Below are 55,115 nucleotides of genomic sequence, written 5' to 3'. Positions count from 1 at the left end.
GACGTGACATGAATGAACAATCACTCGAGAAACGGTGTGGCCCCTCGAATCGAGAGAAAGTGACGTATACACGCTGTATAGATTGTGAAAAAAATTCATAGCTTTTTTTTGATTTTGTTTGAGACCGCTCAAACTCGTGACATAATATAGACAAATGATGTGAAAAGGAAGTGAGTCGATGGCAATCGAACGTACAGAACGCGCCCGTCATGAAGCCCAAGTGACAGCGCTCATTCAAAAAGGGGACCCGGTCGATTTCCGCGACGTGTTCCTCACCCTCCACCCTGGTGAACAGGCCGACCTGTTCATCGAACTTGAACGTCCGGCCCGTGAGTTCGTCTACGAGGCGTTATCCCCGGAAGCGTTCACCGACTTGTTTGAAAAACTTGAACTGGACGAACAGGAACAGTTCATTCAAGAGATGCCACGTCCGTTCGCCGTACGTGTGTTGAACGATATGTTCTCGGATAACGCCGCCGACTTGATGACCGAGCTCCCTGACGACTTCATGAACGAACTGTTCGAGTTGATGGACGAGACCGAGGCGACCGAGGTCAAAGACTTGATGCGCTATCCGGACGATACGGCCGGTGCCATCATGACGACCGAGTTTATCGTGTTGAAGGCGGACAAGACCGTCGGTGCGACACTCGAAGACTTGCGCGAACTTGGACCGGAAGCCGAGACAATCTATTACCTGTACGTCATCGACACCGATCGCCGGCTCGTCGGCGTCGTCTCGCTACGCGACTTGATCGTCTCCCCGCTCGACGTGCAAATCGCGGACATCATGGGCCGGCGCGTCGTGTCGGCCCACGTCCTCGCCGATCAGGAAGACTTGGCCCGGACCGTTCAGAAGTATGACTTATTGGCCCTGCCTGTCATCGACAGCGAGGACCATCTGCTCGGGATCATCACGGTCGACGATGTCATGGACGTCATCGAACGCGAGACGACCGAGGATTTCGAAGAGCTGTCGGCGACGAAAGGTTCGTCGGACATCAACATGGGACCGGTCGAGGCGGCGATGAAGCGCGCACCATGGATTATTAGCCTCATGTTCCTCGGGATGATCACTGCGTCGACAATCGGTGGTTTCGAGGACACGCTCGAAACGATCGTCTTGCTCGCCGTCTTCATGCCGCTCGTCATGGGTTCGGCCGGTAACGCCGCCACCCAATCGCTCGTCGTCGCCGTCCGCTCAATCGCGCTCGGGACGATTAATCGAAAGAACGTGTTGAAGATGATTCGCCGTGAGTTCGGGACGGGGCTATTGCTCGGTCTCGCCTGTATGGTCGTCATCTTCGGCGTCATCACCGTCCTCTATGACAGTGCCTTAATCGGCATAATCGTCGGTCTGTCGATTTTTGCGTCGCTCAGCGTGGCGACCATCGTCGGGACGCTCGTGCCGCTCTTGATCAATCGATTGAAACTCGATCCAGCCGTCGCGTCGGGTCCGTTCATCACGACGGTCGTCGACAATCTCGGCTTAATCATTTATTTCACGGTCGCGACTTCGTTGCTTCGCTTTTTTTGACACCTGACCTCTCAGGTGTCTTTTTTCGTTGTGAGGTTTGTTACAGTTCTTTTACAAAAGAGAAAACGGGAAATAATCATACTTCGTGAAGGGTAGTTATGAAAAAGTACTTATAAATAAGAAGAAGTTGAGGGAGGGAATGTCGTTGACCATTCAACAAGTTGTTTACATATTAATCACAGGGGCCTTATTCATGGGGCTCGTCGCTTACGTGTCTTATCGCATGACGAAAGGGAAAGTCGAGAGTGCCGACGACTACTTCTTGGCAGGACGGGGGCTAACCGGCATCTTTATCGCCGGATCACTCTTATTGACGAACTTGTCAGCCGAGCAGTTGATCGGCTTAAACGGGCAATCGTTCGCCGGCAACATGTCGGCTATGGCGTGGGAAGTCACAGCCGGAATCGCCGCCATCATCATGGCGCTCTTTTTACTGCCGCGTTTTCTCGGAATCGGTATTTCGACGATCCCTGAATTTTTGAGCCAACGGTATGACGAGGACGTCCGCCGCTTGACGGTCCTGTTGTTCTTGTTCGGATATATGTGCGTCACGATCCCATCGATGCTCTATTCCGGCGGATTGGCCGTCCTGCAACTGTTTGACGTACCGGAATTACTCGGAATCAGCTTCGAGCAGTCGCTCTGGCTCGTCATTTGGTTCATCGGGATTATCGGAGCCGTTTATGCCATTTTCGGTGGTCTCCGCGCCGTCGCCGTCTCCGACACGTTGAACGGGATCGGATTAATCATCATCGGTTTCCTCGTCCCGACGCTCGGCTTCATCGCGCTCGGTGACGGCAACCTCGTCGATGGGATGAAGACGATTGCAACCGAGAATCCAGAGAAACTGAACGCGATCGGTTCAGAGAACGATTCCGTTCCGTTCTTGTCCATCTTCACGGGGATGATTTTTGCGAACTTGTTTTATTGGGCACTCAATCAATACGTCATCCAACGGGCACTCGGGGCGAAGAACTTGGCCGAGGCTCAAAAAGGGGTGCTTTTCACCGGCTATTTGAAGTTGCTCGTCCCGATTTTCATGCTGCTTCCAGGGATTATCGCGTTCCATTTGTATGGCACGAACGTCGATAAGGCCGACCTCGCTTATCCGAGCTTGATTGCCGACTTGTTGCCGATGTGGCTCATGGGCTTCTTCCTCGCCGTCTTGCTCGGTGCCGTGTTCAGCTCGTTCAACTCGTTGCTCAATAGTATCGCCACCTTGTTCGTGCTTGATATTTATAAGCCGAAGTTCAAACCGGACGCGTCTGACAAAGATTTGATTCGCGTCAGCAAATGGTTCGGGACGTTCGTCGCGCTCGTCTCGTTCTTCGTCGCTCCGAACTTGATGTACGCACCGGACGGACTGTGGGACTTGATTCGCCGCTTCACCGGTTTCTTCAACATCCCGATTCTCGTCATCGTCTTAATCGGGATGCTCGTGAAGCGCGTACCGCCGATTGCCGCGAAACTCGTCATCGGCTTCCACGTCGTCACGTATTACTTCCTCGTCTGGGGAACGGAGCAGTGGTTCGGCTTCGACCTTGGCATCAACTTCATTCACATTTACGGGATTTTGTTCGTCCTCGAAACGACCATCATGCTCGTATTCGCAAAAGTTCGACCGATGCAACACATCAATCCGATTCGCATCGATCTTGGCCGCGTCAAGCCATGGCGTCATGCAATTTCGACTTCCATCATCCTTGTCGCGTCGATGATTTTCGTCTACTTCGTCTTCTCACCGATCGGTCTCGCCTATGCGGACGGGATCGTCTCGAGCTGGTTCTGGCCGGCGACCATCGCCTTGTTCGTTGTGACGGGTGGCCTCGTTTGGGCGTCCTATCGCTACTGGCTCCCGAAATATGAGGTTTACTTGACGAATCTCGGTACGACGGACACTGACCGTGAAGAAGCGATTGGTGAATAATATATTTAGACAAACAGACACGTTCCTTGCTGATATCTTTTAGCAAGGAACGTGTCGATTTGTCTTACTTCTATTCTTCTGTTTATACATGTTTTGGTCCGCTTGATCATATAATTTCTTGAAATCGTTTAACTGCTCCTCCCAACCTGCACCGACAGCGGCTGAAATGTAATTCGATTCAAACATGCTCCTAATGGAGACCGTCAAATCTAACAATTCATCTTGTTGTAGTTGATCAGTTAAGACAACAAATTCGTCGCCTCCAATCCGATAAACGTTTTCGCTTAACCCTTGTAAGAGGAGTCCCGTTTTCTGAAGTAACTGATCACCAGCCGAATGACCTTGATGGTCATTAATTTTCTTCAAATCATTTAAATCGATGACTATCAATCCTACTTTTTTAAAAGAGAGACGATCAATTGTTTCGTTAAAGGCACGTCGGTTCAAAACCCCAGTGAGTTCATCATGACGGCTCACATATTCTAACTCCTCACGTTTCATTACAGCCGCTTCTACATTCCGAATGATTCCTTGTACAGCTACAATCTCACCATTTTTATAGATTGGGGTCGTGTATTCTTCAAAACGTAAGTAACGACCGTCATTAGTGCGCCAACGTTGCGAGATAGCCTCATCGTAACTCATCTTTCCTGAGACTTTATTCATGAGAAGTTGATAATCATCTGGATGAATACGACGAAAACAATCATCTGGATTTTCATAGTTTTCCGCTACAACGCCCTCACCTAGATACAAATCAAGGGAAGGACTTATGTAACGAAAACGAAACGTCGGTTTGACTTCAAATATATAGATGACATCTTTAACGTGGTTACCGAAATGTGCAAAGGCTCCGTCCACCTCTTTACGTGATTGAAGTGTCTTCTGTGCAACAAGTACCAAAATCAATCCAACTAATAAACCTAACCAAAATTGTTCCATGTTTTCCCGCTCCCCGTCTAAATGTACTATTCTATCGTATCACGTTAGCGAAATGCCGCCTGTACCTTTTCCATTATTTAGGTTAACGTTTAAACATAAAGTTTATTTGTTGATAAATGTAAACTTAAAAATTAGAAGTTGGAGGTCAACCATGAGTCCTGACTGGTCACGCTATGAAGTCTCATCTACTTTTTCTGGATCGGCGCTCGTCATGCGACAAGATGACATCCTGTTCGACCATCAACAAGGTTATGCGAATCGGGCGGAACGAATTGAAAATCGAACATCGACCCGATTCGGTATCGCTTCGGGCTGTAAGTTGTTCACGGCCATCGCCGTCTGCAAGCTCATCGAACAAGGCAAGTTGGCATTCACGTCGACACTCCGCGAGTGTTTGGCCATCGACTTCCCCCGATTTGACCCGGACGTGACAGTCGAACAGTTGCTCACTCACACGTCCGGCATCCCCGATTATTTCGACGAGTCTGTCATGGACGATTTCGAGGAATTGTGGCGGCAGCGTCCGATGTATCACATCCGGCAGCTACGTGACTTTCTCCCGATGTTCCAACACGAGCCGATGCGACAAGAACGAGGCGTGTTTCAATATAATAATGCCGGTTATATCTTGCTCGGCCTCATCGTCGAACAAGCGAGCGGGTTGATGTTCTCGGACTATATCGAACGATTCGTGTTCAAGCTGGCCGACATGAACGATTCGGGGTACTTCTCGCTCGATGCCTTGCCGGCGAATACGGCGCTCGGGTATATCGACAACGCGGACGGCTCGTGGCGGACGAACCACTATTCGATTCCCGTCAAAGGCGGAGCGGACGGCGGCGCGTTCGTGACGGCACAAGATATGGCCAAACTTTGGAGCGCCTTGCTCGCTCATCGCCTACTTGGCGATGAGATGACATCACGACTGCTGACTCCTCATGTGAAGGTAAACGATAAAGGCGCACATTATGGCTACGGTCTGTGGATTCAACTGAACGCGAAGCGACACGTGTTTAAATATCATGTCATGGGCTATGACCCCGGCGTCAGTTTTCATTCTGCGTACTACCCGGCCACAGACATCGTCTCGGTCGTCTGTTCGAACGAGTCAGATGGTGCGTTCGACCTCATGAAAGCCATTGAAATGAAAGTAGGTGAAGGTTGATGGTCATTCGTCCTTATGAAGAAGCCGATTTTGAACAGATTCAAGCATTGAATGAAGCGGAAGGTTGGAGTCAACTCGTTCGACAACATGACTTGACGAAACAGGCGTGGCGGCAATCGAACGTTGCCTATGTCGTCGAGTCAGAAGGACTGGTGATTGCCTACTTGCGTGGGTTGACCGACACAACCGTGAGCCTGTACGTGTGCGAACTGCTCATCGCGGCCTCGCACCGTCGCCTCGGGATTGGCGAGCAGTTGTTGTCACACGTCCATGCGCTCTACCCTGAGACGCGTCTCGAGATGCTCGCGAATGCTTCATCCCACACGTATTACGAAAAACTGAACTTCCGTCCGTTTTACGGGTACCGGAAGACGATTCACGAATAGGAGGAACTGTCATGAAACTAGCCATCGTGACCGGTGCGTCGCGCGGTCTCGGCCGTGCCATCGCCGAGGAACTATTGAAGCGGGATTACGAGGTCGTCAATTTTTCACGGACGCAGGCGACCGATGCCTCGTTCCGTCACGTCGAGGTCGATTTGGCTGATCCGACAAGTACACTGGCCGCGCTCGAACACGTGAAGCCGCTCATCGAGACGGCGACATCCTTGCTCGTCGTCCAAAACGCAGCCTTGATTGAACCGATTCACCGGGCCGGCCAATTGGACGCCGCGCAGCTCATCGCCCACGTCCAAGCCAACCTGCTCGCCCCGATGCTCTTGACGAACGCGGTGCTCGCGTACGATCTGCCCGTCTCGCTCATCCACGTGACCTCTGGGGCCGCCAAGCGCCCGATCTCGGGCTGGAGTGCATACTGTGCGACGAAAGCCGGGCTCGACCATTTCACCGAGACGGTCGCCCTTGAATTGACCGGTACGAACGATAAAATCGCCTTGTTCAACCCAGGCGTGATGGACACCGCGATGCAGGCAAGCATCCGGGCCTCATCAGAAGACGCGTTCCGTGACGTGGAACAGTTCCGTTCTTACGTGACAGAAGGCCGATTGCGCACCCCTGAGACGGTCGCCCATATCTTGGCGGAACACTTACTAGACGAGCCGTTCGAGAATGGCAAGACGTATTCCGTATATGACCTCGCTTGATTTTTGACCTGGTATAAAATTCAGTCACCCTTTTCTTACTAGACCGCCTACACTAAAGGCAGACGAAACAAGAAAGGATGACTTAATCATGAAGACGATTGCAGGAGGATTATTATTTTTCGGATTGTTCAGTCTGACGCTGTCGTTCACGATGATTGGAGATACCGCCATCGTCGGCGCGTTAGTGAGCGGTGTCGCCGTCTTGTGTGGGGTCGGGCTCTGGTTCGGTGCGACGGAACTGACACGCATCCGTGCCTCATTCCTCGACCACAAAAAAACGTCTTTCCCTGAATGAGGGAAAGACGTTTTTGGATTCATTGATTGTCTTCGTCTTCGTAATCATCATCCACGTATTCTTCGAAATCATATTCTTCGAAGTCCGCTTCGTCGATGAAGATGTCGCGGTCATTGACGACGTGAATCGGACCGTTGGCCACATCGATTCGAATCGTCCATGCCCATGGAATGCGCAATCGGCTATAAACGCCTGTCCAGAATTCCATCGATTCTTGCTCGTATCGCTCGAACTCTGCCAGCAACTCTTTAAAAGTGATTCCTGACAACTGGAAGTTTGAGTCTTGGATTCGCTCAAGGGCATTATGCGTCGCCTCGAGCTCCGCCGCACGTACCATTTCTTCGGCCGTAGCCATCTCAAGAATGGTTCCATCCGGTGGCAGAATGTCGTATACGTTAAACAATTCGCCTTCTTCTACTTCTTCATCAAACTCATAGTCGTCGTGCCGCATGCTTCATTCCTCCTCACTCTAGTTGAATCTCTTTCATTGTACCATTCCACTCCCTGTTAGAACGAAACATTCGTGTATATATTTTGGCAGGTGGGGAATGATAACAAAGGAATAGAATACGTATCAGCGAAAGGGGCCAATTGACCATGAACGAATCATTTCAAGCACTCGTCCTCGACAAAAAAGACGACCGTCTCCATTCCACGGTGACCGACGTCAAATTCGACGCCCTTCCGAGAGAAGAAGACGGCAACGTCCTCGTCGAAGTCCATTATTCAGCGCTCAACTACAAAGACGCTCTCGGGCTGACCGGATCCGGCAAAATCGTCAGTCATTATCCGTTCATCCCCGGGTGCGAGTTCGTCGGGAAAGTCGTTGAATCCGACCATCTCGATTTCAAAGCCGGCGACGATGTCATTGCGACCGGTTTCGGCATCGGCGAACGACATTTCGGTGGCTTCAGCCGTTACGCTCAAGTCCCTGGGAACTGGCTCATCAAACTACCGAAAGGCATGGCGCTGCGAGATGCAATGACAATCGGAACGCCAGGACTTACCGCCATGTTCGCTGTTGAGGCGCTCGAACACGAGGGTGTGCATCCTGGTCAAGAAGTACTTGTGACCGGTGCTTCCGGGGGAGTCGGCAGTTTTGCCATCGCCTTGCTCCACAAGCTCGGCTATCACGTGATTGCCTCGACCGGCAAACAAGACCCGGCGTATTTGCGCGACCTCGGTGTCGAGAACGTGATGGCCCGAAGCGAGCTCGAAGGACCGGCCCGACCGCTGGATGAACAGCGGTTCGATGCTGCCATCGACTCGGTCGGAGGCGAGACGCTCGGTAATATCCTCAGCCGAACGCGCTATGAAGGGACGGTCGTTGCGTGTGGGCTTGCCGGTGGCCATGAGCTCCACACGACCGTCTATCCGTTCATCTTACGAGGCGTACGGCTCATCGGCATTGATTCGGTCATGCAACCCATCGTACGTCGTCTGAAGGCGTGGGAACGATTGGATGAGCTGCTTGATTCTAACGTGCTCAACCATATGATTCATGAGATTCCGTTGCATGACGTCCCTCGCCACGCTGAGGCGATGATGCGCGGCGAACTGAGCGGCCGGACCGTCGTTCGGATCCATGACTAACAAACAGGGCTGAATCCATCGATTCAGCCCTGTCCCTGTATTCTCCATGGTGGTGGAATTATAAAGTGAATCCGGCTGGTGCGTCTTTGACGACGACAATCACCTTGCCTTGGTCTAATTTTTTCTCGAGTTGGTCCGCTTCTGTCGATGAGAAGCCGAGCTGTTCGAATTGGGCTCGGAGCTCGTCCCCTTTTTTACGGAATACATTTTTCGCGGCCGTCCCCAGGCCGACGTCTGATGCCGATACTGTATTCGCGTCGGCGTTATCGGCCACACGATCGGTCCGGTCATCATCGTGGGTGACGACATAAATGTGCTTGTCCTCAATCCCTTTCGCTTTCATCGATTGAATGGCGGTCACAACTTCTTCATCATTTGTGAACTCTTTGTACAAAACTGACATGTGTAGTTCCCTCCTTCGATAGCGTTACAGTAAGAGTAATTACCTTCTTTTGCAAAAATTACACATTAAAAAACGATGACAGCTGTCATCGTTTCGTTAAACGGCCGGTTCTTGGCCTTTTAATTTTTTTAATTCATCGAGCAAAATGTCCGATTCGTTGAACGGAATCGACTCTTGTCCGACTCGTTCGACGTGGTCATGACCTTTTCCGACGACGACGATCCGTTTCCCGACGAGCGCTTGTTGCGCTGCATGGCGCAAGGCATCTCGCCGTTCCTCGAACGTCACGTAATGCGTGTTCGAATCAACACCTTCGAGCAATCCATCGATGATGTGCCTCGGGTCTTCCGTCCGCACGTCATGTACTGTCACGATTAAATCGTCTGAATAGCGGCTCGCGATTCGACCCATCTCTGCCCGCTTCGTCGGATCTCGGTCTCCGGCCGCACTCAAGACGACCACGAGCTCTCGCTCACCTTGCTGAAGCGTCGACAAACATTTTTCGAGTCCGTCCGGCGTATGGGCATAGTCGATATAAATCTCGCCATCTTCCGTATCAAGTCGCTCGAGACGACCTTTTGGAAGCGTGAGTCCTGGCACGTTGGCGATGATGGAGCGCAACATCAGTTCCGACGTCGAGACGAGACCGATGGCCGCAGCCAGGTTGGCGGCGTTGAATGCGCCCATGAAGCGGACCGGCGCCTCAATCGTCAGTGCGTTCATTTTGACGACTACCGTTTGGTCATGCCAAATGACTTGGATATCGGCCGGTACGTCGGCATGCGTGCTATACATGATACGTCGACGGGTCGGGGCAAACGCGGCCATCGTCTTACTGGCCGGGTCTTCGGCGTTCAAAATAATGGCGTCCCCGTCTGTCGTTTCGACTTGTTCGAATAATCGGGCTTTGGCCCGGGCGTACTCGTCCATTGAGCGATGGTAATCCAAGTGGTCATGCGTCAAGTTCGTGAACGCCGCCGCGTGAAATCGGACGCCTTCGACACGTCCTTCCATCATTGCATGCGAGGAGACTTCGACGACACAGTCGGTCACGCCGGCATCCGCCATCTCGGCCAAAATACGATGTAAGACGACGGCTTCCGGCGTCGTATTTGGTGTTTTTAATGTTTGATCTCTATAACGTGCTCCAATCGTACTGACAATCCCGACCGGCCGTCCGGACAGACGAAATAAATCATATGTCAATGTCGCGGTCGTCGTTTTGCCATTCGTACCGGTGACACCGTAAATACGCATCCGATGTGAGGGGTGGTCATAAAAGGCACTGGCCACCACGCCGGCTGTCCGCTTCGTGTCCGCGACGACAAGGTTCGGCACCTCAAGATCAAGCGGGTATTCCGAGATGACAGCAACCGCTCCTTTGGAGACGGCATCCTCAGCGAATTCATGTCCGTCCACCGTATAACCGCGGATACAGATAAATAAATTCCCTGGACTGACCTTTCTGGAATCTGTCTCAATTCCGGTCACCCATGGATCGCGTTCGATGTCATCCATCTCATTTTCTAGAATGGCGGATAAACGTTTCGTCCTCATGCTGTGTACTTCCTTTCTCATGGGTGTCGCTAGGTTCGCAAACCTTATCGTCATGGTACTAGATATTAGGCTGTAATGGAGATGACAAATATATTACTTCCCTTTTTACGTGCAATGCAATCGCCCAACCAAAAAATTCCTAGTCCAGGACGGGACTAGGAATGTATTTCGCTGTCGGTGAACCGAAGTCCTTGCTCATGAAGCGCGGTTTCCAAGATTCGCAGCACACTTGGCCCGACCCCATGTAAGGCCGCAATCTCTTGCTTCGTATACGTGGCCAACTGTTCGAGCGTATCGATATAGGCGGCCTTGAGCGCCCGTTCGGCCGGCGCCGAACATTTCGGAAGTGGTGTCATCCAATTCCCTCCTCTCGTCCTGAATCTCGTTCGATCGTCGGGAGACAGGCGAGGACACGTTCCATACAAAATGTCCGACGGGCCTTCTTGCGTATATCCCACGCGACAAGTCGATCGCCTTGTAGCTTCATCAGTTTGACGCGTCGCTTTGAAATGACCCCGTTCCGATCGATATACACCATTTCTACGACTTGTCCGTTCCGCATCCAACGCATGACCTCTTGCCTCATCTGATTTCCCTCCTTTTGTTACCTTTATTATATCGAACATTTGTTCGTAACTCCAGTCTAGAGGTGTGCGTTTGAGCGATTTGCCGTATGCTAGAAGAAATGAATCTTTTGCGAAAGGGGTTTACCCGATATGACCTATTTGCTGTTGGCCGTTTTGGCCATCGTCTTATTCATTTCCATGATTTATGCGGCCAAAGCCTTGCCAAATTTAAGCAATGTTTTATTCAACCGCGGCAGCCTGTTCGGTCAAGACACCGAGACCGTCACGTGTCCGAACTGTAAGAAAACCTTCAAACGGTCCGGTGGGAACACCCAGACATGCCCTCACTGTTATACGTCGTTTTAACCCAAAAACACCCGCCTGGCCGCTAGACGCGGACCTCGGGTGTTTTTTGAATGTGCTCGAAGCAACAAGTAACCGTTTACGCTCACCTTATAAGTGAAATAAGAAGGTTACGTCATTTGCCCGCAAGTCAAACCACGAGACAGTCTCATTCCTAAAGGAGTTCACCATGTCATTCATATCCGATCACGATTTATACGCACGATTGTTAAACCGCGACACTTCCGCGCTCGAACTGCTGTACGACCGCTATGAGCGCATCTTATATTCGCTCGCCCTCCGCTTGACGACGCGAGCCGACTGGGCCGAGGCCGTCCTATCCGAGGTGTTCACCGAGCTTTGGAAACGGCGTCTGCCGCTCGATTTGACGACCCATCGGCTGAGAACGCATTTGTTCGAGCGTGTGGAGACCGCAGCGCTACGTCTAGTCGCGAGCGCTTAAACCCGTCTGCTCTACCGCTCGATGTAACACTTCTAGAATCCCATCCGCATACATGCCCTCGGTGACACGACCATGTTCTCGTTTGGCTTCTTCCGTCCCGTTACCAAGCACATAGCCGTTGCCGACATACCCCAACATTCCTAAATCGTTCCCACTGTCCCCGAACGCGTAGGCGTGCTCGGTTTGAAACGTATATCGGTCGCACACGTAGTCGACTGCAGCGACTTTCCCCGCCCCTCGTGGGATGAAATCAATATCGTAGGCGTCTGCCGGATCCCCGGCGAGCGAGTTGCAACGACTAACGTTGACCGCGATTCCGAAGTCACCGGCACTCGAACGAATATGCTCGAGCTCCTGTGCGCTCTCGCCGAAGTAATAATAATTGTGCATCCAGCCGCTTGTGCCAAGATTCGTCTGTGGTTCAATCGTGAGTGTTCGCCCTAGCCTGTCGACGACTTGGGTGACGCGGTCTGAAAAATCATCGGGAAACCGTGACGAATAACCGGGATCAAGCTCCAGTTGTCCGGACGCCGTCACTTGATACAGCTCTGTCCCGAGACTCGCCGCGATTCGATGTGGGAAGTAACGCATCTCGGCCCGCTTCACTTTCTCCATAATCGTCTCGAGCGAACTCCCCGTCACCCACATCGTCGATAAGCGATGTGAATGATGATCGAGAAAATCTTCGAGTTGCCGCAAGTGCTCCAACTGCTTTGCGGAACAAGCATGCGGGAAGTACGTCTCGTCGAAATCAAAACAGATGAGCGTCCGTCCTTCCTTTGTAAATCGTTTCATCGTCATCCTCCTTGTGTCGCCATACCCCCTTCTCGTATAGTAAAAGGAGAAAGGACGTGCAACATGAAAAATCGTTTAAGCCGCTACTACTGTCAGTATAGCGGAATCGTGATCGGGTTCGGACTTGTCTTCGCCTTTTTGTTCGGCATACGGACATATTCATTTTGGCAACAATGGCTCCCGAACGGATTTGCGCTTCTCATCACATTCCTCACAGCAATGCTGTTTAGTTACGTGACGTATCGACTGCTCAGTGCCTTGAATTTGAAACTCTTTCACCGACTCGGCGACGCGACATCGACATGCTCCCGTTAAACACGGGACTACATAACGACCGTTCACAAAATAGTCACCTCAAATAGGCATCCATTTCACGGTTTCATCCGTTAGATCAATACAAGGGATTCCCTTATGGATAAAGGAGACAGCCATGACTGATATTGAATTGTACGAGCGCGTCAGGCAAAAAGACAAACAAGCGCTCGAGGCACTTTATGATCGCTATGAACGAATCCTGTATGCCTTTGTCATGCAGTTGACGAAAGACCGCGACCTCGCCGAAGAAGCGATGCAGGAAGTATTCATCAAGCTGTGGCGCGGCGGCGGCGTATATGATGACTCAAAAGGAAAATTCAAATCGTGGCTGTTCACGATGAGCCGTCACGTCACGATCGACTTGATTCGCAAACGAAAACCCGACCTGCAACTAGACGAGTCTTACGCTGAAGCCATCCCGGCCCCGGCCCCGTCCGTCGAGACCGAGGTCGAATGGCAAGAAGAGCGAACGCAAATCGAGACGGCGATGGCCGAGCTTCCGGTCGAGCAACAACAAGTCGTCCGTCTCATGTATTTCCAAGGGCTCAGCCAACAAAAGATCGCCGATGCGTGTGGCATCCCACTCGGCACCGTAAAAGGAAGGATTCGATTAGCGTTGAAACAGTTACGAAGGCATCTATCCCATGATTTGATTGATAAGGAGGTGGAACGATGAACGCTTGTGACCAATTGATTGATTATTTCAACCAGCATTTGACGGAAGACGAACGCATCCGGTTCGAAGCGCATCTCGCGACATGTCAATCGTGTCAAGAAGAGCTCGAACAACTCGAGGCCCTCGTCGGCGGCGTCGCGTTCCTCTCTGAACCGGCTGAACCACCGAGCGGGATGAAGGCACGCATCCTCGACAACGTGTTCGCAGAAGACGATACGGAGACAGCGTCGAAACCAGACGAACCGACCCCGATCACACCGTTCACTGCCACGAAGAAGAACCAGAAGACGCCCTGGGGAGCGCTCGCTCTCGCAGCCGCACTCATGCTCTCCTTGATCGGGAACGGCTACCTGCTCTTGAACCAAGATGACCCGAGCGGCATCGCCTTGACCGAGACCGTCCCGCTCGAAGGCGATTCGGAAGGCGTGGCTTATCTGGCCGAACAGGACGGCCAGCGTCAGCTCATCGTCCAAACGAACGGACTCGATGCGCTCGAAGCGAACGAGGTATATCAAGTTTGGCTCATAAAAGACGACTCCCCGATTCCGACCGGGGCGTTCGTGACGGATGCTAAAGGGAACGGGACCGTCATCTATACACTCGATTCGACTGAATCGGAGACGGACTGGGATACCGTCGCTGTCACGAAAGAACCCGAACGGGGCAACACGGCACCAGAGGGCGACATCGTCCTCATTGCCAGCCTATAAGCAAGAACCGAATGACCTGACGCACCGCGCGTACGTGTCATTCGGTTCTTTTTTCGTTATGATGATAGAAAAGGAGTGGTACATATGCGTCAGCCTAAAATTGGTGTCGTCGGTCTCGGCGGCATCGCTCAGAAAGCGTACTTACCGATTTTATCGAACAGCACATCGTTCGAACTGATCGGTGCCTATTCTCCGACCGTCGCCAAACGCGACGCGATCTGTCGGGCCCATCGGATGGAGTCATTCACAGGACTTCCCGAGCTTGCGGCGTCCGTCGATGCGGCGTTCGTCCACAGTTCGACCGAGACGCATTTCGACGTCGTCTCCTATCTGCTCGCACACGGTGTCGATGTGTATGTCGATAAACCACTCGCTGCGACAATCGAACAGGCGGAACGTCTCGTCGAGCTGGCCGAGCAGACGAACCGGAAGCTCATGGTTGGCTTCAATCGCCGCTTCGCCCCGATGTATCAGCACGTGAAAGAAGCCGCTCCGTTCCACACGCTCGACTTCGTCAAGCATCGCGGGGACGGTTTGCGCGGCCACGACTATCAGTTCACGTTGCTCGACGATTATTTACACGTCGTCGACACGATCCGGTATCTCACCGGAAGCGAGTTGCGTCTAGTCACAGGGCATTTGGAGAAGACCGAAGCGAACGAGCTTCATTTCGCCCGCCACGTCTGGCAAGACGAATACGGACTGCACACGACATCGATGCACCGCAAGGCCGGGACCAATCACGAAGGGCTGAGCGCCATCCGGGACGGACTTCGCGTGACGGTCGATGAGATGGTGACGCTTCAGCGCTTCGAGCACGGCGCCCATTCGACGAAGACGTTCGGGTCATGGGACACACTCTTGACTCAACGAGGCTTTCAAGGAGCGATCGACCACTTTATCTCGGCGTTGACCGACGATACGGCCATCATGACGGACGGTCGTGAGGCGCTCCTCACACAACAGCTGGTGACGGATTTGTTCGGCTCACACTAAAAGGAGGCGTATCAAATGGATTTCTTTTTCTACATCATGGTCATCGTCGTCGTGTCCATCGCCGCAGACACGTTCAACAAGACACGGAAGGCGCGTTTAGAAGAACTTCGACTCAAAATCGAGCAAGAGAAACTCGCGATTCAGCGGCTCGAACTCGAGATGAAGCGCGACGAAGACAAACTCGATCATCACGGATTTTAAAAAGACGATCGGCCCAGAGCGGGTCGGTCGTCTTTGGTTATAAGATATGGCGCTCCTCAGCTTGACGTGTCTCGCGGACACGCTTTTGCCGTCGTTCGGTGAGTGTCGACCAGGTGACGGCCGTGATGATGCAGGCGGCACCGATGAAGAAGTTGCGGTCGAGCCGTTCGTCGAGGACGAGCCAGCCGAGGTAACCCCCGACGAGCGGTTGGAAGAAGAAAAACAGCGACCCGACGCTCGCATCCATGAGTTCGATCCCTTTGTTCCAAAAGAAGAACGCCCCGGCCGTCGAAATGATGCCAACGTATAACACACTGAGCCACAACACCGTGGTCATATCCGGCAAACCGGATGCGGCCACTTCCATTCCCATGAGCGGCGTCATCAATACGAAGGCGATGCCGATGGCGAACGTCGTGATCGTTAACGACGACATCGTCTCGGAAGCGATTTTCACATAGATGGACATGAGCGCCCACGTGATGGCGGCACCGACCAAGACGAGGCTACCGATGAAATACGTGCCTTCGACGTGCCAGCCGACGACGATGATGACCCCGAGCGTCGCCAACAGAAGTGACCCGATTTTGACAGGTGTGAGCCGCTCTTTCAAGATCAACCGGGCGAAGATCACCATGAACGCCGGCGTCGCCGCCGTCACAAGCGATCCGGTATGGGCATCTGAGAGTTTCGTGCCGATGAATTGAAAGGAAATCGAGGCGACATAGCCGACGACTCCGACGAGCGCGATCCACTTCCAGGCGCTCCTGGCAATCTGCTCGCGTCCGAACGCCCACCACATTATAAACAGAACGACAAAGGCAACGGCGTAGCGCATCCAGACGAGCGTGAACGGTTCGATATAGCCGAGCGCATACTTACTGACGACGTACATCCCGCCCCAAATGCTGGCGGCGAGCGTTAAACTGATAGCACCGAGCCATTCCTTGCGCATAGCGTCTCTCCTTTCTGATGCCTAAACAATACGACACCGTTTCCTGAAATTCCTGTCTCTCTAGTTGTCGAACTGACCGAAATCGCTTACAATAACTCTAATGATGATTGAAAGGAGGGAGAAAGGTGAACTTTGTCGGACGTACGCACTGGTCAACAGAACATTTGTACATTTTGCGTGCGATTTTTCACGATGTCGCGTAACCACAGGACCCGTCTGTCCTTTTTTAGACATTGCTGAAATACGACAAAGCGCCTCTCTTTCTTGCCGAGCGCTTCTTTGCGCTCGGTTTTTTTGATAGGCCTCTACTTTAGGAGGAACCATCTATGTTAATCGAATTACAACATATTCAAAAACAATTCGGCGGCCACGCCGTCTTAATCGATGCCAATCTTCAGGTAAACGCAGGCGAGCGAATCGGGCTCGTCGGACGGAACGGGAGCGGCAAGACGACACTCCTACACCTCATCGTCGGCGCCGATTCGCCCGACGAAGGGACGATCTATCGAAAACAACGGCTGACGATTGGCTATTTGGCCCAGATTCCTGCCCATCCCGGTAAATCAGGGCGAGACGTACTCTATACCGCGTTCGCCGAGTTGACGAGACTCGGTGACGAGATGCGACGACTCGAGGAACAGATGATCTCAAGTGACGACATCGACTCACTCCTCGAGACGTACGGCGCCCTGCAGATGCGCTATGAGAACGGCGGCGGCTATGCCATCGATTCGAAAGTGAATGCGATGATCGATGGATTACGGCTCACAAGTTTCGTCGACCGCCCATTCGACACACTCAGCGGCGGAGAACGGACCAAAGTCGGGCTCGCCTTGGCGTTGCTCCAAGAGCCGGAACTGCTCATCCTCGACGAACCGACGAACCATCTCGATTTAGAAGCGATGACTTGGCTCGAGTCATTCCTGCGTGACAGTCCGTCCACGCTTCTCCTCGTCTCACACGACCGCGTGTTTCTCGACGCCGTCGCCACACGCATCGTCGAATGTGAGGACGGGGAGTTGGCTAGTTTTGATGGCAACTACAGCGCGTTCGTCGCCCAAAAAGAAAAGAAGTTGCTCGATCAATTCCATGCCTATACGGAGCAACAAAAGAAAATCAAGAAGATGAAGGAAACGATTCGACAGCTAAGACAGTGGGCGAACGAAGGCAATCCACCGAACGAGAAGTTTTATCGGCGCGCCAAATCGATGGAGAAAGCGCTCGCCCGCCTCGAGACGATCAAAAAACCACGACTCGAGGCCGTTCAACCGGACATTCAGTTCACGGCTCAGGGGCGGACCGGACGCGATGTGTTCGAGGCGACCGACGTGACGGTCACTTACGACCGGACCGTCTTCGAACACGTCTCGTTCTACGCCGGTCATGGCGAACGCATCGCCATCGTCGGCCCAAATGGGAGCGGCAAGTCGACCCTGTTGAAAGTATTGCTCGGTCACCTCGAACCGGCGACAGGCGAGGTGCGACGAGCGGAACGGGCCCAAATCGGCTACTTGTCCCAACACATCGACTTTGATGACTCCCATCGGCTCATCGAGGCGTTCCGTGACCGCATCGCTGTCGATGAAGGGAAGGCCCGTCAATTGCTGGCCCAATTCCTCTTCTATGGCGCGAGCGTCTTCAAACCGGTCAAAGATTTGAGCGGTGGCGAGAAGATGCGGCTCATGCTCGCCATTCTCATGCATGAGGATGTGAACGTGCTCGTCTTAGACGAACCGACGAACCACCTCGACATCGAAGCGCGTGAAGCGCTTGAAGACGCACTCGACCGTTTCACCGGGACGCTCGTCGCCGTCTCACACGACCGCTACTTCTTGAACAACCTGTTCCCGATCACCTATTGGCTCGACGGGACAGCGACACGTTTCCCGGGAAACGTGTCGTATGCGCTCGAGAAACGGCAACATGAAATGAACACAGAGGTCGCCGTTCCTAAACCGAAACTCGTGAAACCGAAGCAAGAAACGACTCGCGACACCTCAGTTGATGAAGCTCGCCTGACCGAGCTCGAAGCATCACATCAAGCACTCCTGCACCAGATGAATGAGACGAACGATTTAAAAGAATTAATGACGTTGCAGCAACAAGCCGATGCGCTCCAAGCAGACATCGACACATTGTTGAATCAGTTGCTCGAATCGATTTAATCAAAAACGACGCCCTTAGCGGCGTCGTTTTTGTTCGAACCAAGCTTGGACAAGAAAGCCCGTCACGCCAAGCGCCATCAAAAAATAGGGCACGATACGTGGGACAGCGCCCGTTTCCCCCATCATCATGAGGATCAATCCGCTCACGAACGTCCCGAGCCAATATATTTTCGGCATGTCGTCACTCCTCTATAATTTTTTTCTTGTAATTTGTCAGAATTTTTCGTAAAATATTTTGAAATTCTTATTTCCAGATATGGAAAGGAGACGCGTTCATGCCAAAACGAAACTGGGAGACGATTCTCCGATTCACCCTCGTCGTCACAATCACGCTCGCCACTTTCCTCTACGTCCGCTACTCGACCGAAATTGAGGAACGCGAACGTGCCTTAGAGCAGTACCTTGCGACTCATTATAACATTTCGGCGGAAACCTATTCGATTGACGGTACCCTTTCCTTAAGCGGTTACGTCTATGATTTGACGTTCGAAGACGAACCCGACGCCGCTTACACGTTTCAGGTCGAACAGGCCGCAGACGGCCATCGTGTGAAGTTTGAACGAGCAGATGGCAAACAACCGGACCGGGTCGCCACGTTCGCCCCATAAGAAAAAGCGCCACGTCTGTGGCGCTTAACGGTGAGCGTTTCTAGTAGAGCGGACTTTCACCCGACCGAGAAAGTTCCCGGCCGACCGTCCCATGCAATCAATCGATACGTGCTAGAAAATGGACGCGGTTCAGAACGCGATTTCGGAGCGTTCGTTCGTCTGAACATCAATCTGGCCCTGCACAGAGACATTGCCTCCAAAACGGCCATGACTGCGTTTCGACGTAATAAGGTTGAAATCCATCATGAACCTCATCATGCCCACCTGTTTTGAAACACCGAGCTTCCTAGACGTTTTGCCTCCCACATATCCTTTTTGTCTGCCCCTCACCTCTCGCTCGAGGTCAGGTGGACGACAGTTTGAATCAGGAGATCACCTAGTCCGCTGGTCTTTCAACCAACTTGTCTCTCGTTTCACCGAGCCGGCCTCAGTCAAACAACGATTGAATCTTCGTTTCATCCGTTGCCCCCTTTCAGCTCAACACGTTGAATGAGGACTACACTAATACATTAACCGTTTTACGTGACATCGAATCCCTGTTCACCATTTCTTCAAAATTTAGTCGTCGATATAATGGTCGAGCGCATAGGCGACGCCATCGTCCTCAACATCCTTCGTGATATGGGTGCTGATGTCTTTCAACGGATCGACGGCGTTCCCCATCGCAATCCTCGTTTCCGCCACTTCGAACATCGAGATGTCGTTCAAATTGTCCCCGATGGCCACAATATCCGCTTGTGGAATGCCGTGATGCTCTGCCAACTGCGTCAAGGCCATCCCTTTGCTCGCATTCGGATGACCGATCTCGATTTTCGTCCAGCCTGCCGTCGTGATCAAAATGTCGGTCCGGGGCTCATACAGTTTCCGGAGCTCGTGCAGTTTGCGCCGATCGAACGAATAGACGAAGACTTTGTACACTTCGTCGGCCTCAAAGTCGATGTCCTCGATCGCATCAACATATGTCAGCCCGAACTGTTCGTTTTGAATTTCAATCTCTCGCTCGCCCCATTCCTGTGAGAACGATTGGTCGTGTGGCAACACCTCATCCAACTCGCCCTTCAGTAAATCGGTACCCGAACGGAGTACTTTCACCCCGGCATTCGTATAAAATTCGACATACGCTCCGTGCTCATGGGCCACATCCCACAACTCCTGTACGACGTCTTTCGGGAGCGCGTGGTAATAAATGCGTTCGTTCTCATAGAAAGCGATTGCCCCGTTCCCGGACAAGATTGGACAAGTCAATCTGCTCCGTCGCAGCAACTCTTCGATATCGTGAATCGATCGGCCCGAAGAGATGGCGACCAAATCTCCCTCGGCTTGGCGACGCCGGATTGCGTCTTGGTTCGTTTCTGTGATGACACCAGTTCGAGACAATAACGTCCCGTCTAAATCGATGGCAATCAATTTCATATTCCAATCTCCTTTCAAACGCGTCTCATCATTCCATTCCCCGAATTCATTCATCTCAACGCAAAGAAAACACCATTCTGGCATATAGGCGTTTTCCTTTCACGCAAATAGGGAAATATTTATTAGTCCTAAATAATAATTTGTGCGTTTGGAAAGGAGTCCTCATGAACACTTCACCTGAAAAGCCACGCTTGAATCGCGTGTTCTACATTTCGGCGAGTCTCATCGCTCTCCTCGTCCTGTTTGGTGCGATTCGTCCGACGTTGTTCGCGACGATTGCCGGGAACATCTTCAACTTCACGACTCGCTCGTTCGGTTGGTTTTACTTACTCGCCGTCTTCTTGTTCGTCGTCTTCCTCGTCTTCCTCGCGTTCAGTAAATACGGGAAGATTCGGCTCGGGACGGACCAGGACCGTCCGCAATACCCGTTCTTTACTTGGATCGGGATGCTGTTCTCCGCTGGTTTCGGGGTCGGACTCGTCTTTTGGGGCGTTGCCGAACCGATGAGCCATTTCATCACCCCTCCGTATGCGGATACGACCGAGCTGACCGTCGAAGGAGCTCGATTGGCCATGGCATATTCCTTCTTCCATTGGGGCGTCAGCCAATGGTCCGTCTTCGCCATCGTCGGCTTGATTATCGCGTATTTCCAGTTCCGCCGAAATGCGGACGGCCTTATTTCGACGAGTCTGTCTCCGCTCATTAAAGACCGGGCTTATAAACAGCCGCTCAATCAAACGATTGATATTTTAGCCGTCATCGCGACCGTCATGGGTGTCGCCACGTCACTCGGTCTCGGTGTGCTCCAAATCAACGGTGGTTTGAACAGTGTCTTCGGGTTGCCGAACACAGCGCTCGTCCAAGTATTGATTATCGTTGTTTTGACCGTCTTGTTTTTGACTTCGACGACGACCGGTCTCGACCGCGGCATCAAATGGCTCAGTAATATCAACCTCGGGACCGCGCTCGTATTGATGGTATTCGTGTTCTTTGCCGGCCCGACCATCTTTATTTTAGAGACGTTCACCCTCGGGTTAGGGGATTATTTACAGAACTTTATCCGCTACAGTCTTCGTTTGCAGCCGTACCAGCAAGGGACGTGGGTGCGTGATTGGACCATCTTCTACTGGGCATGGGCCATCGCTTGGTCGCCGTTCGTCGGTGCATTCGTCGCCCGCGTCTCACGTGGCCGAACGATTCGTGAGTTTATCGTCGGGGTGCTCATCGTGCCACCGTTCATCGCGCTCTTATGGATTGCCGTGTTCGGCGGAACGGCCCTTCACCTCGACTTATTCGAAGGAACATCGATTGCGCAAGCGGTCGATGCCGATGTGACGAGTGCCTTATTCGTCACGTTCGCCGAATTGCCGTTCAGCTTTATTTTATCCGTCTTGTCGATTCTGTTGATTCTTACTTTCTTGATCACGTCAGCCGATTCGGCGACGTACATCATCAGCAGTATGACGACGAATGGTAGTTTGAATCCACCGCTCACTGTCCGAATCGTTTGGGGCATTTTGCTCGGCGGAATCGCCGCCGTTCTATTGATCGCGAGCGGGCTCGAGGGATTGCAGACCGCTTCACTCATCTCCGCCCTCCCGTTCACCGTCATCTTGATTCTGATGGTGTACACGCTGTTCAGTCTATTACGCAAAGAAAATGTCCGTAAAATCAAATAGGAATTAGGGTCGCCTCAAAGGCGGCCTTTTCTTTTGGGGATGCGTTCCTTCATATTGACACGTGCAAAGGCGATTGCTACGCTTTTGTCAGCATGACACGCAAGTCAAAGGGGGAAACGCTATGGCTCAAGATTTCACACGGGCGTACGCGGAAACACGCGACGCCAGCGACTCGCTCGCACCATACCGGGGAGAATTTTATTTGCCGCAAGACGGTATTTATATGGACGGTAACTCGCTCGGCCTGTTATCGAAACGGGCCGAACGGACGTTACTCGATTCACTGAGCGATTGGAAAGAGCTCGGGATTGATGGCTGGATGTCGGGACGCCACCCATGGTTCAACTTGTCAGAACAATTGGCCGCACTTAACGCCCCGCTCGTCGGAGCCAGAGCCGAGGAAGTGATGGTCACCGGGTCGACGACGGTCAACTTGCACCAACTCGTCGCCTCATTCTTTAAACCGGAAGGCAAGCGGACGAAGATTTTAGCCGACACGCTCACCTTCCCATCTGACATCTACGCCTTGAAGAGTCAACTCGAGCTCCGTGGACTCGCCCCGAGCGAACATTTGGTTCAAGTCTCGAGCCCGGACGGACGCTATTTGAAGGAAGAAGACATCATCGCAGCGATGACGGACGAGATCGCTTTGATCGTCTTGCCGACCGTCCTCTATCGCAGCGGACAAATTCTCGATATGGCCCGTCTCGCCATGGCGGCGCATGAACGGGATATCTTGATCGGCTTTGACGCCTGCCATTCGGTCGGCGCCATCCCGCACGCATTCCACGACTGGGGCGTCGACTTCGCCTACTGGTGCAACTATAAACATTTGAACGGCGGACCGGGCAGTGTCGGCGGCCTGTTCGTCCATGAACGTCATTTCGGGACGACACCTGGCCTGGCCGGTTGGTTCGGTTCACGCAAAGATAAACAGTTCGATATGGATCACACGATGACGCCGGCCGATGACGCAGGAGCGTTCCAAATCGGGACACCGCACGTCTTGAGTCTGGCCCCGCAACTTGGTGCCCTCGAGATGTTCAATGAAATCGGGATGGACGCCATCCGTGAGAAATCGCTCGCTTTGACGACGTATATGACTGCATTGATTGACGAGGTGCTCGCCCCATACGGATTCGTCATCGGCAGCCCGCGCAACGAGACGCAACGCGGTGCACATTTGAGCCTCGAGCATCCGGAGGCGGCCCGCATCTGTAAAGCGCTCAAACAACATCGCGTCATTCCGGATTTCCGGGCCCCGAACATCATCCGACTCGCACCGGTCGCGCTCTACAACACGTTCACCGATGTGTATGATGTCGTGATGACGTTACAGACAATTATGGAAAACAAAGAATACGAGGCGTTCGAGAACGTCCGCGAAGTCGTGGCCTAAGGAGAATCGATATGAGTGAACGGATTGAACATAAAGTCGAGCAATCGATTCAGACAGACTTTTCAAAAGACATGTCATACGGTGACTATTTACAACTCGACCCGATTTTATCGAGTCAGCACCGCTTATCGGATCATCATGACGAGATGCTGTTCATCATCATCCATCAGACGAGTGAGCTCTGGATGAAATTGATTTTGCATGAACTGACGGCGGCCGTGACCGCCATCGAGACGGGAGAGCTCGAGCGTTCGTTCAAGATGCTCGCCCGTGTCTCGAAGATTCAACAACAGCTCATCCAGTCGTGGAGCGTCCTCGCGACGTTGACTCCGGCCGAGTATTTGGAGTTCCGCGACAAACTCGGTTCGTCTTCTGGCTTCCAATCGTACCAGAACCGCCAAATCGAGTTCGCCCTCGGCTTTAAGAACGCGCGCACACTCAGTGTGTACGCCCATGATGAGAAGCTATATCCGCTTCTCGAGTCGTCGCTACAGGCACCGAGCATCTATGACATGACCGTTCGCGAAATGCATCGCCGTGGTCTCGCCATCGATGACACCGTGCTCAACCGGGACGTCACGAAAGACTGGGAATGGAACGAGAGCGTCGAAGCAGCTTGGGTCGAAGTATATCGCGATGTGAACAAGTACTGGGACTTGTATGAGCTCGGCGAGAAACTGCTCGATATCGGCAGCCAGCAGCAGATGTGGCGCTTCAACCATATGAGCACCGTCGAACGGATTATCGGTCAAAAGATGGGGACGGGTGGATCGTCAGGCGTCAATTACTTGCGCCGCGTCCTCGACCACCGTTTCTTCCCTGAACTTTGGACTGTCCGGACAAAACTGTAAGGAGGACGAACACGATGACATGGATTGATGTTTCGCAACCGCTCGAAGACACGATCACGACATGGCCAGGCGACACGGCGTTCCGTTACGAGATCGCGTGGCCGATGGCCGATAGCGGTTCGGTCAACGTCGGGAAAGTGACGATGAGCCTGCATACTGGAACGCATATCGATGCCCCGTTCCATTTCGAGGACGCCGGACAGCGCGTCATCGATCTCGATCCCGGGCTCTATATCGGTCCGGCCCGGGTCATTCATCTCCCTGGACACGAACGAATCGAAGCGACGGACTTGGACGGTTTTGACTTGACCGGCGTCGAACGGTTGATTCTCAAGACCGACGGCTGGCCGAACAAGCAGGAATTCCCGAGCCACATCCCTGAACTCACGCCTTCACTTGCCGACCGTCTCGGCGAACTTGGGATTTACTTGATCGGTCTCGATTTGCCTTCGGTCGACGCGATCGACAGTAAAGAGATGGCGGCGCACCACGCGCTCGCCCGCAACGGGGTCCACATTCTCGAAGGACTCGTCCTCGACCATATCGCCCCTGGTGATTACGAATTGAACGCCGTGCCGCTCCCGATCGTCAAAGGTGACGGCAGTCCGGTGCGCGCGCTCTTGCGTTCGCTCGACTAATTTGACATCCATCCGGAAAACCGGGTGGATGTTTTTTTGAGGGAAACATGGGGAAAGGCTTGAATCCGGCTTAGAGAGGGAACAGGGATACTGTTCTCATTATGTAAAAAGGAGTGGTTTCTTCATGAAAGTAATCTCATTTATTCTCCCTGCCTATAACGAAGAAAAAAACATTCCACTCGTCTTTGAAGCGATTCGAGAACAATTTGAGGGGATTTCTTACGACTATGAAATTGTGTTCATTAACGATGCGAGTTCAGACGATACACTCGGTGCAATCAAACGATTGGCGAAACGCCATCCCGAAGCGCGTTATGTCTCTTTCTCACGAAATTTTGGAAAAGAAGCCGCTATCCTCGCCGGCCTGCAACACGTAACCGGTGATGCGGCCATCATCATGGACACGGATCTTCAACACCCATCCGCTTTGATTAAGCAAATGGTGGTTGGTTACGAGGAAGGTTATGATCAAGTTATTGCTAAACGCGACCGCACCGGGGAGAGTGGTATCCGAAAAATCGCCGCTCAAACGTATTACAAATTAATTAATAAAATCGTCGATGTCGAACTTGAAGACGGAGTCGGTGATTTCCGTCTCCTCAGCCGGGAAGCCATCGACGCACTATTGCGCATGAACGAGAATCAACGCTTCTCGAAAGGATTGTTCTCCTGGATCGGGATGGAACAAAAAGTTGTCACCTACAAGAACGTTTTACGCCAAAATGGTGAGACGAAATGGTCATTCAATCAGCTATTCAACTATGGCGTCGACGGTTTGATTTCCTTTAACTCAAAACCGCTCCGTTTTTGTTTTTACACGGGCGTATCGATTTTGGTACTGTCGATGCTTTATATTTTGTTCACTTTGTTCGGAATTATTCAAGACGGTGTCGAGACCCCAGGATATTTCACCCTCATCTCGGCAATCCTTTTGCTCGGCGGGATTCAACTCGTCAGTCTCGGGATTATCGGCGAATATGTGGGGCGCATCTATTTCGAGACGAAACAACGTCCCGCTTATTTGATTCAAGAAACTAATATGCAAAGGAAGAGTGTGAATGAACAAAAGAAAGGCAGAGTTTATAAAATTCATCGTCATCGGGGGAATTAACACCCTCAATTACTATACGATTTACATGCTGTTTCATCACTTATGGAAAGTCGGCTATGGGGTCTCTCATGTGGTGGCGTTCACGCTCAGCATGGTCGCCTCTTTCTTTTTGAACAGCTATTTCACGTTTCAGGTCAAACCGACGCTACGCAAATTTTTGCAGTTCCCGCTGACACAAGTCGTCAACTTCACGGTCACGACCATCTGTATCTATCTGCTCGTCGAACAGTTCGGTATGTCGACATCGATTGCCCCATTGTTCGCCATCTTCATCGCCGTCCCAGCGACATTTATCGTCACGAGCAAAATTTTGAAACAAGGGCATACCGCTATATGAAGAACGTATGGCTTATCGTTGCAGCACTGGTCGTGTCCATCATTGCGCATGCCTTTCTCATCTATTATCAATCACAAGGCGGGTATGTCGCCGGCCCGAACGATGGATTGTCCCAGATGGTACCGTTCAAATATTTTTTATATGAAACGTTCCATAAAGGCAACCTTGTCTATGCCGAAGACTTCGGATTCGGTGGCGGGACCATCACCCAACTCGCTTATTATTATGCGACGTCCGTCGTCTTTTGGCTTACGGTCGCAGTCGTTTCCTTGTTCGACGTGCTCGGACTCGTCACGCCGGACCTCGAACTTTGGTTACAGCTCACCCTCTTCGTGAGTGTCATCCGTCTCGCCGCCGTCCTATTGTTTGCGACATATGCGTATCGGCTGTTCCACGTCAGAACATCTCACGCCTTCATCGGCGCAGTCCTATACGGCGTGTCCGTTATATACATCCGCCATGTGACATTTTGGGAGTTTTTCGCGGACGCCTTCCTTTGGGTTCCACTCCTTGTCATCGGACTCGAACGCATCATCCGGCTCGGCCGTGCCGATCTCTTTATCGCTATCAGCGCACTCATGCTCGTCAACAACTTTTATTTCGCGTACATCAATTTGGTTTTCGTCTTTGTCTACGTCGTGTTCCGCCAGTTCATTCACTTCCCGGAAGACCGTCTTAAACGCCGGCAACAGTGGATGTTTTATGTTGGTTCTGGTGTGCTCGCGTTGCTCCTTAGCGCTTTCGCATTCATTCCGGCGACGTATGGATTTCTGCAAAATGAGCGACCGTCTTTCGAGCACGAGATTGACCTGGTGCGATTCGATAACATTTTGTACGATAGCCCCCTGTTCATCATTCCGGCCGTCTTCATCCTATTCGCGCTTTATCGCCCACTCTATCGTCAGACGGCGTTTCGTCTCTTTGCAACGATGAGCCTTTTATTCACGGTACTCCATTTCAGCCCACACGTCGGAAGTTTCTTCAACGGGTTCTCGGCCCCGCAATATCGCTGGGAATATCTTGCGAGCTTTACAATCGGTGGTGCGGTAGCTGTCGGTTTATCGCATTGGCGGTTTGAAAGGAATGCGTTCCTTACTGCCGCTATAGGCACAATAGTGTTCTATCTCCTGTTCGGTCTGTTCGGGAATGTGACATGGCCTATCGGTCTCGTCATCTTTGGATTGATGCTCGTCTCGGTAGCGTCGCTTTGGTGGAAACCCCTCCTCGCGCCATACATCATTCTCGCCTCATGCCTCATCGTCTTTAACGGCTATACGAAACTCGTGCTTTACGATCAAGCCATCGTTAAGACGAACGAGTCATTCGTGAACAGTTCCGATTACGACAGCGCCGAACAACGTGAACTTGTTGCGCTCGTACAAGACGATGCCGCTCCGCTCGAACGACTCGATTGGATGGTCCCTTTGCGCAACAACACACCAATCGTCCAGTCGTTTCTCGGGACGAGCTTGTACTCGAGCATATTGAACGGGAACCTGTTGACGCTCTATTGGCGCGACCTTGAAATCGATATGGGACGGGAGAGCGTAAGCCGATACGGCTCGCTCGGCAATCGCGCCAACCTGCATCACTTATTATCGAGTCCGTACTGGATGCGCCATACCAACGTGGCGAGTGAAGCACCATACGGTTTTACCTTGCTCGCCGAGAGTGACCGGTATGCTGTCTATGAAAGCGAGATGCGTCTCCCGTTCGTCCGGACGACGACGTCCACATATCGTCAAGATGCTCTGGAAAACGCCTCGATGTTAACGCGCGAGCAAGCGATGTTGACCGGCGTCATTTTAGAGGATGGCGACGAAGCACCACTACCGGCCCAATCGATCAACTTTACGATGGAGGCTACCGACGCCGCACTTGAGGCTGAGACGCTCCGCGTCACAACGGACGACGGTGGCATCGACTTGATTCCGGACATCCCGCCGACGGCAACGGGAGACTTGTACGTCTCCTTCGACATTCGAAAGCTGGAGGGCGACGGGTTCTTCATCAAACTAGGTGGGTACCGGACAACACGTAAACCTGAGGCGTCGATTTACCGGACCGACCTCACATCGATGACGCTCCGCACACCGATGTCCGAGCGCATCCCGTTACGTCTTCCCGAAGGCACGTATGCACTCGAAAATGTGACCGTCGAGTGGGAAGATTATACGACGCTCACCAACATGATTCAAGAGACGAATCAGCGTCCTGATATCCCCTTCACCTGGGATGGTCCCGACCTTGACTTCACCATCGAGGATGCCGAGCCAGGAACGTATGCTGTTCTCCCCGTCCCATTTGAACGCGGGTGGCGCGCTTCCGTCAACGGAGAAGCCCGTGACGTCTTACAGGCCAACTATGCGTTCAGTGCGATCCAGCTCGATCAAGGACGAAACGAGGTCGAACTGACGTATCGGCCGCCCTTCTTTAAGATCACAACGGCGATGACATTGCTTGGTCTCGTCTTCTTCATCAGCTATCTCGTATATGTACGCCGCAAAGAGCATCCGTTCACGTGAACGGATGCTCTTCTTCTTGCATGACCTCACTCGAACTTTTACGATGGTCGAACCGTTTCGAGATTTGCACTTTGTAAGCCATGTTCGCCTCATAGTCTGTCGAGAACACACCAGCGTACAACAGGTCGAGCAGGCAATGAATCGAATCGTTCGTCGTGAAGCTCCCGATTTTCGAATAGAGGCGCTCACGGGTCGTCAAACGGAGCGTACAATCCGCCTGGTTCGAGATGGCATTCTCCCCTAGACTCGTCAAGGCGAGCACCGGCACACGTTGTTTCTTTAAGTAAGGAATAAGTCCGACCGTATAATCACTTTCTCCCGTATAGGAGATCAGGAGCGCACACGTCGTTTCGTCCGAGTTGGCCGCCTCGAATTCGGCATCGAATTCACAGAGGCTGACTTGCTTGCCGATCCGGTTCATCTTTGACTTGAAGTCGTGACAAAGCAACAAATTATGGATGACAGAAAAGACTTTGATGTGCCGCGCTTCACTCAACATCGTTACGGCCTGCTCGTATGCCTCGTGATCGAGCAACGACAGCGTGTCCTCGATCGTCATCTGCTTGAGCGCCGCCAGCTTGTTCGCCACAACCATCAAATTGTCCTTGGGTGAGAATGGCTCATTGGCATCGATATCCGAGAAGTGACGATTCAAATACTCGATTTCCTCCAAAAACTGTTCCTTCAATTCGAGCCAACCCGCAAACTCCAGTTTCGTGGCGATGCGACTTAACATCGATGGGTGTGTATACGTCGCCTCGGCGATTTGTTTCATCGTCTTGTCGTGGATCCGCTCCCGCTCGACGAACAAATAGTCGATGACGGCCCGTTCTGATTTAGAGAACAGGTCTTGCTTCATTTTCTCGGTCAATAGCATGTCCGGTCTCCTCTCGTGAATTGAATTCACAAAAATAAATGTCTATATGTTTCTTTTTGTAAACGCTTTCGGAGTTGTCTGTAAATCTATTGTGTTCATTTTTCTATATTTTATACTGAATGAGAAATGAGAAGATACATTCAGCGCTGATATTCATTTACACATCTGAGACTATTTTGTGAACATATGAGGAGGAGATTGGAATGACAACGGGAATCAAGCTCGTCACCATCGGGGGCGGCAGCAGCTACACACCCGAATTGATGGAGGGGTTCATCAAGCGTTACGAAGAGTTACCGATTCGTGAGATTTGGCTCGTCGATATCGAGGCCGGGAAAGACAAACTCGACATCGTCGGACAGATGGCGCAACGGATGTGGGACGCTTCTCCGTATGACGTCAAAGTACATCTGACGCTCGATCGTCGAGAAGCGTTACAAGATGCCGACTTTGTCACGACACAGTTCCGTGTCGGTTTGCTCGACGCCCGCATCAAAGACGAACGGATTCCGCTCTCGTACGGTATGGTCGGCCAAGAGACGAACGGGGCCGGCGGTATCTTGAAGGCGTTCCGTACCATTCCTGTCATCCTCGATATCGTCGAAGACATGAAACAGCTCTGTCCGGACGCCTGGCTCGTCAACTTCACGAACCCGAGCGGAATGGTGACCGACGCGGTCATCCGTTACGGCAAATGGGACAAAGTCATCGGACTGTGCAACGTGCCGGTCAATGCGATGATGGCTGAACCTGAGCTGATCGGCAAGAAGCCAGAGGACTTGATCTATTCGTTCGCCGGGTTGAACCATTTCCACTGGCACCGCGTCCACGACGTGAGCGGACAAGACGTCACGCGCGACATCATCGACAAGATGTACGACGGCGATTCGGGGATTCCCGCCAACATTCACGACATGCCGTTCTTCCAAGAACAACTGCAACAGATGAACATGATTCCTTGCGGCTATCACCGGTATTACTATCGTGCCGAGGAAATGCTCGCCCACATGCTCGAGGAATATCGGGATCCGGCCGTCGGCACGAGGGCCGAGCAAGTGAAGCAGACGGAAGCGGAGCTATTCGAGCTGTACAAAGACCCTAACCTCGACCATAAACCGGAGCAACTGTCTAAACGCGGTGGCGCCCACTATTCGGACGCGGCGTGTGAGACGATCGCCTCGATTTACGCCAATAAGAACACACATATCGTCGTCTCGACGAAGAACAACGGGGCCGTCCCTGATCTCGCCGCGGACGATGTCGTCGAAGTATCGGCCTATATCGGCGCGACCGGTGCGAAACCAATCGCGTTCGGCGCGCTCGCCCCCGCTGAAAAAGGATGGCTCCAAGTTATGAAGAACATGGAGCTGTGCGTCGAAGAAGCGGCCGTGACCGGTGACTACGGGCTCGCCCTTCAAGCGTTCATCATCAATCCGCTTATCCCGAGCGGCGAGACCGCGAAACGGGTGCTCGATGAACTGCTCATCGCCCATAAAGATTACTTGCCGCAGTTCGCCGATAAAATCGCTGAACTTGAAGCGAACGGCGTCACGATCAAAGACGAAGTCGTTCAAGCGCTCCAACCTGTCGAGCACGCATAAATAAAAGCCAGCGCGTCGCAAATCGACACGTTGGCTTTTCTTCACGCTTTAACACGTTCGTACTCCTCTTTCGTCACGACATAAATGAGGCTCTGCACAGTGCGCCCATCTAAGCGCGTCAACTGCTGAGACGTCGTGAACGCGTACGTGAAGCCTGTCTTTTCGACGACGCGACGCGACGCGACTGGTCGTTGAAGTCGAAATGACCGCACCAGATGCGTTCGAGTCCGAGGTCGTCAAAACCGTGCCGCATCACTTCATGGACGGCTTCCGGGATGTACCCTTGCCCCCAACGGTCCGGGCTGAGGACATACCCGATCTCGCGCTGCCGGTCATGCTGAATCTCAGGGTCCGGTCGGCGGTCGTGCAACCCGAGGCTGCCGATCACCTCACCTGTCTTTTTCAGTGTGATGGCCCAGACGTCTTGGTCTTGCTGGAACAGCCGGATGACGTCACGCGTCTCCTCGACCGATTGGTGCGGCGCCCAGCCTGCTTTCGGTCCGACCCGCTCGTCTTTCGCATAGTGAAACATCTGTTCAGCGTCCTCGAGCTGAAACGCCCGCAACCGGAGCCGATCTGTATCAAGTTGAATCATCTTGTTCTTCCTTTCTGTCGTTTCCCTCGGATTCGTTCCGGGAATGAATCCATGAGGAGGGATCACGATGCCATTTGATTATGATTTAGATTTTGAAACGATTGATTTCCGCGAACACCCCGAGCTGTATCGAGTCGGACGCGGCGAGCAAGGCGTCCTGCTCGTCGAACCGTATAAAAGTGAGATTCTCCCCCATTGGCGCTTCAAGACGCCTGACATCGCCAAACAGTCCGCCGATGAAATCATGGAGCTATTCGAAAAATACCGGGCCAACGATGATTTCGTCGGAATGGATATGGCCCGCAAATTCATCCAGATGGGCTATACCCGGGCGAGACGTTACGCCAACTATAAAGGTGGACGAAAATATAAGGACGACGGCGATCTCCACGACCGACAAATCGACGAGGAGAAAGCGGAATCGGCCCGCATCTTCAAAGAGCGATGGGACCAGCTTCGGGCGGACGAGGACTATTTGAAGCGAAAGAAAGCCCATCAGAAACAGTACGGCTGATTATCGGGTCATGACGAGAAAACGGGTCGCCCCTTTTTCAAACGAAGTGACCTGTCGAAACCCGAGCTGCTCATAGAGATGGATGGCCCGCTCATTGAACGCGGCCACCGTCAACCGGAGCGGTTTGCCTTCGTGCGCCGCTTCTTGCATCACCAACCGGACGAACGTACGCCCGTGTCCCCGTCCCGTTCGATCCGGGCGCATGCCGAGCCCGAGGTCGACGCATGTGTCATCGTAGACGTATGTATCGTTCGGCACTTGTGCGTACGTGCCGAGACAATAGAAACCGATCAACGCCTCGTCATGGACGGCCTGATACGCCATCAGTTCATCCAGCCCTTCCGCTGAAGCTTCTTGGTTATAGAAATCATACGGTGCCTCGTACGTCCACGCTTGAATCGCGCGGGCGTCTTGCTGTGTCATCGGGCGAATGTCCATGACAACCTCCTTTCTCACGTCTCTTTTTGTTCGTGCTCGTCGGCAAACATTCCTGTCTACATCAAAAAAGGATGGGTCGCCCCATCCTCACTTCCGTGTCCACGTCGCCGTGATGTCGACGTCGGCCGCATGCATTAAATTGTGGATTGGACAACGAGCCTCAACGCCTTTTTGGAGCGCCGCAATCCGTTCATCCGATTCGGTCGTATCGAGGACGATGTTGACGTGTACTTTCTCAAAATACGTCCGTACTCCTTCAACGCCTTGGAAGCCGCGCGGGTCGAGCGTTCCTTCGGTCACGAACGTCACCCCGTCATAGTTGAAATCTTGGTCTTGCGCCACGTAGGCAATCATGATTGTCGTACACGACGACAACGCCCCGAGCAAATATTCGAGCGGATTCGGACCGGCGTCCGTCCCGCCGAGACGTTCCGGTTCATCGACGACGAACGGTTCGAGGTCACGCACATGCACCGTCGTCTTCACACTCGTCGCTTCCCCTTCGGCTCGCATCGTCACTAACGGTTTTTCAGTCATATTGTCTCCTCCTCTATCAAATTGCCATCTTCATTCTCGTTCCCGTTATTTCGGTCCATGTAACACTTCGTCATAAATCGCATAGTCGTTTTTACCGTGTTGCTTGATTTGATACATCGCCTGATCAGCTTTATGAATGAGCGTGTCCAAGTCCGCCCCTTGATCCGGTGCGACACTGACCCCGATGCTCGCTCGAATCGGAATCGTCTCCCGTCCGAGCCGGAACGGCCGCTCCGTCAGCAGCAACTGCAAGCGCTCGACGAACGCAACGATGTCATCTGCATCGACGTTCGGCACATACATATAGAACTCATCCCCGCCGACGCGCGAGGCCAGTCCCGCTTCCGGCGTCGCCATCTCAAGCAACTCACCGAGATGAATGAGAAAATCATCGCCGACTTGGTGGCCGTACGTGTCGTTGATTCCTTTAAAGCCGTCGAGGTCAATGAGGACAAGCGCGACCGTGTCCGCTTGCAGTAATGCCTGGTCGGCCTGCTCATAAAACGCCCGACGGTTCGCGAGTTTCGTGAGCGGGTCATGATAGGCGAAGAAGCGAATCGACTGTTCGGCTTCTTTGAACGAATGGACGTCTCGAATCAAAATCATGCCGTGTATTTTTTGATCGATATAGACGAAATCACCATCGATGACGACGTACCGTTCTTGTCCCGATTTTGTCTGAATCTTCGTCTCGAACTCGAGAAACTTTTTTTGCGCATGGAAATGTTGGTCGTAATGCGCACTCCATTCGTCCCGCTTTTTCTCGGGCAACAAATCGACAAAACGTTCATTGACGACACGGACCGTATGAAACAATGTGCGCGCGGCCGGATTCGCACTCTCAATCTCTCCCTGATCATCGACGAGCAGAATCGCCGACGGGTTCAAGTTATAGAGCGTGCCATACCGTTTGACGTAAGACGCTAGGAAATCAAGTCGATTCATCGCGACGACGAGAGCGACCGCCCAGACAAGCCCACCGTACATATACGCGTAAGGCGGCATGATTCCGCGGAGCTGGACGTATCCGAAGACGATGTCCCAGACAAGAACGGCGACGGCCGTCCAAATGAGCATGCGCAGGACACGCTGATGCTCGAAGCGCTCGGACCGCTTAAGGGCATACATCAATAATAGAATCACAAGAAAATGAAACACGTTACCGACGGTCATCGTCGTCAAATAAGACGCGTTGAACTCAGGATAAATTCAGACACCGACTTGGTCGAAACGCTGACTGTTCAAGATGTTCTCTTGACGGATGAACGTCAAGGCGACCGGGACGAGCGGCAAATAAATGGCATACGGATAAATCCATCTCGGTAACTTCGCCCCGACGCCCGTCACTTTGACAATGAAGTGGACGGAACACACAAAAATCAAAATGCCAGCGTTGCCGAACCAATAGGTGACGAAGGCGGGACTGGCTTCAATTGGGGACAGATGTCGTCCAAACTCGCCCAAGAACAACATCGCGTAGCCAAATACGAACAGGCTGAGCAGTCGATGCTCGACTTGGCGAGGGTTCCGGAGCAAAACATCAAGGGCAAGGTGGCTCAATAAGAAAGCCGGAAGCAAGTAAACGGCCATATAGAGAAATAGTGTGGTCACGGATAGACCCCTTTCTTCAAACAAATCCATCTCTTACTTTCTCTATCGGTCGAAGCGAATCCTTTCTCGAGTGCGCGGACACATCCATACAAAAAGCGAGCGGAACCAAGTCCGCTCGCAGTCGTCATCTCTTTTCATAACGTGTCTTCGATTGCCGTGTCGCCTTTGACGAGGTCAATCGCTTGATTGTAGGCCGCGTCATGACCGATGAGGTGGGCCAAGAAGGCCGCCACGTCTGCACGTGGAATCTCACCCGTTGAGACGTCGCCCGTCTTCACTTTGCCCGTGCCAGCGTCGTCCGTGAGAGCGCCCGGACGAACGATCGTATACGTCAGTCCGCTCTCCTCGAGCAAACGATCGGCATGATGCTTCGCGACATAGTATGGTTTCATCTCTTCCGGCCATGCCGAACGATCTTCCGCCTTCAAGGCGCTGACCATGACGAACTGGTTTACATTCCCGTTCTTGGCAGCCTCGATGCTTTTCGCCGCGCCGTCAAGGTCGATTAACAGCGTCTTGTCGGCTCCGGTGCTACCACCTGAACCGGCTGCGAAGACGACCACGTCCATGCCAGACATTGCTTGTTCAAGTGACGAGACGTCACCTTCGAGGTCGCCTAGGACGGCCTGATAGCCTTTTGACGTGAAGTCATCGAGTTGCTCTTGTTTTCGAACCATCGCCGTGACTTGGTGTTTCCCTTCCTCGTGCAATCGTTCCACGAGCTGTTTTCCAATCTGTCCATTCGCGCCTATTACAAATACGTTCATCTGTCTTCCTCCTCGATTTGAATTCAGAGACAAGCGAAACGCCGTGTGGCTATGGCCACATCCGGTGCAGAAGCGATGGCTGAGATGACGGCGACGCCGTCCGCCCCGTCGTTCCGAATCATCGGGACATGTTCCGGTAAAATGCCGCCAATCCCCACGATTGGCAGCTCTCGATACATGTCTCGGACTTGCCGGATGAGTGTCGTCCCGTTCACTGCCCCGGCATCTTCTTTCGAAGTCGTCGGGTAAATTGGGCCAATGCCTACATAATCCGCATGCTCGATGGCTGCTGCCGCTTCTTCGAGCGTGTGGACCGAGACACCGAGCCACTTATCTGGACCAATCCGCTCCCGAACGATTGCGGCCTCGGCATCGTCTTGTCCGATATGCACGCCGTCCGCATCAATGCGCGCCGCCAATTCAACATCGTCGTTGATGATGAACGGGACGTCATACGAACGACAAAGTGCTTGCAGGGTCCTTGCCATCGCTTCTTTTTTATCCCCATACAGTGCCTCTTTACCTTTTTCACGAAATTGAAAACATGTCACGCCACATTGGAGTGCCGTTTCTACCGTCTGGAGCATGTCTTTCGTGTTCGGTGTCCCGCATACGAAGTAAAGCCGTAACTGTTCAGCGAGTGCCCGCCTTGATGGATTCAATCGTCACGCCCTCCTCTCCATACGCCACATATGCCCAATGGTTCGTCGGTCCGTGTCCGGCGCCGATCTCGAGGCCATGGGTGATGGCGCTTTGAATGAACCGCTTCGCCGTCACCGCCGCCTCCATGATGGAACGACCTTTGGCAAGTTCCGCTGTAAGCGCCGCCGAAAATGTACAACCTGTTCCGTGTGTATCGCTCGTCTGGATGCGCGGGGCCGAGAGGAGGAACACTTCTGACTCCGTCATGATCAAGTCTTCGGCAGTTTCACCTTCGAGATGGCCGCCTTTTAAAATAACCGCGCGCACACCGTACGCTAACATCCGCCGAGCCGCCTCGAGACGATCATTAAACGATCGAATCGTCAAACCGGTCAGCACTTCCGCTTCCGGCACGTTCGGCGTGACGACTGTCGCGAGTGGCAACAAGAAGGTCTTGAGCGCATCGACCGCCGTGTCCTGTAAAAGCGGAGCCCCTCCTTTCGCAATCATGACCGGGTCGACGACGAGTCGGTTGAAGACATGACGTTTCACCCCGGTAGCGACCGCCTCGATGCGCGACGCATCAAATAACATCCCGGTCTTACATGCTGCGATCGAAAAGTCCGAACCGATTGCATCGAGTTGTTGCGTGACGAGTTCCGGCGACACTGCTTCGACCCCATGCACCCCACGAGTGTTTTGAGCGGTGACGGCCGTCAGAACGCTCGTCCCGAACACGCCGAGCTCTTGAAACGTCTTCAAATCAGCTTGGATTCCCGCTCCCCCGCCAGAGTCCGAACCCGCAATCGTCAATACTTGCGGCCGCATCATAACACCACCTCAATACGGTCGCTCGGCAACTCGACGGCCGTCATCTTGCCGAGTTCATTCAAGAAATGAACGGGGAAGTCGCCCGGTCCGTCCGCCAAAGCGGTAGCCAGTTCGCCGCACCGGGCATATCCGGCGAGCGCTGTCGCCGTGGCCGTAACCGCATCCCGTTCGACCGCAAGGAACGCACCGACGACCGCACTCAGTAAACAACCGGTCCCTGTCGTCCGGGCCATCGCGCCAGTGCCGCCTTTAATTTCAATCGTCACGTCCCCGTCACTGACGACATCCGTCTCTCCGGTCACGGCAACGACACAGGTGTAGCGCTTAGCCGCTTCACGCGCGATGTGATTCAAATCATCCCGCGTTTCCCCGGCATCAACGCCGCGCGCCGCCGCGTCGAGACCAATCAATGTCGCGATTTCTCCGGCATTCCCACGGATGACCGTCGCACGGACAGATTGCAGAATCGCCTCGGCGACGTCGCGCCGAAATGAGGTCGCCCCGACACCAACCGGATCGAAGACGACTGGACGACCTGCTTGATTCGCCGCCTGTCCGGCTCGAATCATCGTACGTTCCGTCATTGCATCGAGTGTACCGATATTGAGCACGAGCGCATCGCTTAAAGACGCCATCTCGGCCACTTCTTCGACCGCGGACGCCATGACCGGGGCCGCCCCGATGGCGAGCAACCCGTTCGCTGAAAAGTTGGCGACGACGATATTCGTGATGTTGTGGATGAGTGGCCGTTCGGCTCTGACTTTGTCCCATAAGTCGCGCTTCATCGTGTCACCCCCGCCGGTAAATCCCACGACTCGAGCGTCCACGCCATCTCCCAAAACGCATGTTCATAATAACAACTCTTCAAGAACAACTGTTGATACCGAAAGCGTTCTTCCGCTGTCGCTTGTCCGGCGAGCACGTCGAGTCGTTCAATCTGTTCCTCGACGAGGTCGCGGAACCATTCCGACCCGTACGTCGCAATCCACGTCGCATAAATCGGATGATCGGGTGTCGCGTCTTTCATGCGTTCGCCAATCTCGTAATAAACCCAATAGCACGGCAAAATTGCTGCGAGCACATCACCGAGCGTTGGACCGGCATGTTGCATATGGAGCGCATAGGCGTAAGCCGTCGGAGCCGGCTCGAACGTCGCCCACTCTGCGTCCGTCACGTCGAGCAACGTGAAAAACTCACGATGCAGCGCATGCTCTGCTTCGATGGTATGGAGCGCGTGCGTCAAAAAGCGGCTCGCCACTTCCATGTTCGGGGCGAGGGTCGCGCCTTTCGCCTGTACTTTCGAGAACTGATTCAAATAATACGAGTCTTGCATGACGTAATGCCGAAACTTCGCCTCGTCGAGTTCACCCGTTCCGAGCTCGCGGACGAACGGATGGTCAAAGCTGGCTTGAAACAAGGTCTCGGCCTCTTGTCGTAGATGTGCGGTGAATGTCATGTTTTCTCCTCCTTTGTGATCAAAAAAGACGCCGCCTCCCATAACGGAAGCGGCGTCGGATTTACACAAAGTGTACGAAAACAATCGGTTCGCCCACTTCCCTACGCTAGCGTGAACTAGATCAGGTTCAAAGGGTCTGGACCTCGTCCATCTCAGCCGCGTCACGCGACTCCCCTAGTGGTAAACATTATGAAATTCGGTCGTCTACGACCACATCATATCAGTCTTTCCCTGTACTGAAAACCCTTTATCGCGAAAAGCGCCGGTTCAACAACGTCCCCATTTGCGAGAACCGCTCGGTGCCGAGCTTGCGACGGTTCGACGCGGCGAACACGTAATAATCGACTTTGCCCATATAATAAATCAAACGCAGGCCGGCCAAGAAGAACGTGATCGTTGTGCTGACGGCAAAGCCGACACCGTACCAATCGATGCCGCGCGGCAAGAGCAGTAACGTGAACAACGCGTTCAACGTGAAGAACGAGATGTTGACGAACAACGCCCCGCGCCGGTCCTCGAAATAGAGCAACAACAACGTCAAGATGAGAATCATCGCATTCGCGAACGCCGCGAGCGTCGTCATCCGAAAGATTTGACCGATCTCATCCGGGACACCAATCCAACTGACGAACACGCCCGCCATCAGGATGGCGAACAGCGTCACCACGCCTTGGCTCCGCGCAAGTCGAATCAACTCATTTTTCAATACGGACGTCATCGTCTGTTTCGCCTTCTCGATTTGATGGAGTGCCCCGCCGTAGTTGATCAATCCATAAAACGTACGGTAGCGCTCATAAAACCGGGTCTCGACAGCGACGACGAACAACAGCTGCGTCGGGATAATCGTCAAGTACGACCAAAAGATGGCCGTGTCATAATACGGGTTGAACAAGAACGAGTCCGCGATGATCACACGTCCTTCACCGAACCAGATGATGAAATTCGTGACCCAAATCCCGAGCACGTACAACACGCCGATGGCGAACAAGTCTGGATAGCGGTCGAAGTACTTGAAGTACGAGAACTCTTTCACCGCGTAACGGAGCGGGAACGTCCGGAGCATCGCGAAGAACAACCCGAACAACGTCACAATCATCCCGACCGTGAAACCGAGCAACAGCTCAAGACTCGACGGGTCGACCATGAGACGGCTAATCGCATAGACGCTCCCGACCGAGATGAGTCCGCCGAGCAGGAAGCTATAGGCCACGGCTTGATAATACTTGGCGGCACTTAAAAACAAGAACATGACCCAGATGACGTTAATCGTCATGAATAAAACGAACAACGTCAGTTTGTACAGAAAATCGAGCGGCGACAATAGCCAAAAGATACTATACAGCAAGCCTGCCGCGAGAATCGTCACTTTGAGCATCCCGGTGAACACCGGGAAAATCTCATGTGCCTTCTTCTCATAAAACAAGTCCGCCACGTATCGGGTGACGACGAGCTGTTGAAAACTGAACAAGATTTGCGAGAAGATGAACGCGTACGAGACCGAGATCATGAAGAGCGTCCGTTCGGCGAGCGACAACGTCGGCATTTGGAACGCCAACCATTGAATCGTACCGACGACCAAGATGACAATCAACCACGGTCCGGATGTGACGAGGCCGGAGAACGTGTACGCCTTCAGCCGGGACGAATAGTAGTCTTCTTGGAACAACTTCTGTAACTTAAACCCGATGCCCGCCATACTGTTCCCTCCTCGCTTCATAGATAGCCTTATAGCGGTCCACGACTTGTTGGAGACGATAATATTGGCGGACCCGCTCCCGTCCGTTCTTGCCGAACCGCATTCGTTCCTGCGGGTAATCCATCATCCATTCGACTTTGTCGGCGACCGCTTCCGGATGAACCGGTGGCACGATGAAACCGGCCGGACCAAACGGGTCATCCGCTCGTCCGTATAAAAGCTCGGAACAGGCGCCGACATCGGTGGCGACCCACGGAATCCCGGCGGCCATGCCTTCGAGAATCGCGAGCGGCTGCCCTTCCGAGATGCTCGTCAGGAGCAGTAAATCAAAGGTCGGCAAATACGTTTGAACGTCCACTTTCCCGGCCAGTTCGACATAATCACTCAATCCGCTCTGTTCGATGAGCAGACGGCACTCTTCCGCATATTCTTCATCCTCGTCGAGTGGACCCATGATTGTCAGTTTGAACAGACGATGCCGCTCCTGCAAAATCTTGGCGGCGTAAATCATCGTCTTCAAGTCTTTGATGGGAACGAGGCGGACGATGGCACCGATTTGAAAGAGGTCGTGCTCCGGACGATTGACCGTCGCCTGGATTTGTCGGTCGGCAATCCCGTTGGCGATAATTTTCGTCTTCTCGCTCGGGGCGCCGATCCATTCCTGATATTCGCGATTCCGCTCGAACAAGGTGATAATTTCATCGGCCGCGTTATACGCCTCGCGGGACAAGTGGTGGAAGAACCTGACCCATCTCGGCTTATACGGCGCCGGAATCCAATACGACTGTAAAATTTCTTCCTCGCGTTCACGGGAATAAATGCCATGCTCGGTCAAGATGAACGGGATCCCTTGCGTCTCTTTCATGTAGGAAGCGACTACCCCGGCATAACCCGTCGATACGGAATGGACGAGGTCGACTTTCGGGAGCGGCTGATGGAGCACCCGCAAAATCGGGGTGTACATGCTTTGCCACATCCAGAAATAGTCGATGAACGAGCCGCCGTTCATCTCTTCGGCGTAGGCGGCCTTCACGTTGCGCCAAAAGAACTCGCTCGCGAAAAACGCCTCGCTCGAAGGCACTTCTTTCCCGAGTAGTCGCAACGCTTGCCGGTTCGGGCTTCTTAACATGAGCCAATCCGACACGTTCTGTTCGTCGTCGGCACCCCACTTCAATCGTCCCCTCGCGCGTTCACCTACGTCGTTCAAATACAGATGGGTGATGCCCGAGACGTTCGGAGGGAGCGCGTATTTCATGTCTTCTGGCCGTTTCTCGGTCGGTTGAATCGAGATGATTTCAAACGACACCTCGGGCATCGCCTCGATTAACGTCTGCGTCCAGCTCGATACGCCTCCGCTCACGTACGGATAACTGCCCTCTAAGACAAGTCCGATTTTCATTGCGCTTCCCCCTTGATGTCGATCTCAGCGTTCGCCGATGTCAGTTTGACGAGATAGAGCGGTCGGTCGGCCTCCCACTGCTCGACCGTCCCGAAATCAAACTTTCCTGTCTCGAGTGACTGGCCCGGTTTCAGGCGAATCGTAAAATGAGACGGGTTGACGAGCCCTTCCCCGGCCAAATAGACCGTCGACTCATCGAACGTGACGTTCAAATCAGCTTGTTGGTATGTGATCATCTTTTCGGTCGCATAGTGTTGCGTATATGCCTCGAGGTGCGGATATTGATCCTTCACGTCGTGGACGATTTTGCGAAGACTCGCGAACATCGTATCCCAATCCCGACCGAAGGCCCGGTCGGGGTCGATGACATCATCCGGGTGAATGAAGTGGGAAAACACACCGAAGTTGGCGATTGCATCGACCATTTGGAAAATCGATCCGCGCTCTTCCCCGTAATCGCTTGTCACACGCGGGAAATGGTACAAGTTCGGATGCGTCGCATCAAATTCGAACTCTTGGACGAAGTCCCCGCTCTCCGGCTCCCCCGTGTAGAGCGAAGCAATCGTTCGCAGTTCTGGCAACGCCTCGGCGATCGCATCGACCCCAGTCCGGTTGAGCGCGTTCGACGGCGGAACGTATGACTTGAGCGTTTCAGCCGGGAAATAGTTCGCAAACACGGACTCGGCTTGAAGCAATGACCGTTTCATCTCGTCTTTATCTTGCCACGGAATGTACCCGTACGTCGGGTCAATCGGTTCATCGGCCGTGACGAGCGACTGGTGGTTATAGCCATGGAGTCCGATTTCCCCACCGTGGGCGATCAATTTGCGACCGAAGTAGAGCATTGGGAACTCACCCCGTTTGATTAACTGTTCGTCGACGAGCTCCATCTCCTCTTCATATGTCCCAATCATGGCACCCGTGTAAATCAAGTCGTCGTCTTTCGCCAAATCGACCATATCTTCCCACCAATCCTCGGCGAAGAAATCTTTGACCGATTTATCGAGCGGGGTCGCGGACACGTCCTTCATTTTCCCGTCCATGACCGGTGCCGGGAAATCATCGATGTACATGAGTTTGATCGCTGCTTGTGCTGTGACGAACGCCGGCGGCATCGTGCCGAGCGTCTGCACGAACAGACCGCGGATCATCTTTTGGTTCGTGATTGTCGTGTTCCAATAAAGGACGTTCCCTTCGCCGACACCGTATTCCCAAAGGATCGGGAATCCTTCGGCCGACAACATGACGTTGGCCTCGTCTGCAATCGCAAAATCGACGACGCTATGGACAAATAAGTCGTCCGGTGGGTTCAAGTCGACATACCCAGGGAAAATCATCTCTTCAAAATTTAGACCATACACGTCCGGTACGTACTCACCGATTTCTTCGATGCCGGTCAACGCGTTCCATGCCGGATCTTTAAACCGATTCGCAAAGACGAGGTTCCCGCCTTGTTCGACATAACGTTTCATTTCCACGAACGGCCATCTTGTCGTATCTTCACCCGTGAAAATGATGATGGTGTATGGAGATGGCGAAATCGATCCGACGGCGCCTGGGTTCACTTCGCGAACATCAAGTTTCGCATACTGCAGACCGTACAGCAGGTTGTCCGCCGTTTCGACAGCCAAATCACCTTCATCCCGGACGAGATAAACTTGAAGCTGATGCTGACCCGCTTTTGCCGAGGCATCACTCTTCAACTGATCGATGTTCATCTGTTGCTCGGCGACGTTTGGCAACAACGTGTGTAGCGAGTGGATCCGTAAGTATTGAATCGCACCGACGACGACTAAAAATAAGACGATGAAGAGCGAGAATGAGATTACAGTTCGTTTTTCCATGATGTCGTGTCACTCCATTCTTCAAACAACAGTCGGTACTCATACGGTACGTCCTCCAGTGAGAATTGGGTCTGCATCATAAACATGACCGCCTTCACTTCGTTCCAACGTTCGCGCTCATAATAGTAATTGATCAGCATCAGATGAGCCTCGATGCGTTCCGGGAAATGATGGACGTACTCTTTTAAGATGTTCAATTGCTCTTTGGGCCGCTCTAACGTGAGATAAATCTCGTTCAAGTCCTCGTAAATCCAAGGCGAAGGTGGATAGAGCGTCTTCGCTTTCAATAATTCCTCCAGCCATGCGCCTCGCTTGTCCTTCAACATGACCTCGGTGATGAGCTCACTATGGATCATGCGTTTATAAATCGTCGCAAGCCGTCGAATCGTGTCTGGGTTACCTAAGTCGTATTCGCGTTTGGCGTGTTTCAATTCTTGTTCATATTGATCGATCAAGATGTTCATTGTCGCCGCGGCGTAGTGGACAGTCTCGCTGTCCGTGCTCTCAAGTCCCATCTGCAAATACTTGCCTTGCTGGTCAATCGACTGGTTGACGTGCGTCAAAATCGAGTGTTTGCGGATAGCCGGATCTTTCGAGTTGATGGCGTCGGTGAGCGGTAACAGATGACTGCTGCTGCTCGCTTCATGACGAATTTGTTCATAGTTGACGACCTTGAAGTCGATATAGTCGTCATAGTCTTCAATCAGACCGCTCCGACCGAACCGTTCAGCAAGCCGATACACCGCATAGACGGCAAGTTCGGCCAGAAACGGTAAGAACAGACCGAAGCTGAGCGCCGCCACCGCGACGCCATAATCCGGCGCTTTCATTCTTCGTTTCAACACGATCAATAATCCGAAGGCGAGCAGTGCATGAACGACATAAATCCCGATCAATACGAGACGAATGGTAGACTCCATCCCGTCACACTCCCTTCTGGATCAAAATCCCTTCGATCCGGTCATAGATCCGTTGACGGTGTTCTTCACTCGTTCCTGGGAGTAAGAGCAACAGCTTGTTCTCATCCGGGTCATACCCGACGACATCGATCTCCCGTAAATAAGAATGGACGATGGCCTCGATACTCTCGAGTGAGACAGGCTCATAGCCGAGCGGATATTCGAGGACGATATACGGCTGTCCATGGTGAATCTTCTTTTGTTCTTGGATGGCGACGAGTTCTGTGAACGCTGTTTTCTTATAAAACGAGGTGCCTTTATGCATCTTCTCGTGCTGCTCTTTACGAATCAGGTTCTCGGCATTTTGAATGCGTGTGCCAATCCACGAGAAGAGGATATTGAGAACGTGCAAGTCATCGGTCGTCAATTTCCGAAGCGGCAACCGTTTGATGACGACGACTTCTCGGGTCATCCCGTCCACGATGATCGGTGCGAGCAACATCGGGTCCGTGTCCTCGTCGTCGAGTTGACGGAGCGTCGTCTCTTGCACTTGGAAGAACCGTTTGAACATACTCGACGCCTCATCGAGAAAAATCGTTTGCGGAAACTCTTTCTTGTCCGTTTGGCGAATCAAGAGGCGCATCGACTTCTGGGAACGGTCGACGTGGTAGATGGCGACGTCACTCGCGAGGAACGTTTTTTTCAACAGGCGAATCGTCTCGCTCCGAATCAATTCTGGATGCGGTAAATCAAGCGATACGGCCAGTTCATACAATTGGTTCAAGCTGTACTCGGATTGAAGTAGTTTTTGACGAAGTGTGGTTTGCGAAGTGTTGAGTAAATCGACGGTCTCTTTCAAATACGTGTTTTCATCTTTCAGTTCTTCGTTGCGGAACTGGCTGATTTCGTAACGCTCTCGAAATGAGGTGCTGAACAACCCGACGATGACAGTGATGGCGAAGTAGTAAAACAGTGTAAGAAGTGAGTTTGTATCGTAGAACAACAGGAAGATGTCTCCTCCCATTAAGCCGGTGTATAACACTTTATAGAGGAGCAAAATGCCGAAACTGATTAAGCCAAAAATCGTTCCATACCTGAGCGCGAACAGGATGGCGGCCACGTAAAACAAGTTCAGTTCATTTTGAATCGTGCCTAGGCTGAAGAATAAATCGATTCCGATCAATAGTGCGAACACGACAAGAATCTCGACCCATTTGAGCCATGGACGGTCTTGAGCGTACAGAATGATAATCCCCTCCTCATGGATAACATCTCTTCAGTTTTTAATGCGGGATGGTCCCCTGCCCTCGGACAGGTATACATAGTCCTTATCTTCCCTTACCCTAATTACCCCCTAAAAATCCCATGTATTGTAATATGTCGGTTCGTGATAATGGATGAATCCGTTCGCTTCGGCCATATCCCGACTTGTCGCCTCTTCTTGGTCTGAGACGGTGAGGACAGCGATTCCATATTCGTCTTGAATCGCGTTCATTCGATCGAGCATCTCCATCGACCAAGAGTCGGACGTGATTTCCGTGTAGTTAAAACCTTCCCACATGAAGCCTTCCACATAAGGCGCACTCGTTCGTTCAAGCGTCTCGATGCCCCAGTTTTGGACGACTGGGACGCCCGGATATGCCTTTTCAATCGCTTGTAAAAAGGCCTCGAGCCCAGCCAACTGTTCTTCTAAGTCGTCCGGATAGTCGAGGTGGACGTCATCGATATCCCCGACCGTGTCGAGAAAAATTCCGTCCAGATGTTTATTGATGACTTGTTTTTGAATTTCACGGATTAAAATTTTACGGAAGTCGGACGAGCTGATATCCGTCAAATACGAATCCCATTTCGGGAAATAGATGCGTTCCCCGTCCCGATAGAAGAAATCGTCTTTGTCCATTTGGCCGATGAGCGCACGATTCCACGTATCTGCTTCCATCACGTTAATATAGCCGAGCACTTTCGTCCCGTTCGAGCGGATCGTCTCAATCTGTTCCGGCGTATACCAAATCGGTTCGATGATGACGAGGTCGTATCGGGCCATGTCTTCAATGATCGCCTCGGTCGGCATGTTATAAAAAATCTTATAGGAATGGATCTCATCAAAATCAAACGGCTCTTTCGTCGTACATCCTCCTAAAAAGAAGATGAACAATAAGCCGCTCACTAAACATCGTCGCACTCGGACACCTCCTTGTTGAATGAATCCGTCTTGGTGTGAATCGGTCCGTTTGACGGTGAACGATCAGGGAAACAACATAGTACAGACTGTCACAGAAGGGAGAAATGGGCGTGAATTCCATTTTATTGACGATTGCCCTATTATTCGTCGGCTTGAACGTGTTTACCTTCTTTCGGCGCCAAACGTATAGACAGACCGGCTTCGATATGCGCTTGTTCAGCCACTTGTTCGTCAGCCTACTCGGCGTCATGATCGGGTTTGCCTTGATTTACTACGCGCTATCACGCGATGGCGTCATATTGGTGACGTCACTCGAGACGATGAACGCGGTCGATCCGAACTGGCGCAATCTGCTTTACTTCAGCGGGGTCACGTTGCTGTCTATCGGATTCGGCGACCTGCTGCCAATCGGTCCGGCCCGGTTGTTCGCCTTGCTCGAAGCGGCCATCGGGATTTTGTTGCCGACAGCATTTTTTGTAAAATCGATATACAAAAAAGAAGACTGAAGAAAACAGTCTTCTAACGTCCAGTAATCAGCAAATACATGTTGAAGGCGACAAGTCCAAGCGGAAATAAGGCCACGACTAAAATCGGCCATTTTTTCGTCCGGATGCCGACAAATAAGAGTAAACTCCCCACTAGGAGCGCGATGAACGTCGTATACGGATTCAAGCGTCATTCCCCCTTCTATAGAGGGGCTTTTCCCGACTCAACCGAAAACTAATCGTTTGAACACCAAAGCGTCGAAAAGGCGTCACGAATTCGTCGGGCTTCCATCTCCGCAAACGGATATCCGGCTTGGTCGGCCACGCGGCGACTGACACATTCAAATTGTTCCACCAACGTCGCATGGGCCGTTTCCATCGCTGTCACTTCGACCAAAGTGTATGTATCAAGATAAGCCTGCCATACTTCAGGGGCCAGATGCTTCTCAAGCCCATCCCCAGACTTTCCTCCGTTCGCCGTAAAGTTTGTCGCAAAGCCGACGTCCCATGCAAGCATCTGCCGGAGCATCGTTCGCATGATCGTCACATGGTCGAAAGCGTATAACAGTTGACCCCGCTTGATACCTTTGACGACGTAAAGCGACACCCACCAAAACTCGTTCCAACACTGCTCATAGTCAAATCGGCTCGGTCGGTGGATGCGGTACGTGTCATCAGATGGAATCGGTTCACCGGCAATCCCGTCTTTATCGACGAGGACGAGACTGAGTGAGTCCGCTTGAATCGCCTGTTGCACGTCACGCAGCGGGCGAACGGTCAAATCGACGCGATGACCGGCTGCAAACTGGACGAGAAACGCGAAACGCTCATATTCGTCGCCTCCCGGCACCTCGTCCGGCATCTGCATGATCAAGACGTCCCCGAGCGGCAGCATCCAGGAACGGTCCTCGATGAACGTGGTCACGTCTTCGACGAAACAAGTGACATCGACGTCTTGAAAGAAGTCCACCGGCACGTTCGGATTGACGAGCGACCCGTTCAAGACGAGGACGCGGACGTCTTCCCGCTCCGCGGCCACGGACGTCAAATGCTCGAGCACTTGCTCATTGGTCATATGACGTTCGCCCCGAGCGAGCGGGCGATTTGGACGGCCTGTATCACATCGATCGTCGCTTGTTTCAGGATGACGTCCGAGAAATCGACCCCGTCCATCTCGGCCCCTACAAAATCGGCACCGGTGCAATCCGCGTGCTGCAACACGGCGCGGGACAAGACGGCGTTCGTCCAGCGTGATTCTTTCAAATCCGCACCGTATAAATCGGCCTCGGTCAACCGGACACCGGACCAATCCATCTTCCGGAGCGGGGCGTGACGCAGATTGACGAACGACCAATCTCCTTCACGCACGACGACCCCTTCGAACGTGCATGACTCGAACGACGAGCCTGTCATCTTGCACTGATCGAACTCGCTCAAAAACAGATTCGCCCCATTGAACTGACAGTTCAAGAACGAGCTGCCGCTGTGGCGCGAGGCGTTCCACTTCGAATCGGTGAAGTCACAGTTGATGAAACGACACTGTTCGGTCTCGAACTCGGTCGCATCGATATAGGTGAAGCGACAGTTCTCGAACGTCGTCTGCGTAAGTTGGATGTCACGGAGCGTCTCGTCGCGGAAGTCCTCACCTTTATAACTCTCATTTGATTGAAACATGACCTGCCTCCTTGGCGTATACTTGATGTAGCTTAAGGAATGGAGTGATGAAAATGGATATCGTATTTCCGACCGAGCACGGCACGTTCAATTATCGCGTTGCCGGCATCTGGGTCCAGGACGGTCATTTGCTCGTTCATCGGAACGTGAACGATGACTTTTGGGCGTTGCCGGGCGGCCGGGTCGGCATCGGCGAAGAAGCCGAGCTCGCCTTGACGCGTGAGCTGCAAGAAGAACTCGAAGCGACACTGACGGGAACGACGTTCGCTTTCGTCTCCGAAAATTTCTTCACGTATTTGGAGCGCACCGTGCATGAGATCGGCATGTACTTTTATGTATCGGGTGACCTCCCGCTCCGGCATGGAGACTTCCACGGACCGGAAGGCGATCACCTCATCTATCGTTGGCAGCCGCTCGACGCGCTCCGGGACTTGAAACTCTTCCCGGAGACACTCTATGCGTTGCCGCAATCACTGCCGCCCCACTTTATCGATCGCTGAGCTTGATAGAATCGACTTCAACTCGTGCAAGTCTTGAATCTCATATGTCGTCTCGACCGACGCCGCAATCTCGTGCGGATTGTACCAGCACGTGTCGAGCCCATACATGCGCCCGCCGGCGATATCTGCCGTCAGCGAGTCACCGACGATGAGTCCACGTTGCGGTGCCACGTTCGGCACGCGGTCGAACACGTAATCGAAGAACGGTTTCATCGGCTTTTGCGATCCGGTCGCATCCGAGACGAACACATCCTTGAAATAAGGAAGCAGTCCCGACGCTTCGAGCCGCTTGAACTGCGTCTCCGTCACACCGTTCGTGACGATATAGAGCGGATACTGTTCACTGAGCGTTTGGACGAGCTCGAGTGCCCCATCGATGATGTGTACCCCGTCGTGCAAATGGTCGCGATAGCGCTGTTCGACTTCATGCGCGTCGATTGTGATGCCGAGCGTATCGAACAGTTGCGTGTGTCGGCCCATTAAGACGTCTTCCCGTCCGACCTCGCCACGCTCGAACGCGCGCCATAATCCGTTATTGATCGTCACGTACTGTTGTTTCAATTCATCTGTCATCCGAACGTTGTGTGCCGCGAGCAACTGCTCCAAGGCGACGTGCTCGCTCTGTTTAAAGTCGAGCAACGTGTCGTCGACATCGAATAAAATCGCTTCATACCGTTTCATAATCTCTATTACCCCTCTCTGCCTCTAATGTACAGGAATAGACATAGAAGTTCAAAAAAGGAGCGAGCCCTATGCCCAAAAAGCCAATCACCAACCTCGAGTATTCGAACAAAGAACTCGAATCGTTTTTTTACTTTGCCGATGAGACATTCGGCATCGATTTTCGCGAGTGGTACAAAGCTGGCGAATGGACTGACCACTATCGCTGTTATTCATTGACGTTCTATCGGAATGTCATCTCGAACGTCGGGATGAGCCGAATGACAGTGATGATGGACGGAACCGCGCGCGAAGCGTATCAAATCGGAACGGTCATGACGGACGAGATCCGACAAGGACAAGGGCTCGCCACCCGCATCTTTAAGCATTTGTTCAAGCAGCATGACACGGATGGGTTACCTTATTTTTTGGCTTGTGACGAAGGGGTTGCACCATTTTACGAGCAACAGGGGTTCTCCGTCCAACCCGAACCGGAGCTATTCGTTTCAGTCTCGGGATCGGCTTCCCTACTCGAACATGTTGACGTCGATGCCGAACAGTGGCGTCGTTTCAAACTAGAGTCACTCCCGTTTTCACCGCGTCTGTATACGACAGACGACATGCACATTTGGATGTTCCATTACTATCAAGGGATGGACGAGGACGTGTATCGTTTCGATGACGTCCATGTCATTTATATGATTGAGCGCTCGCGCTTAAACTTGTATGCCGTGCTGTCGCCGCGGCCTGTCGATATGCGTGACGTCGTGGCCCGGCTCTCCTTTGAAGGCATCACCGAAATCGTCTTTAAATTCACGCCGGACCTGGACGGTGTGGAGCAACGTCCGTCCCGCGAAGGCCAATGGATGATTCGCATGAACGAAGGACAATTTTTCCCGGAAGGTTGTCGCTTTCCTTATTTATCGAAAGCATGAAAAAAACTCGCCTTAGGGGCGAGTTTTTTGCGTATGAAAGGCATGTCCGAGCGACTGCGCCGCTTCTTTGACGGCTCGTCGCGCTTCCGGAACGTATGCGTAGTAGTTGACGAAGCCGTGGATGAGTCCTCCGTAATTGTGATACGTCACCGGGACACCGAGACTAATCAATTTATTGGCGTACGCTCGGCCGAGGTCACGGAGCGGGTCATATTCTGCCGTCAACAGCGTCGTCGGCGGCAGTTTCGCCAAATGTGGCGAAACGATCGGCGAGGCGTAGGGGTGGGTCAATTCAGTCTCGTCATGAAAGTATTGGTGTTGGAACCAACGAATCAACGCCTCGTCGAGCAAATAGCCGGTCGCATACTCGATTAACGATAACGGCAGATTCTCCTCGGTCCCCGTCACCGGATAAAATAACAGCTGATGCATGGCGAGGGGACGGCCTTGCTCGATGGCCATCAAAGCGCTGACCGTGGCGAGCGTCCCCCCAGCGCTGTCACCGCCGACGGCGATGCGCTCGGCATCGATTTCGAGTTCCGAGGCGTGATCCGCAATCCAAACGAACGCCTCATAGCTGTCGTAGACGGCTGTCGGGAATTTATGTTCCGGCGCGAGTCGATAACCGACCGAGATGACGGTACAGTCGGCCTCATTCGCGATCGTCCGGCAAATCGCATCATGCGTGTCGAGACTCCCCGTGACATAGCCACCCCCGTGATAATAGACGAGGGCAGGGGCAAACGTTCGACTCGATCGATAGATGCGGATTGGAAGTGAGCGATTCGGGAGCGTGATCCAGCGCTCCTCGACATCAAGCACATGTTCTCTATGTTGAAATCGGGTCATCATTGCGTCTTCTTGTCGTCTTAATTCGAGCGGATCCAATTGGTCATATGTGGTCGAGAGCTGATTTTGAAACTGGTTCAAATAAAATTGAATCGTCGGATTGACTGGCAATGGGAATCCCTTCTTTCTCTTTTAGGCGTTCAGTTGCCTATTCCCAGCCGCGTCCGACCTTAAGCAGATTCACGTGCTTTTTGCAAAGCACGACGATACATATACGCCAAAACGACACCACTCGCGTAAACAATGGTCCAGACATTCACGAGGATAGACTGGCCAATCGGCTTGAAGAAATAATCCCACGCCCCATCGACGTGCCAAACCATCGCCGTGGAAATGACATACGATACGATGAGCCCACATGCGAGCCACGGGACCATCCCACGCCGCCCAAACCACCACACACTCGACCACACGATCGCTGGAATCAGAAGATAACCGAGCGCATTCCCCCATAGAAAGTCTGCCGCTGTCACGAAAAAGCCCCACGGCAGACACAAGATCGCGACAAAAATGATTCGTCCGAGCATCATGCTTGCCCCTGTTGATTCTTTTTCCACCAGACGAACAAGAAGACCCCCATCCCGACGAACAGAATCAGCATCGAGAAAATAAGTTGTTGCTCGAGCGGCAAACTCGTCTGGGCAAACGCGTATTGTGGTCCGAATAAGAGAATCGGAATGATCAGATTGATCCATGTCTTCGTCCACACCGAGACAGTGAGCAACGTGACGACGGCCAGTCCGAACAATACGAGTTGACCGGTTGGACCGAACACGATCGTCGGGGTCTCGACGAAGATGTCGAGTATCATCAGCCCGAGGAACAATGTCATCGGCAGCGCAGCGAGCGTGATGTACGTCGCCCCATTTTTAAATTTGCTTTCTTTTGAGCGGACCGACATGTGGCGGAACGCTTGTGAGGCGGCCAGCAAGAACAGGACGGCGATGAGCGGGAACCCAATCAACTGGACCGTCGAGAATGTCATCTCGCCTTGAATGAAATTAGCGATGATGATGTAGGCGAACACGTTCGGAATGATCATCGCAACAATTTTGACGAATCCCTTCACGTCAAACGTCATCTCGCTTCCGAGGTGTTGCATGTAGTCTTTCGGGCTCTGGCCGACGACCTCGTCCACACCTTTTCCCGCTCGTTCCGCTTCTTCGAGATGGTCTTTTAACTCCTCGACAACTTCTTTTACTTCATCTTCCGATTTCCCGCTCGACATGAGATATACCGCCAAGTCATCCAAAAAATCACGACTCTTTTTTGAAAGTTCCATCTTCATTCCCCTCTCCGAGTACGCGGTCGACACCGCTTGACACTTCCGCCCAACGTTGTTTGAAGGCCAGCAACTCTTGGTGCCCCGCCTCCGTCAAAATGTAATATTTTCGTTTCGGTCCCCCTGATGGTAACGCTTTTTGGACCGTCTCGACCCACCCTTCTTTCTTCATCCGTAACAGGACCGGGTAAATACTGCCCTCACTCACCATCGTGAATCCGTACGCCTGCAACTTCTCCGACATCTCATAGCCGTACGTCTCTCCTTTATCGATGATGGCCAACAGGCAACCTTCGAGCAATCCTTTTAACATTTGACTCATCGCCATGGCGTATCCTCACTTTCACCAAACTAACTTGTTATACATAATAGTAATGGAAGGAGCTACCATTTGCAACTACTTTGTAAAACAAGTTAGTTGCGCATCGATAGGTTTAATTTTTCAAATCAGGTGAATACTTCTTAAGGTGAAGCAAAAAGATAAAGGAGTGTTTGAACATGCATACCGATTTTACGAAGATGTACATTGATGGCCAATGGGTCGAAGGATCAAGCGACAAATCGATCGATAACACCAACCCGTTCACGGACGAGACATTGTTCTCGATTCGTTCGGCCGACGAGTCTGATCTCGACAAGGCTTATGCCGTTGCGAAAGAAGCACAAACCGAATGGGCGACGATGCTGCCACAAAATCGACGGGCCTTGATTGAGAAGTTCGCCGAAGTGACGTTACAACATAAAGAAGACATCATCGAGTGGCTCGTCAAAGAATCGGGTAGCACACGTATCAAAGCAGAAGGTGAATTTTTAGCATCGATGGCGATCATCAAAGAAGCGGCGACGTTCCCGTTCCGCATGGACGGACTCATCAAGCCGTCAATCGTCCCGAACAAAGAGAACCGGGTTTACCGGAAACCGCTCGGTGTCATCGGCGTCATCAGCCCATGGAACTTCCCGTTCCACCTCGCGGTCCGCTCAATCGTCTCCGCGCTCGCGACGGGCAATACCGTCGTCGTCAAACCGGCGACAGCGACACCGGTCACAGGTGGTCTCCTGTTCGCCTCGTTATTTGAAGAGGCGGGTCTTCCGAAAGGCGTCTTGAACGTCGTCGTCGGTCGCGGTTCGGAGATTGGGGACGCCATCGTCGAGCATCCGGTGCCAAAACTCATTTCGTTCACTGGTTCGACCGAGGTCGGCAAAGGCATCGCCGAGAAGGCCGGACGCCTGTTGAAGAAAACAGCGCTCGAACTCGGCGGGAATAACGTCTTCGTCGTGTTAGACGACGCCGACATCGACCGTGCCGTCGAATCGGCCGTCTACTCGAAGTTCTATCATCAAGGGCAAATCTGTATGTCGACGAACCGGATTCTCGTCGCCGAGTCGATTCACGATGCGTTCCTTGAAAAATTTGTGGAGCGGGTTCGCGCCTTGAAGTTCGGCAACCCGAACGAATCGGATACACAAGTCGGGCCGCTCATCGATCACGATCAAGTCGACCGCATCCTCGATCAAATCAAGCAGACGGTCGACGCCGGTGCGACGCTCCAGGTCGGCGGCAACGCTGACGGGAAC

General features: G+C 52.7%; 64 protein-coding genes and 1 riboswitch (1 of these 65 cut by a window edge). Of the genes, 29 read left to right on the top strand and 35 right to left on the bottom strand.

Going from position 1 to position 55,115, the window contains the following annotated elements; translation table 11 throughout:
• The first annotated feature begins 178 nt into the window (after window positions 1–178).
• Complete coding sequence (gene mgtE / locus KNP68_RS02955) at window positions 179–1,537, top strand: magnesium transporter (protein WP_029594552.1); 1,359 nt, start codon at window positions 179–181, stop codon at window positions 1,535–1,537.
• 145 nt (window positions 1,538–1,682) lie between these two features.
• On the top strand, window positions 1,683–3,464 hold the full coding sequence (locus KNP68_RS02950) for a solute:sodium symporter family transporter (protein ID WP_214798588.1): 1,782 nt from the start codon (window positions 1,683–1,685) through the stop codon (window positions 3,462–3,464).
• Between the two features lie 39 nt (window positions 3,465–3,503).
• Here KNP68_RS02950 and KNP68_RS02945 read toward each other — a convergent pair whose 3' ends face one another.
• A complete protein-coding gene (locus tag KNP68_RS02945; protein ID WP_029594544.1) occupies window positions 3,504–4,406 on the bottom strand; it encodes a sensor domain-containing diguanylate cyclase in 903 nt (300 codons plus the stop codon).
• Window positions 4,407–4,557: 151 nt separating this feature from the next.
• On the opposite strand from KNP68_RS02945, the gene KNP68_RS02940 reads away from it, so the two are divergent.
• From KNP68_RS02940 to KNP68_RS02925, 4 genes are all read left to right on the top strand, one after another.
• Complete coding sequence (locus tag KNP68_RS02940; RefSeq protein ID WP_035385629.1) at window positions 4,558–5,571, top strand: serine hydrolase domain-containing protein; 1,014 nt, start codon at window positions 4,558–4,560, stop codon at window positions 5,569–5,571.
• Window positions 5,571–5,957 carry a GNAT family N-acetyltransferase gene (locus KNP68_RS02935; protein WP_029594542.1) on the top strand — a complete coding sequence of 129 codons (387 nt, stop codon included), beginning with the start codon at window positions 5,571–5,573 and terminating at the stop codon, window positions 5,955–5,957. Before KNP68_RS02940 ends, KNP68_RS02935 begins: the two co-directional genes overlap by 1 nt.
• Window positions 5,958–5,968: 11 nt before the next feature.
• Window positions 5,969–6,673 carry an SDR family NAD(P)-dependent oxidoreductase gene (locus KNP68_RS02930; RefSeq protein ID WP_029594541.1) on the top strand — a complete coding sequence of 235 codons (705 nt, stop codon included), beginning with the start codon at window positions 5,969–5,971 and terminating at the stop codon, window positions 6,671–6,673.
• An 88-nt stretch (window positions 6,674–6,761) separates the two neighbouring features.
• A complete protein-coding gene (locus KNP68_RS02925; protein WP_029594540.1) occupies window positions 6,762–6,968 on the top strand; it encodes a hypothetical protein in 207 nt (68 codons plus the stop codon).
• Window positions 6,969–6,987: 19 nt separating this feature from the next.
• Here KNP68_RS02925 and KNP68_RS02920 read toward each other — a convergent pair whose 3' ends face one another.
• Window positions 6,988–7,419 carry a hypothetical protein gene (locus KNP68_RS02920; protein ID WP_021065966.1) on the bottom strand — a complete coding sequence of 144 codons (432 nt, stop codon included), beginning with the start codon at window positions 7,417–7,419 and terminating at the stop codon, window positions 6,988–6,990.
• A 146-nt stretch (window positions 7,420–7,565) separates the two neighbouring features.
• Here KNP68_RS02920 and KNP68_RS02915 point away from each other — a divergent pair, with 146 nt between their 5' ends.
• The gene (locus KNP68_RS02915; RefSeq protein WP_029594539.1) at window positions 7,566–8,561 is read left to right on the top strand and encodes an MDR family oxidoreductase; all 996 of its coding nucleotides are present in this window, start codon (window positions 7,566–7,568) and stop codon (window positions 8,559–8,561) included.
• A 58-nt stretch (window positions 8,562–8,619) separates the two neighbouring features.
• Here the strand turns inward: KNP68_RS02915 and KNP68_RS02910 are convergent, their stop codons facing one another.
• The 4 genes from KNP68_RS02910 to KNP68_RS02895 all read right to left on the bottom strand — a co-directional run bounded on the left by KNP68_RS02910 (window position 8,620) and on the right by KNP68_RS02895 (window position 11,107).
• Window positions 8,620–8,964, bottom strand: a complete 345-nt coding sequence (locus KNP68_RS02910) for a YflT domain-containing protein (protein ID WP_029594538.1) — start codon at window positions 8,962–8,964, stop codon at window positions 8,620–8,622.
• 96 nt (window positions 8,965–9,060) lie between these two features.
• The gene (locus tag KNP68_RS02905) at window positions 9,061–10,521 is read right to left on the bottom strand and encodes a UDP-N-acetylmuramoyl-L-alanyl-D-glutamate--2,6-diaminopimelate ligase (RefSeq protein WP_029594537.1); all 1,461 of its coding nucleotides are present in this window, start codon (window positions 10,519–10,521) and stop codon (window positions 9,061–9,063) included.
• A 155-nt stretch (window positions 10,522–10,676) separates the two neighbouring features.
• Window positions 10,677–10,877, bottom strand: coding sequence for a helix-hairpin-helix domain-containing protein (locus KNP68_RS02900; protein ID WP_029594536.1), 201 nt, complete (start codon window positions 10,875–10,877; stop codon window positions 10,677–10,679).
• A complete protein-coding gene (locus KNP68_RS02895) occupies window positions 10,874–11,107 on the bottom strand; it encodes a hypothetical protein (RefSeq protein WP_029594535.1) in 234 nt (77 codons plus the stop codon). Before KNP68_RS02895 ends, KNP68_RS02900 begins: the two co-directional genes overlap by 4 nt.
• Window positions 11,108–11,237: 130 nt before the next feature.
• Here KNP68_RS02895 and KNP68_RS02890 point away from each other — a divergent pair, with 130 nt between their 5' ends.
• Window positions 11,238–11,453: a hypothetical protein gene (locus KNP68_RS02890; RefSeq protein ID WP_251128688.1), complete on the top strand. Its 216-nt coding sequence runs from the start codon at window positions 11,238–11,240 to the stop codon at window positions 11,451–11,453.
• A 166-nt stretch (window positions 11,454–11,619) separates the two neighbouring features.
• Window positions 11,620–11,892 (top strand): sigma factor, encoded by a 273-nt coding sequence (locus tag KNP68_RS02885; protein WP_029594533.1) that lies wholly within the window; start codon window positions 11,620–11,622, stop codon window positions 11,890–11,892.
• Here the strand turns inward: KNP68_RS02885 and KNP68_RS02880 are convergent.
• Window positions 11,875–12,687 (bottom strand): HAD family hydrolase, encoded by an 813-nt coding sequence (locus tag KNP68_RS02880; RefSeq protein ID WP_214798585.1) that lies wholly within the window; start codon window positions 12,685–12,687, stop codon window positions 11,875–11,877. The two genes, KNP68_RS02885 and KNP68_RS02880, sit on opposite strands and share 18 nt — an antisense overlap.
• Before the next feature lie 63 nt (window positions 12,688–12,750).
• Between KNP68_RS02880 and KNP68_RS02875 the strand changes: the two genes are divergently transcribed.
• From KNP68_RS02875 to KNP68_RS02855, 5 genes are all read left to right on the top strand, one after another.
• Complete coding sequence (locus KNP68_RS02875) at window positions 12,751–13,002, top strand: hypothetical protein (protein WP_029594531.1); 252 nt, start codon at window positions 12,751–12,753, stop codon at window positions 13,000–13,002.
• A gap of 115 nt (window positions 13,003–13,117) precedes the next feature.
• Window positions 13,118–13,678 (top strand): RNA polymerase sigma factor, encoded by a 561-nt coding sequence (locus KNP68_RS02870; RefSeq protein WP_029594530.1) that lies wholly within the window; start codon window positions 13,118–13,120, stop codon window positions 13,676–13,678.
• Complete coding sequence (locus KNP68_RS02865; RefSeq protein ID WP_029594529.1) at window positions 13,675–14,388, top strand: anti-sigma factor; 714 nt, start codon at window positions 13,675–13,677, stop codon at window positions 14,386–14,388. The genes KNP68_RS02870 and KNP68_RS02865 overlap by 4 nt, the downstream gene beginning before the upstream one ends.
• Before the next feature lie 84 nt (window positions 14,389–14,472).
• On the top strand, window positions 14,473–15,384 hold the full coding sequence (locus tag KNP68_RS02860; RefSeq protein ID WP_029594528.1) for a Gfo/Idh/MocA family protein: 912 nt from the start codon (window positions 14,473–14,475) through the stop codon (window positions 15,382–15,384).
• 15 nt (window positions 15,385–15,399) lie between these two features.
• Entirely contained in the window at window positions 15,400–15,585 is a 186-nt protein-coding gene (locus KNP68_RS02855) for a hypothetical protein (protein WP_021065953.1), read from the top strand.
• Between the two features lie 37 nt (window positions 15,586–15,622).
• Here the strand turns inward: KNP68_RS02855 and KNP68_RS02850 are convergent, their stop codons facing one another.
• Complete coding sequence (locus tag KNP68_RS02850; RefSeq protein ID WP_029594526.1) at window positions 15,623–16,540, bottom strand: DMT family transporter; 918 nt, start codon at window positions 16,538–16,540, stop codon at window positions 15,623–15,625.
• Between the two features lie 326 nt (window positions 16,541–16,866).
• On the opposite strand from KNP68_RS02850, the gene abc-f reads away from it, so the two are divergent.
• Window positions 16,867–18,705: a ribosomal protection-like ABC-F family protein gene (abc-f, locus tag KNP68_RS02845; RefSeq protein ID WP_214755999.1), complete on the top strand. Its 1,839-nt coding sequence runs from the start codon at window positions 16,867–16,869 to the stop codon at window positions 18,703–18,705.
• Between the two features lie 15 nt (window positions 18,706–18,720).
• Here abc-f and KNP68_RS02840 read toward each other — a convergent pair whose 3' ends face one another.
• The gene (locus KNP68_RS02840) at window positions 18,721–18,882 is read right to left on the bottom strand and encodes a hypothetical protein (RefSeq protein WP_034779568.1); all 162 of its coding nucleotides are present in this window, start codon (window positions 18,880–18,882) and stop codon (window positions 18,721–18,723) included.
• 98 nt (window positions 18,883–18,980) lie between these two features.
• Here KNP68_RS02840 and KNP68_RS02835 point away from each other — a divergent pair, with 98 nt between their 5' ends.
• Window positions 18,981–19,313, top strand: a complete 333-nt coding sequence (locus KNP68_RS02835; RefSeq protein WP_138858646.1) for a hypothetical protein — start codon at window positions 18,981–18,983, stop codon at window positions 19,311–19,313.
• Window positions 19,314–19,871: 558 nt separating this feature from the next.
• Here KNP68_RS02835 and KNP68_RS02830 read toward each other — a convergent pair.
• A complete protein-coding gene (locus KNP68_RS02830; RefSeq protein ID WP_214755998.1) occupies window positions 19,872–20,726 on the bottom strand; it encodes an HAD family hydrolase in 855 nt (284 codons plus the stop codon).
• Between the two features lie 164 nt (window positions 20,727–20,890).
• Here KNP68_RS02830 and KNP68_RS02825 point away from each other — a divergent pair, with 164 nt between their 5' ends.
• From KNP68_RS02825 to KNP68_RS02795, 7 genes are all read left to right on the top strand, one after another.
• Window positions 20,891–22,405, top strand: coding sequence for a BCCT family transporter (locus tag KNP68_RS02825; RefSeq protein ID WP_138858644.1), 1,515 nt, complete (start codon window positions 20,891–20,893; stop codon window positions 22,403–22,405).
• A 121-nt stretch (window positions 22,406–22,526) separates the two neighbouring features.
• A complete protein-coding gene (gene kynU / locus KNP68_RS02820) occupies window positions 22,527–23,804 on the top strand; it encodes a kynureninase (RefSeq protein ID WP_214755996.1) in 1,278 nt (425 codons plus the stop codon).
• Between the two features lie 11 nt (window positions 23,805–23,815).
• On the top strand, window positions 23,816–24,655 hold the full coding sequence (gene kynA, locus KNP68_RS02815; RefSeq protein ID WP_214755995.1) for a tryptophan 2,3-dioxygenase: 840 nt from the start codon (window positions 23,816–23,818) through the stop codon (window positions 24,653–24,655).
• A 14-nt stretch (window positions 24,656–24,669) separates the two neighbouring features.
• Window positions 24,670–25,293 carry an arylformamidase gene (kynB, locus tag KNP68_RS02810; RefSeq protein ID WP_138858641.1) on the top strand — a complete coding sequence of 208 codons (624 nt, stop codon included), beginning with the start codon at window positions 24,670–24,672 and terminating at the stop codon, window positions 25,291–25,293.
• 124 nt (window positions 25,294–25,417) lie between these two features.
• Window positions 25,418–26,404 (top strand): glycosyltransferase family 2 protein, encoded by a 987-nt coding sequence (locus tag KNP68_RS02805; protein WP_214755994.1) that lies wholly within the window; start codon window positions 25,418–25,420, stop codon window positions 26,402–26,404.
• On the top strand, window positions 26,352–26,741 hold the full coding sequence (locus KNP68_RS02800) for a GtrA family protein (protein ID WP_214755993.1): 390 nt from the start codon (window positions 26,352–26,354) through the stop codon (window positions 26,739–26,741). The genes KNP68_RS02805 and KNP68_RS02800 overlap by 53 nt, the downstream gene beginning before the upstream one ends.
• Entirely contained in the window at window positions 26,738–29,266 is a 2,529-nt protein-coding gene (locus tag KNP68_RS02795; RefSeq protein WP_214798582.1) for a YfhO family protein, read from the top strand. The genes KNP68_RS02800 and KNP68_RS02795 overlap by 4 nt, the downstream gene beginning before the upstream one ends.
• On the opposite strand, the gene KNP68_RS02790 is transcribed toward KNP68_RS02795, so the two are convergent.
• Complete coding sequence (locus KNP68_RS02790) at window positions 29,259–30,143, bottom strand: MurR/RpiR family transcriptional regulator (protein ID WP_214798579.1); 885 nt, start codon at window positions 30,141–30,143, stop codon at window positions 29,259–29,261. The genes KNP68_RS02795 and KNP68_RS02790 overlap by 8 nt on opposite strands.
• Before the next feature lie 203 nt (window positions 30,144–30,346).
• On the opposite strand from KNP68_RS02790, the gene KNP68_RS02785 reads away from it, so the two are divergent.
• On the top strand, window positions 30,347–31,744 hold the full coding sequence (locus KNP68_RS02785; RefSeq protein ID WP_214798576.1) for a 6-phospho-beta-glucosidase: 1,398 nt from the start codon (window positions 30,347–30,349) through the stop codon (window positions 31,742–31,744).
• Between the two features lie 118 nt (window positions 31,745–31,862).
• Here the strand turns inward: KNP68_RS02785 and KNP68_RS02780 are convergent, their stop codons facing one another.
• Complete coding sequence (locus KNP68_RS02780) at window positions 31,863–32,339, bottom strand: GNAT family N-acetyltransferase (RefSeq protein WP_251131442.1); 477 nt, start codon at window positions 32,337–32,339, stop codon at window positions 31,863–31,865.
• A gap of 67 nt (window positions 32,340–32,406) precedes the next feature.
• On the opposite strand from KNP68_RS02780, the gene KNP68_RS02775 reads away from it, so the two are divergent.
• The gene (locus KNP68_RS02775) at window positions 32,407–32,853 is read left to right on the top strand and encodes a DUF4385 domain-containing protein (RefSeq protein WP_138858638.1); all 447 of its coding nucleotides are present in this window, start codon (window positions 32,407–32,409) and stop codon (window positions 32,851–32,853) included.
• Here the strand turns inward: KNP68_RS02775 and KNP68_RS02770 are convergent, their stop codons facing one another.
• From KNP68_RS02770 to KNP68_RS02705, 15 genes are all read right to left on the bottom strand, one after another.
• The gene (locus KNP68_RS02770) at window positions 32,854–33,291 is read right to left on the bottom strand and encodes a GNAT family N-acetyltransferase (RefSeq protein WP_214753473.1); all 438 of its coding nucleotides are present in this window, start codon (window positions 33,289–33,291) and stop codon (window positions 32,854–32,856) included.
• Between the two features lie 87 nt (window positions 33,292–33,378).
• The gene (locus KNP68_RS02765; RefSeq protein WP_021065934.1) at window positions 33,379–33,828 is read right to left on the bottom strand and encodes an OsmC family protein; all 450 of its coding nucleotides are present in this window, start codon (window positions 33,826–33,828) and stop codon (window positions 33,379–33,381) included.
• A 45-nt stretch (window positions 33,829–33,873) separates the two neighbouring features.
• Window positions 33,874–35,001 (bottom strand): sensor domain-containing diguanylate cyclase, encoded by a 1,128-nt coding sequence (locus tag KNP68_RS02760; RefSeq protein WP_251131455.1) that lies wholly within the window; start codon window positions 34,999–35,001, stop codon window positions 33,874–33,876.
• Between the two features lie 36 nt (window positions 35,002–35,037).
• Window positions 35,038–35,439 (bottom strand): hypothetical protein, encoded by a 402-nt coding sequence (locus KNP68_RS15160; protein WP_251130785.1) that lies wholly within the window; start codon window positions 35,437–35,439, stop codon window positions 35,038–35,040.
• A gap of 134 nt (window positions 35,440–35,573) precedes the next feature.
• Window positions 35,574–36,206, bottom strand: a complete 633-nt coding sequence (locus tag KNP68_RS02755; RefSeq protein WP_214755987.1) for an SDR family oxidoreductase — start codon at window positions 36,204–36,206, stop codon at window positions 35,574–35,576.
• Between the two features lie 23 nt (window positions 36,207–36,229).
• The gene (gene thiE, locus KNP68_RS02750; protein WP_214755986.1) at window positions 36,230–36,868 is read right to left on the bottom strand and encodes a thiamine phosphate synthase; all 639 of its coding nucleotides are present in this window, start codon (window positions 36,866–36,868) and stop codon (window positions 36,230–36,232) included.
• The gene (gene thiD, locus KNP68_RS02745; protein WP_214755985.1) at window positions 36,840–37,676 is read right to left on the bottom strand and encodes a bifunctional hydroxymethylpyrimidine kinase/phosphomethylpyrimidine kinase; all 837 of its coding nucleotides are present in this window, start codon (window positions 37,674–37,676) and stop codon (window positions 36,840–36,842) included. The genes thiE and thiD overlap by 29 nt, the downstream gene beginning before the upstream one ends.
• A complete protein-coding gene (gene thiM / locus KNP68_RS02740; RefSeq protein ID WP_214798574.1) occupies window positions 37,676–38,464 on the bottom strand; it encodes a hydroxyethylthiazole kinase in 789 nt (262 codons plus the stop codon). The genes thiD and thiM overlap by 1 nt, the downstream gene beginning before the upstream one ends.
• Window positions 38,461–39,135 (bottom strand): thiaminase II, encoded by a 675-nt coding sequence (gene tenA, locus KNP68_RS02735; protein WP_214755983.1) that lies wholly within the window; start codon window positions 39,133–39,135, stop codon window positions 38,461–38,463. The genes thiM and tenA overlap by 4 nt, the downstream gene beginning before the upstream one ends.
• 81 nt (window positions 39,136–39,216) lie before the next feature.
• Window positions 39,217–39,321: riboswitch (TPP riboswitch) on the bottom strand.
• A gap of 61 nt (window positions 39,322–39,382) precedes the next feature.
• Window positions 39,383–40,831 carry an exopolysaccharide Pel transporter PelG gene (pelG, locus tag KNP68_RS02730; protein WP_058765034.1) on the bottom strand — a complete coding sequence of 483 codons (1,449 nt, stop codon included), beginning with the start codon at window positions 40,829–40,831 and terminating at the stop codon, window positions 39,383–39,385.
• Window positions 40,812–42,230, bottom strand: coding sequence for a GT4 family glycosyltransferase PelF (gene pelF, locus KNP68_RS02725; protein WP_021065926.1), 1,419 nt, complete (start codon window positions 42,228–42,230; stop codon window positions 40,812–40,814). Before pelF ends, pelG begins: the two co-directional genes overlap by 20 nt.
• Complete coding sequence (locus KNP68_RS02720; protein ID WP_214755982.1) at window positions 42,227–44,074, bottom strand: DUF2194 domain-containing protein; 1,848 nt, start codon at window positions 44,072–44,074, stop codon at window positions 42,227–42,229. The genes pelF and KNP68_RS02720 overlap by 4 nt, the downstream gene beginning before the upstream one ends.
• Window positions 44,056–44,994 (bottom strand): tetratricopeptide repeat protein, encoded by a 939-nt coding sequence (locus tag KNP68_RS02715; RefSeq protein ID WP_214755981.1) that lies wholly within the window; start codon window positions 44,992–44,994, stop codon window positions 44,056–44,058. Before KNP68_RS02715 ends, KNP68_RS02720 begins: the two co-directional genes overlap by 19 nt.
• Window positions 44,995–44,998: 4 nt before the next feature.
• Window positions 44,999–46,168, bottom strand: coding sequence for a GAF domain-containing protein (locus tag KNP68_RS02710; RefSeq protein ID WP_214798571.1), 1,170 nt, complete (start codon window positions 46,166–46,168; stop codon window positions 44,999–45,001).
• Between the two features lie 159 nt (window positions 46,169–46,327).
• A complete protein-coding gene (locus KNP68_RS02705; RefSeq protein ID WP_240731278.1) occupies window positions 46,328–47,155 on the bottom strand; it encodes a glycoside hydrolase family 191 protein in 828 nt (275 codons plus the stop codon).
• Between the two features lie 104 nt (window positions 47,156–47,259).
• On the opposite strand from KNP68_RS02705, the gene KNP68_RS02700 reads away from it, so the two are divergent.
• Window positions 47,260–47,661, top strand: coding sequence for an ion channel (locus KNP68_RS02700; RefSeq protein WP_138858627.1), 402 nt, complete (start codon window positions 47,260–47,262; stop codon window positions 47,659–47,661).
• Between the two features lie 13 nt (window positions 47,662–47,674).
• Here the strand turns inward: KNP68_RS02700 and KNP68_RS02695 are convergent, their stop codons facing one another.
• Genes KNP68_RS02695 through KNP68_RS02685 form a run of 3 tightly spaced genes read right to left on the bottom strand, consistent with a single transcriptional unit; the run spans window position 47,675 to window position 49,314 of the window.
• Window positions 47,675–47,827, bottom strand: a complete 153-nt coding sequence (locus KNP68_RS02695) for a hypothetical protein (RefSeq protein ID WP_034779628.1) — start codon at window positions 47,825–47,827, stop codon at window positions 47,675–47,677.
• A gap of 48 nt (window positions 47,828–47,875) precedes the next feature.
• The gene (locus KNP68_RS02690) at window positions 47,876–48,715 is read right to left on the bottom strand and encodes an aminoglycoside 6-adenylyltransferase (protein WP_214798568.1); all 840 of its coding nucleotides are present in this window, start codon (window positions 48,713–48,715) and stop codon (window positions 47,876–47,878) included.
• Window positions 48,712–49,314, bottom strand: coding sequence for a pentapeptide repeat-containing protein (locus tag KNP68_RS02685; RefSeq protein ID WP_058765043.1), 603 nt, complete (start codon window positions 49,312–49,314; stop codon window positions 48,712–48,714). The genes KNP68_RS02690 and KNP68_RS02685 overlap by 4 nt, the downstream gene beginning before the upstream one ends.
• Window positions 49,315–49,367: 53 nt before the next feature.
• Here KNP68_RS02685 and KNP68_RS02680 point away from each other — a divergent pair, with 53 nt between their 5' ends.
• Entirely contained in the window at window positions 49,368–49,814 is a 447-nt protein-coding gene (locus KNP68_RS02680; protein WP_021065918.1) for an NUDIX hydrolase, read from the top strand.
• Here KNP68_RS02680 and KNP68_RS02675 read toward each other — a convergent pair.
• Window positions 49,785–50,495 (bottom strand): YjjG family noncanonical pyrimidine nucleotidase, encoded by a 711-nt coding sequence (locus tag KNP68_RS02675; RefSeq protein WP_131472193.1) that lies wholly within the window; start codon window positions 50,493–50,495, stop codon window positions 49,785–49,787. The two genes, KNP68_RS02680 and KNP68_RS02675, sit on opposite strands and share 30 nt — an antisense overlap.
• A gap of 71 nt (window positions 50,496–50,566) precedes the next feature.
• Between KNP68_RS02675 and KNP68_RS02670 the strand changes: the two genes are divergently transcribed.
• Window positions 50,567–51,409: a GNAT family N-acetyltransferase gene (locus KNP68_RS02670; RefSeq protein WP_214798565.1), complete on the top strand. Its 843-nt coding sequence runs from the start codon at window positions 50,567–50,569 to the stop codon at window positions 51,407–51,409.
• A gap of 12 nt (window positions 51,410–51,421) precedes the next feature.
• On the opposite strand, the gene KNP68_RS02665 is transcribed toward KNP68_RS02670, so the two are convergent.
• The 4 genes from KNP68_RS02665 to KNP68_RS02650 are packed head-to-tail and all read right to left on the bottom strand — an operon-like array spanning window position 51,422 to window position 53,868.
• Window positions 51,422–52,369, bottom strand: coding sequence for an alpha/beta hydrolase (locus KNP68_RS02665; RefSeq protein ID WP_214798562.1), 948 nt, complete (start codon window positions 52,367–52,369; stop codon window positions 51,422–51,424).
• Window positions 52,370–52,428: 59 nt separating this feature from the next.
• Window positions 52,429–52,785: a hypothetical protein gene (locus KNP68_RS02660; RefSeq protein WP_214755976.1), complete on the bottom strand. Its 357-nt coding sequence runs from the start codon at window positions 52,783–52,785 to the stop codon at window positions 52,429–52,431.
• On the bottom strand, window positions 52,785–53,540 hold the full coding sequence (locus tag KNP68_RS02655) for an HAAS domain-containing protein (protein ID WP_021065913.1): 756 nt from the start codon (window positions 53,538–53,540) through the stop codon (window positions 52,785–52,787). Before KNP68_RS02655 ends, KNP68_RS02660 begins: the two co-directional genes overlap by 1 nt.
• Window positions 53,515–53,868 (bottom strand): PadR family transcriptional regulator, encoded by a 354-nt coding sequence (locus KNP68_RS02650; RefSeq protein ID WP_128123661.1) that lies wholly within the window; start codon window positions 53,866–53,868, stop codon window positions 53,515–53,517. Before KNP68_RS02650 ends, KNP68_RS02655 begins: the two co-directional genes overlap by 26 nt.
• A 170-nt stretch (window positions 53,869–54,038) precedes the next feature.
• Between KNP68_RS02650 and KNP68_RS02645 the strand changes: the two genes are divergently transcribed.
• Window positions 54,039–55,115: the 5' portion of an aldehyde dehydrogenase family protein gene (locus KNP68_RS02645; RefSeq protein WP_029594491.1), read on the top strand. It continues 381 nt past the right edge of the window; only the first 1,077 of its 1,458 coding nucleotides appear in the window; its start codon is at window positions 54,039–54,041; its stop codon lies off the right edge, out of view.

The sequence above is a fragment of the Exiguobacterium sp. s50 genome (genome assembly GCF_018618175.1).
In the GTDB taxonomy this organism is placed as follows: Bacteria; Bacillota; Bacilli; order Exiguobacteriales; family Exiguobacteriaceae; genus Exiguobacterium; species Exiguobacterium chiriqhucha.
The sequence above is the reverse complement of the archived record's forward strand: the minus strand, read 5'-3'. Positions and strand labels throughout refer to the sequence as shown.

Excerpts from the sequence above, each read along its gene's own strand:
- KNP68_RS02940 (WP_035385629.1), top strand. The coding sequence starts at position 4,558 with ATGAGTCCTGACTGGTCACGCTATGAAGTCTCATCTACTTTTTCTGGA.
- KNP68_RS02855 (WP_021065953.1), top strand. The coding sequence starts at position 15,400 with ATGGATTTCTTTTTCTACATCATGGTCATCGTCGTCGTGTCCATCGCC.
- KNP68_RS02920 (WP_021065966.1), bottom strand. The coding sequence starts at position 7,419 with ATGCGGCACGACGACTATGAGTTTGATGAAGAAGTAGAAGAAGGCGAA.
- KNP68_RS02895 (WP_029594535.1), bottom strand. The coding sequence starts at position 11,107 with ATGAGGCAAGAGGTCATGCGTTGGATGCGGAACGGACAAGTCGTAGAA.
- KNP68_RS02900 (WP_029594536.1), bottom strand. The coding sequence starts at position 10,877 with ATGACACCACTTCCGAAATGTTCGGCGCCGGCCGAACGGGCGCTCAAG.
- KNP68_RS02765 (WP_021065934.1), bottom strand. The coding sequence starts at position 33,828 with ATGACTGAAAAACCGTTAGTGACGATGCGAGCCGAAGGGGAAGCGACG.
- KNP68_RS02770 (WP_214753473.1), bottom strand. The coding sequence starts at position 33,291 with ATGGACATTCGCCCGATGACACAGCAAGACGCCCGCGCGATTCAAGCG.
- KNP68_RS02700 (WP_138858627.1), top strand. The coding sequence starts at position 47,260 with ATGGGCGTGAATTCCATTTTATTGACGATTGCCCTATTATTCGTCGGC.
- kynB (WP_138858641.1), top strand. The coding sequence starts at position 24,670 with ATGACATGGATTGATGTTTCGCAACCGCTCGAAGACACGATCACGACA.
- tenA (WP_214755983.1), bottom strand. The coding sequence starts at position 39,135 with ATGACATTCACCGCACATCTACGACAAGAGGCCGAGACCTTGTTTCAA.
- KNP68_RS02670 (WP_214798565.1), top strand. The coding sequence starts at position 50,567 with ATGCCCAAAAAGCCAATCACCAACCTCGAGTATTCGAACAAAGAACTC.
- abc-f (WP_214755999.1), top strand. The coding sequence starts at position 16,867 with ATGTTAATCGAATTACAACATATTCAAAAACAATTCGGCGGCCACGCC.
- KNP68_RS02875 (WP_029594531.1), top strand. The coding sequence starts at position 12,751 with ATGAAAAATCGTTTAAGCCGCTACTACTGTCAGTATAGCGGAATCGTG.
- thiD (WP_214755985.1), bottom strand. The coding sequence starts at position 37,676 with ATGCGGCCGCAAGTATTGACGATTGCGGGTTCGGACTCTGGCGGGGGA.
- KNP68_RS02715 (WP_214755981.1), bottom strand. The coding sequence starts at position 44,994 with ATGGAGTCTACCATTCGTCTCGTATTGATCGGGATTTATGTCGTTCAT.
- KNP68_RS02800 (WP_214755993.1), top strand. The coding sequence starts at position 26,352 with ATGAACAAAAGAAAGGCAGAGTTTATAAAATTCATCGTCATCGGGGGA.
- KNP68_RS02775 (WP_138858638.1), top strand. The coding sequence starts at position 32,407 with ATGCCATTTGATTATGATTTAGATTTTGAAACGATTGATTTCCGCGAA.
- kynA (WP_214755995.1), top strand. The coding sequence starts at position 23,816 with ATGAGTGAACGGATTGAACATAAAGTCGAGCAATCGATTCAGACAGAC.
- KNP68_RS02885 (WP_029594533.1), top strand. The coding sequence starts at position 11,620 with ATGTCATTCATATCCGATCACGATTTATACGCACGATTGTTAAACCGC.
- KNP68_RS02785 (WP_214798576.1), top strand. The coding sequence starts at position 30,347 with ATGACAACGGGAATCAAGCTCGTCACCATCGGGGGCGGCAGCAGCTAC.
- KNP68_RS02935 (WP_029594542.1), top strand. The coding sequence starts at position 5,571 with ATGGTCATTCGTCCTTATGAAGAAGCCGATTTTGAACAGATTCAAGCA.
- KNP68_RS02655 (WP_021065913.1), bottom strand. The coding sequence starts at position 53,540 with ATGGAACTTTCAAAAAAGAGTCGTGATTTTTTGGATGACTTGGCGGTA.
- KNP68_RS02905 (WP_029594537.1), bottom strand. The coding sequence starts at position 10,521 with ATGAGGACGAAACGTTTATCCGCCATTCTAGAAAATGAGATGGATGAC.
- thiM (WP_214798574.1), bottom strand. The coding sequence starts at position 38,464 with ATGAAGCGCGACTTATGGGACAAAGTCAGAGCCGAACGGCCACTCATC.
- pelG (WP_058765034.1), bottom strand. The coding sequence starts at position 40,831 with ATGGCGGGCATCGGGTTTAAGTTACAGAAGTTGTTCCAAGAAGACTAC.
- KNP68_RS02680 (WP_021065918.1), top strand. The coding sequence starts at position 49,368 with ATGGATATCGTATTTCCGACCGAGCACGGCACGTTCAATTATCGCGTT.
- KNP68_RS02860 (WP_029594528.1), top strand. The coding sequence starts at position 14,473 with ATGCGTCAGCCTAAAATTGGTGTCGTCGGTCTCGGCGGCATCGCTCAG.
- KNP68_RS02890 (WP_251128688.1), top strand. The coding sequence starts at position 11,238 with ATGACCTATTTGCTGTTGGCCGTTTTGGCCATCGTCTTATTCATTTCC.
- KNP68_RS02915 (WP_029594539.1), top strand. The coding sequence starts at position 7,566 with ATGAACGAATCATTTCAAGCACTCGTCCTCGACAAAAAAGACGACCGT.
- KNP68_RS02835 (WP_138858646.1), top strand. The coding sequence starts at position 18,981 with ATGCCAAAACGAAACTGGGAGACGATTCTCCGATTCACCCTCGTCGTC.
- KNP68_RS02760 (WP_251131455.1), bottom strand. The coding sequence starts at position 35,001 with ATGACCGTCGGTAACGTGTTTCATTTTCTTGTGATTCTATTATTGATG.
- KNP68_RS02660 (WP_214755976.1), bottom strand. The coding sequence starts at position 52,785 with ATGCTCGGACGAATCATTTTTGTCGCGATCTTGTGTCTGCCGTGGGGC.
- KNP68_RS02795 (WP_214798582.1), top strand. The coding sequence starts at position 26,738 with ATGAAGAACGTATGGCTTATCGTTGCAGCACTGGTCGTGTCCATCATT.
- KNP68_RS02840 (WP_034779568.1), bottom strand. The coding sequence starts at position 18,882 with ATGCCGAAAATATATTGGCTCGGGACGTTCGTGAGCGGATTGATCCTC.
- pelF (WP_021065926.1), bottom strand. The coding sequence starts at position 42,230 with ATGAAAATCGGACTTGTCTTAGAGGGCAGTTATCCGTACGTGAGCGGA.
- KNP68_RS02675 (WP_131472193.1), bottom strand. The coding sequence starts at position 50,495 with ATGAAACGGTATGAAGCGATTTTATTCGATGTCGACGACACGTTGCTC.
- KNP68_RS02755 (WP_214755987.1), bottom strand. The coding sequence starts at position 36,206 with ATGAACGTATTTGTAATAGGCGCGAATGGACAGATTGGAAAACAGCTC.
- KNP68_RS02930 (WP_029594541.1), top strand. The coding sequence starts at position 5,969 with ATGAAACTAGCCATCGTGACCGGTGCGTCGCGCGGTCTCGGCCGTGCC.
- KNP68_RS02650 (WP_128123661.1), bottom strand. The coding sequence starts at position 53,868 with ATGGCGATGAGTCAAATGTTAAAAGGATTGCTCGAAGGTTGCCTGTTG.
- KNP68_RS02865 (WP_029594529.1), top strand. The coding sequence starts at position 13,675 with ATGAACGCTTGTGACCAATTGATTGATTATTTCAACCAGCATTTGACG.
- KNP68_RS02685 (WP_058765043.1), bottom strand. The coding sequence starts at position 49,314 with ATGTTTCAATCAAATGAGAGTTATAAAGGTGAGGACTTCCGCGACGAG.
- KNP68_RS02825 (WP_138858644.1), top strand. The coding sequence starts at position 20,891 with ATGAACACTTCACCTGAAAAGCCACGCTTGAATCGCGTGTTCTACATT.
- KNP68_RS02910 (WP_029594538.1), bottom strand. The coding sequence starts at position 8,964 with ATGTCAGTTTTGTACAAAGAGTTCACAAATGATGAAGAAGTTGTGACC.
- KNP68_RS02850 (WP_029594526.1), bottom strand. The coding sequence starts at position 16,540 with ATGCGCAAGGAATGGCTCGGTGCTATCAGTTTAACGCTCGCCGCCAGC.
- KNP68_RS02870 (WP_029594530.1), top strand. The coding sequence starts at position 13,118 with ATGACTGATATTGAATTGTACGAGCGCGTCAGGCAAAAAGACAAACAA.
- KNP68_RS02925 (WP_029594540.1), top strand. The coding sequence starts at position 6,762 with ATGAAGACGATTGCAGGAGGATTATTATTTTTCGGATTGTTCAGTCTG.
- KNP68_RS02880 (WP_214798585.1), bottom strand. The coding sequence starts at position 12,687 with ATGAAACGATTTACAAAGGAAGGACGGACGCTCATCTGTTTTGATTTC.
- mgtE (WP_029594552.1), top strand. The coding sequence starts at position 179 with ATGGCAATCGAACGTACAGAACGCGCCCGTCATGAAGCCCAAGTGACA.
- KNP68_RS02780 (WP_251131442.1), bottom strand. The coding sequence starts at position 32,339 with ATGATTCAACTTGATACAGATCGGCTCCGGTTGCGGGCGTTTCAGCTC.
- KNP68_RS02690 (WP_214798568.1), bottom strand. The coding sequence starts at position 48,715 with ATGACCAATGAGCAAGTGCTCGAGCATTTGACGTCCGTGGCCGCGGAG.
- KNP68_RS02805 (WP_214755994.1), top strand. The coding sequence starts at position 25,418 with ATGAAAGTAATCTCATTTATTCTCCCTGCCTATAACGAAGAAAAAAAC.
- KNP68_RS02790 (WP_214798579.1), bottom strand. The coding sequence starts at position 30,143 with ATGCTATTGACCGAGAAAATGAAGCAAGACCTGTTCTCTAAATCAGAA.
- kynU (WP_214755996.1), top strand. The coding sequence starts at position 22,527 with ATGGCTCAAGATTTCACACGGGCGTACGCGGAAACACGCGACGCCAGC.
- KNP68_RS02720 (WP_214755982.1), bottom strand. The coding sequence starts at position 44,074 with ATGGAAAAACGAACTGTAATCTCATTCTCGCTCTTCATCGTCTTATTT.
- KNP68_RS02830 (WP_214755998.1), bottom strand. The coding sequence starts at position 20,726 with ATGAAATTGATTGCCATCGATTTAGACGGGACGTTATTGTCTCGAACT.
- KNP68_RS02945 (WP_029594544.1), bottom strand. The coding sequence starts at position 4,406 with ATGGAACAATTTTGGTTAGGTTTATTAGTTGGATTGATTTTGGTACTT.